The following is a 56,187-nucleotide window of genomic DNA, read 5'->3' on the forward strand; positions in this document are numbered from 1 at the left end:
GTACCGCGTGTGGGTGTCGGAAATCATGCTGCAGCAAACCCAGGTCAGCACGGTGCTGGGCTATTTCGATAAATTCATGGAAGCGCTGCCCACCGTGCAGGCTTTGGCCGAAGCGCCGGAAGATGAGGTCCTGCATCTGTGGACCGGTCTGGGGTACTACACCCGTGCGCGCAACCTGCAGAAGGCCGCGAAAATCGTGGTGGCCGAGCACGGCGGTGAATTCCCCCGCGACGTGGAAAAGCTCGTAGAGCTGCCCGGTATCGGCCTTTCTACGGCAGGCGCGATTGCCAGCATCAGCATGGGCCTGCGCGCGCCGATCCTCGATGGCAACGTCAAGCGCGTGCTCGCCCGCTTCACCGCCCAGGAAGGCTATCCCGGCGAGCCCAAAGTGGCGAAGCAGATGTGGGCCACGGCTGAGCGCTACACACCGCACAGCCGGGTCAATCACTACACCCAGGCGATGATGGATCTGGGTGCCACGCTCTGCACCAGGACCAAGCCCAGCTGCCTGCTCTGCCCCCTTGAGCGTGGCTGCGAAGCGCACATGCTGGGTCAGGAAACCCGCTACCCCATCCCTAAACCGCGCAAGGTCGTGCCGCAAAAGCGCACCTTGATGCCCATCTTCGCCAACGACGAAGGCGCGATTCTGCTGTATCGCCGCCCTTCCACCGGGCTGTGGGGCGGGCTGTGGAGCCTGCCGGAGCTGGACGACTTCAACGACATGCAGCACCTGGCCAATCAGCACGCCCTCGAGCTGGGCGAGCCTCAAGCCTTGCCGGGTCTGATCCACACATTCAGCCACTTTCAGCTGAGCATCGAACCCTGGCTGGTCCGGGTGCGTGAGTCCGCCCATCACGTGGCCGAGGACGACTGGCTCTGGTATAACCTCGCCACCCCGCCGCGCCTGGGCCTTGCCGCCCCGGTGAAGAAACTGCTGAAAAACGCAGCCGACGTATTGAATGCAGGAGAGTCCTCATGACCCGCACCGTGATGTGCCGCAAATACAAAGAAGAATTGCCTGGCCTGGACCGTCCGCCGTATCCGGGCGCCAAAGGTGAAGACATCTTCAACCATGTCTCGCAGAAAGCCTGGGCCGACTGGCAGAAACACCAGACCCTGCTGATCAACGAGCGTCGCCTGAACATGATGAACGCCGAAGATCGCAAATTCCTGCAGACCGAGATGGACAAATACCTGTCCGGCGAGGAATACGCCAAGGCCGACGGCTACGTTCCCCCTGCCGAATAACCCATCGCAGACAGTGTTCGTCGTAAGCGGAGGAAATAATTCAGATTTTTTTCGACACCATGCTTGACGACCTCCTGAAAAACACGTTTAATGCGCCCCGTTGCCCAGATAGCTCAGTCGGTAGAGCAGGGGATTGAAAATCCCCGTGTCGGCGGTTCGATTCCGTCTCTGGGCACCACGTTCCGTTTTCAGGTGATGCCAAGCACATCTGAAAACACACAAGAAGCCCGCCTCGTGCGGGCTTTTTGCTTTCAATGGTTCCCCACCGCTCCCCTGTTAGCCCGGATAGATTTGAATGGATTCTTGAGCTCAGCGCCGGGTATGCGTGAAGACGCCCAGGTGCTGGCCGGCGTCTCCGACAAACGCACCTGTGTCGTCGCTCAAATCGCTCGATTGGAGATATGGGAGCAGATCGCCGGGCTATCGATCATGTTTGTTTTTCTTGTGCCCATGTCGCTTGCCGTGAGATCGGCTGTTGCCGCCGTCATCTGCCAAGTTGCTACCCACTGCGCCTCCGGCAGCGCCGCCTAAGCCGGCACCTATGGTTGACCCTGTTGAGCCACCCAACTGGTTACCAATGACAGACCCACCCGCTGATCCAAGTCCCCCGCCGATAGCCGCTTGGGTCTTGCTTCCCCTTTTGGCGCCTAAAGCTCCGCCAGCGGCTCCACCTACACCAGCACCCACCGCCGCGCCGGTGCTTCCACCCATTTGCTGTCCAATGACATTCCCGAGCGCGCCGCCTATGCCTCCGCCCACTGCAGACGTTCCATCCCCAGCCGCCAGCGCGCATTGAGCGCCAAGCATTCCTAAAAGCAGTACCGGTATAGTTATTCGCATGGATTCAATCTCAAGTGGGTGAAGTAGTCCCTCGGAGTAACATCGAGCAGGACTAAAACGTTTGCGCTGGACGGGGCTAGGGAGATTCAACTCAGAGTATGTCCAACGGTATGCTCATACCCACACATCGGCTGCCGTGGATAAAGCTTGATAGGGTAGACCTCCTGGCGGGTGGCCAGCGCCGGGATGGACAGGCACAAGGTATTCCTATTCGCTACCGAGCTATCGGAGGCTTTATGGCAACCTTCCCTCACCCATCACACCTGCAGCGTACCTACCGCCACCGCAATCTCGCTGATAGCCATATTTACACGCCCGGCGTCGTAGGCCCGGTATTGCAGCGCTCCCCCAAAGATTCACTGGGTGCCAAATCCATTAACTACAGCGCCTGGGCAGCGTCGCAGCCCTGCACGCAGAACGCGATGATCAGGCCCCCCCTCCACGCCCTCACCTTTTTTACAATTTTCCACTGAGCAGTCGCCCAAGATCAGTTGAACGAGACTCTGTTCAACCTCAGAATGCATTTTTTTTAAGCAACCGCGGACACGGGAGGTGTGCATGAAGACTGTCGAAACGTCGAGCCGCCTCATTGGGGTCGGCGTGTACACGCCCTCAGAAGCAGCCCTCTACACAGGCATACCCGCCAAGGACATTCGCAGATGGCTGTTCGGCTATAAGGCGGATGGTGTGGAGCACTCCGGTCTGTGGCTACCTGAAGTGGGTGTCGGGGACGAGAAGCTGCTTGGCTTCCACGATCTGCTTGAGATCAGATTTGTCCATGCCTTTCGAAAGCACGGAGTAAGCCTTCAAGCTATTCGCGCGGCATCAAGACAAGCCAAGGAAATTTTTAACCAGCACTATCCGTTCACCTGCAGAAGATTCCAGACTGACGGCAGGAGCATATTCGCCACCGTGTTTGACGAGACTGGCGACGAGGCGATCCTGGATCTGGCGAAACGTCAGTACGCATTCAGGCAGGTCATCGCGCCTTCGCTGTATGAGGGCATTGACTACACGGGCGAGGGAAAGGCGCAGCGTTGGTATCCGGTCAAGCGCAGCAAGGCAATTGTGCTCGACCCGAAGCGTAACTTTGGAAAACCGGTGCTCTCCTCCGCTGGTGTCGATACGGCGTCGATTTATCAGGCTTATCTGGCGGAAGGCCAGGACGCAAAACGTGTGTCTGTGATTTTCGAAATTCCGACCGCGGCAGTGGACGCTGCGGTGACCTATGAGCACAGGATTGCTGCTTGAATTTTCTGATCGATAACAATCTTCCACCGTCCATTGCCAGAGCCTTGCACGAGCTGTGCAGAGGCGAAGGCCAAGTCGTAATCCCGCTCAGGGACAGATTCCCCGCCGACACAAGTGACATTCACTGGATTACCGAGCTCACTGCCGAACGCGGTTGGGCTGTGGCGTCACAAGACAAGTTCTCCAAAGGAAACGTCGAGCGGCAAGCCTTCAGAGAATGCGGCCTGCCGGTTTTCTGTCTTGCCAAGCGATGGGGCCAGACAACCTACTGGAGTAAGGCTGAAAATCTTGTCCGCTGGTGGCCTGCCATTATTCGACAGGCGGAACTGATATCGGGCGGTGCGGCATTCAAGGTTGCCTGGAGATTTTCAGCACCCGGGAAGTTTGAGCAATTGAAAATGTAGCCTCGCATCAGACTTGCCCCTTGCGATTCCGTCTCTGGGCACCATAAATACCGAAAAACCCCTGCATCGAAAGATTCAGGGGTTTTTTATTGGGCGCGATTTATTAACATCGTTGACCCGAGCCGACCAAGGAGCCCGTTATGGCATCTGTCAGCAAGCAACAGAAACGCGCGAAGCGCGCCAAGACCAAAGCCAAGGCGCAGCGTGTCGCCCGCCAGCATCCGCAGACCGTCAACCCGATCGTGCCAGATTACTTCATGCCTGACTTCTTGTCGGACGACGAAGCGGCGCTGTTGGACGACGATACCCTGCTAAAGAATTTCGTAGAGCCCGACATCCTCGAAACCATGGACGAAGAAGCGCGGGAGGCGATGGCGGCGGTGATCAGGGGCGAGGACATCGAGATGTCGCTCACTGAAGACGAAATGCTGCTGATGGAGGTTTACCAGTCCCCTGCCCCACTGCCGTCTCAAGAGCAGCGACTCGCCCATTACGAAGTGCTCAAGCTTGCCGAGCAGCAAGGGCCCCTGGACCTGCTTGACGCCTTTGCCAGAGGCCCCATAGCTGCCCACGCTTTCTACGACATCAACTTCGACGACTACCTCGACGTCCTGGTGAACACGCTTGGCGCCTACTGGATGTGGGCCCACGGACTGGACGAGGCGGCCGTTCGTGCGCGTATCCACGACGATGATTTCTACGAGGCCTTCCGCGCGGTTCTCGACGAGATCGAGATGGAATCCACACTGGAGATGCTGGGGGTCGACCGCAACAAGCACGACGAACCGGCTAAAGACTGAATACAATACGCGCCCGATGATCCTGGGCCATGCGAATGGCTGCACCGCACAAGGAACCGCCGTCATGGCCTCCCCCGACAAACAGCAAAAACGCGCCCAGCGTGCAAAGGCCAAGGCCAAGCAGAACCGTTCAGGCAAGGCGCGGCCGAGCGTCATTCACCCGGTGCTCAACCATGCGTTCGTCAACGAGCCCTTCGATGACGTAGAGATCGACCTGAGCACGTTCGACTTCAAAGACATCGAAGAAAACGGTTTCGACCCTGCTGATTTCGACGACCTGTTCGAAGCAATGAAGCAGGCCGAATCCATAAGCTTACTGGCGCTGTGCGTGGTCTTCCTGCAGTACCCGGTGCTGGAGTTGGTGATCGCCGAAGAAGACGAAGAGCCGGCGACCGACTTCATGATGGGCCTGCTGATTACCTACCGCGGGCTCTTCCATGAGGAAGATGAAGACTCGGCTGTTGAATGGATTGGTAGCGACGCCTTCCAGACTGCCTACAACGAAGCGTCCGTGATCCTGCAGAAAAAGAATGCGAAAGGCGCAGGCGGGCGTTCTTAAAAGCGTTTTTTGATTTACATGACCCCGGTCAAAACGGTAGCTTTGCGCCATTACGAGAATGCAACTCCTTCTCAACTAAAGGCTGCCGTTTTGACACCTCCAAACACCGCTTCGCCTGAACAGTCTTCAGGCGAAACGAGCGCTTACTCCCGAACCCGAATTTTCCTGCATTGGCTGTCTGCCACCGTCATCCTGTGGGCGACGTTCAGTGGATTCGGCGTGGCATTGCTCGATCAGAGCGACCCTATTCGGCAATGGGTCGAGTGGTTCAACCCGCAGCTGACCAGCCTCTTCATTCCGTTCTTTGTCTGGCGGTTGTGGCTGGCGATCAAGGCGCCCTCATTTTCCACCGCTAAAAACGCTCAGGCGCGACTGGCGAGCGCTGCGCACAAGGCGATCTATGGGACGGTGGCCGGCGTTTTGATTACCGGGGTGCTGATGATGAGCCACCCTGTGATGCTCCTGGCGCTGGTGCCGCTGCCACAGCTCATTCACTCGAAGATCGCGCTGCTGGAGCTGCATCAGGTCCATCACGTCTTGTGTGCGGTGTTGGCAGGTTTGGTGGCGCTGCATCTGGCGGCGGTGGTGCTGCATCAGGTGCGGGGCAAGTCGGTGTTAGGGAGAATGCGCGGAACAGTGTAGGAGCGCGCTTGCCCGCGATGACTTATCAAAATTCAATAGAGATGGGCCTGCGAGGCCACTATCGCGAGCAATCCCCGCGCTCCTCAGGACCCAATCATCAGCACAAAAAAAGCCGCCATCATCCCTGATAGCGGCTTCTCAACAGCGGTCGGTCACAACCGACTTACTCCCCCATCAATTCATCACAACCTTGCCTGCCTTCCCCGCCTTGCGACGGTTCGACACGATCAAACCGGCCGCCACGACCAGGATGCTCAGCAGCCCGGTGGCAATGATTTCCATGCGGTGGCCTTCCTGGAACAGCATGATGGTCAGCACGGCGACGATGAATACGATGACCACCCAGGTCAGGCCGGGGAACAGCCACATGCGGAAGTCGATGGCCTGGCCTGCTGCTTCACGCTTGCGGCGCATACGCAGTTGGGACACGGCGATGACCAGATACACCAGCAGCGCGATTGCGCCCGAGCTTGCAAGCAGGAAGTCGAACACCGCCGCAGGTGCGACGTAGTTGGCGAACACGGCAGCAAACGCCGCGCCGGTCGAAAGCAGGACCGCCCAGTAAGGCGTGCCGGCTTTGGTGGTGCGCTGGGAAACAGCAGGCGCGTCGCCACGTTTGCCGAGGGAAAACAGCATGCGTGAAGCCGTGTACAGCGCCGAGTTCAGGCAGCTGGTCACTGCGACCAGCACGACGATGTCGACGATCAGCTTGGCATTCGGAATGCCCATCAGATCGAGCACGGTCTGGTACGAACCTACTTCAGCCAGACGGCTGTCGTTCCACGGCACCAGCGAGACGACGAGGAAGATCGAAAGCAGATAGAACAGGCAGATCCGCCAGATCACCGAGTTGGTGGCCTTGGTGATTTGCTCGCCAGGATTCTTCGATTCTGCCGCCGCGATGGTGACAATTTCAGTCCCCATGAACGAGAACATGGTCGTCAGCATCGCCGCCAGTACGGCGCCCATACCGTTAGGCAGGAAACCCTGCGTGTCGTACAGGTGACCCACGCCGCTGACCTGGCTGTTCGGCAACAGACCCAACACCGCCGCAATGCCCAGCAGCACAAAGCCAATGATCGCGATGACCTTGATCAGAGCGAACCAGAACTCGAACTCTCCGTAGTTCTTCACGCTGAACAGGTTGGTCGCGGTGAGCAGCAGGGTGATCACCAGCGTGAATGCCCAGATCGCCACGTTCGGGAACCACGCGTGCAGGATGGTCGCGGCGGCGTTGGCTTCCAGCGGAATGACCAGCACCCAGAACCACCAGTACAACCAGCCGATGGTGAAGCCGGCCCAGTGCCCGATCGCGCGGTCGGCGTAGGTCGAAAAAGAACCGGTGTCTGGCGAAGCGACGGCCATTTCCGCCAGCATGCGCATCACCAGCACCACCAGCGTACCTGCGGCGCCGTAAGCCAGAAGCACGGCCGGCCCGGCTTCGGCGATCGCGTGGCCGGAGCCAACGAAGAGGCCGGCGCCAATAACGCCAGCGATAGAGAGCATCGTGATGTGCCGCGGTTTGAGCCCTTGTTCAAGGTTTGAAGCGTTGGGTGTACTGCTCATGGAACCAACCTTAGAAGGATTTTTGTACGGATCAGGACGCGTGTCGGCTCTTCGTAAAGAGAACACAACAGTCTGTTATTTATTTTTTACGCAAGAATTGCGCCAGAATGTTTCAGATACGACGTCGCGGCGGGATACGGCAGCTCCAGACGATTTCCGCAAGTCCATGAATGCAATAGCAATTCGCCAGCCGCGTAGGAAACGTTACCGAGCGCAACAGGAGAGAGACGATTGGCCGCACCGAAAATACACACTTAGGACGAAACGGCACCAAATAAGCGCACTAGAATGGCCTGCGATCCCTCCCGTGGCCGAAACACCCTTCCCCACGGCGGTTAAAGCTGGCACCATCGCGCCCTTTTTGCGCAACGGCACTGAGCCGGCGCCCATCAAGCTCATCTTTGATAAGCCTTCGCGCTCTGCGCCTGTTGCGCCCCCCAGGCGGCGTCCAACTGGCCAACCGGATGAGCCCACCGCATACATACGAGGACTGAACATGGCCGAGGCCACGCCCGCCCTGGAAATCCGCAATCTGCACAAGCGCTACGGCGAACTCGACGTGCTCAAGGGCATCTCGCTGAGTGCGCGCGATGGCGACGTGATCTCGATTCTGGGTTCGTCTGGTTCAGGCAAGTCGACGCTGCTGCGCTGCATTAATCTGCTGGAGAACCCCCATCAGGGGCAGATTCTCGTGGCAGGTGAAGAGCTGAAGCTCAAAGCCACCCGCAAAGGTGAACTGATCGCCGCCGACAACCGTCAGATCAACCGCCTGCGCAGCGAGATCGGCTTTGTCTTTCAGAATTTCAATCTCTGGCCGCACATGACCGTCCTCGATAACATCACCGAGGCGCCGCGCCGAGTGCTGGGGCAGAGCAAGGCTGAAGCCACCGAAGTCGCCGAAGCGTTGCTGGCCAAAGTGGGAATCGCCGACAAGCGTCATGCCTATCCTGCACAGTTGTCGGGCGGTCAGCAGCAACGTGCCGCCATTGCGCGCACGCTGGCGATGCAGCCCAAGGTCATTCTGTTCGATGAGCCTACATCTGCCCTCGATCCCGAGATGGTGCAGGAAGTGCTTAGTGTTATTCGTGGCCTGGCCGAAGAAGGCCGGACCATGCTGATGGTGACCCACGAAATGAATTTCGCCCGCCAGGTGTCCAGCGAAGTAATCTTCCTGCACCGTGGGCTGATAGAAGAACAAGGATCGCCAGACCAGGTCTTCGATGACCCACGGTCGGCGCGCTGCAAACAATTCATGTCCAGCAATCGCTAACGGAGCAACATCGATGCAGACCCTGAGAAACATTCTGTTGGCCGCTGCCGCCACCCTGGCCATGGCCTCCAGCGCCTTTGCTGCCGACACCCTGAAAATGGGCATCGAGGGCGCCTACCCGCCGTTCAACAACAAGGACGCCAGCGGTCAGGTGGTGGGCTTTGACGTGGAGATTGGCAACGCACTGTGCGCCAAGATGAAAGTGACCTGCGAAACCGTCACGTCCGATTGGGACGGCATCATTCCGGCGCTGAACGCGCAGAAGTTCGATTTCCTGATTTCGTCGATGTCGATCACCGAAGAACGCATGCAGGCCGTGGATTTCACCATTCCGTACTACTCCAACAAGCTGCAGTTCGTCGCGCCAAAAACCACGAATCTGAGCGGCGACCTGGCCGCCATCAAGGAAACGTTGAAGGGCAAGACCATCGGCGCCCAACGCGCGACCCTGTCCGGCACGTGGCTGGAAGACAACTGGGGCGACGACGTGACCGTCAAGCTGTACGACTCCCAGGAAAACGCCTTTCTCGACCTGGCGTCGGGCCGCCTCGACGCACTGCTTGGCGACAAATACGCGAGCTACGAGTGGCTCAAAGGCAAGGAAGGCCAGAGCTTCGAGTTCAAAGGTGACCCGCTTCCGGTTGACGACAAGATCGGCATCGCTGTGCGCAAAGACGACCCGCTGCGCGACAAGCTGAGCGAAGCCCTGAAAGAAATCATCGCCGACGGCACCTACAAGAAGATCAACGACAAGTACTTCCCGTTCAGCATCCTCTGACCTGCCTGACCATCGCCGCCGTTTGCCCGCGCAGACGGCGGCGTCTGCCCTCTAGACAAACAACGCCATGAACTTCGATCTCTATGGATTCGGCCCGGCCCTGGCCGCCGGCATGCTGATGACCCTCCAACTTGCGCTGTCGGCCCTCTGCCTGGGGCTGGTCCTCGGCCTGCTCGGGGCGCTGGCGAAGACTTCGCCGAATCGTGCCTTGCAGTGGCTGGGCGGCACGTATTCCACGCTGGTGCGCGGCATCCCCGAATTGCTGTGGGTGTTGCTGATCTACTTCGGCACGGTCAGCTCGATGCGGGCGATCGGCAAGCTGTTCGACATTCCGAATCTGTCGCTGAGTGCTTTCGCGGCCGGCGTCATTGCCCTGGGCCTGTGCTTCGGCGCTTACGCCACCGAGGTGTTTCGCGGCGCCATGCTGTCGATCCCGAAGGGCCATCGCGAGGCGGGGCTGGCGCTGGGCATGTCCCGCTCACGGATCTTCTTCAAACTGGTGATGCCGCAGATGTGGCGCATTGCGCTGCCGGGACTGGGCAATCTGTTCATGATCCTGATGAAGGACACCGCGCTGGTCTCGGTCATCGGCCTTGAAGAGGTCATGCGTCACGCGCAGATCGCCGTCACGTCCACCAAGCAGCCTTTCACCTTCTATATGGTCGCGGCGCTGATGTACCTGTGCATGACCGCGCTGTCGATGATCGGCCTGGCATGGCTGGAGAAACGCGCGTCTGTGGGTTTTGCGAGGAGTGCGTCATGAGTTGGGAATTCGTCCTCAAGTGGCTACCGAAACTGCTGCACGGCGCCACTGTGACGCTGGAACTGGTCGCCGTCGCGGTGATTGCGGGCCTCATTCTCGCCATACCGCTGGGCATCGCCCGTGCGTCGCGTAACGCCTATGTTCGGGCGCTGCCTTACGCCTACATCTTCTTTTTCCGCGGCACGCCGCTGCTGGTGCAGCTGTTTCTGGTCTATTACGGCCTGGCGCAGTTCGACGCCGTCACCAAAGGGCCGCTGTGGCCTTATTTGCGCGACCCGTTCTTCTGCGCCGCGCTGACCATGACGCTGCACACCACCGCCTACATCGCGGAGATCCTGCGCGGCGCCATTCAGGCCGTGCCGCCAGGCGAAATCGAAGCGGCTCGCGCACTGGGCATGTCCAGAGGCAAAGCGCTGCTGTACATCATCCTGCCCCGTGCCGCACGCATCGGCCTGCCGGCATACAGCAACGAAGTCATTCTGATGCTCAAGGCCAGCGCGCTGGCGAGCACCGTGACCCTGCTCGACATCACCGGCATGGCCCGCACCATCAACGCGCGAACCTACATGCCGGAGCAGACTTTCCTCATCGCCGGGTTGATCTACCTGGTGATGTCGTTCGTGCTGGTGCAAGGCTTCAAACTGCTTGAGCGCTATTTGCGGGTGGACGCCAGCCAAGGGCGGTGAGCCTGCTGCGCACTCCCGCAGAGAATACGGTCCCTGTAGGAGTGAGGTTGCTCGCGAAAGCGTCACCTCAGCCACCAAAGATCGCTGTGCCTGATAAACGCGCTCAGGCACTGATTCACCGTATGCTGCAACGCATATCCCGACTGCCCTAATCAAATGCCACTCACACCCGCGCAACTCCAATCCCGATTCACCGCGCTCGATGCCTTCCTGCTGGAGCATCAGGACCTGTGGCGCCCGCGACCCTTCACCCATCGCCATCTGCCGTGGGAATCGCAGCACCCGGAGCTGGCGAGCTGGCTGCGACAACGTTCGCTCGAAGAGGCGGAAGCGGCACACAACCATCCCGAACAGCTCGATGCGCCGCAGCCCTTTATTCACCTGGCCTCGCTATCGAAGGCATTAAGCGAGATCGACCCGCTGCCACCCATGAGCCTGGAGACTGTGTCAGCGCGCATGAGCGTCGACGTACCCGGCCGCAAGTGGCAACAGATCGAAGCCTTCGCCAGCCGCTTGAGCTTTCAGCGACAGCCAACCCACTGGCTGGACTGGTGCTCTGGCAAAGGCCACCTCGGTCGGCGCCTCGCTCATAGGGGTCAAGCACTGACCTGCCTGGAATACGACCCACAACTGGTTGAAGCAGGACGGCAACTCAGCGACAAACTGGGCATCACCGCGGACCATCTGCATCAAGACGTCATGGCCGCCGATGCCGGCGCGCGCCTCGAAGCGCATCACACGCCAGTCGCCCTCCACGCCTGCGGCGACCTTCATGTGCGCCTCATGCACCTCGCCAGCGACGCCCGCTGCCAACAACTGGCCATCGCGCCCTGCTGCTACAACCGCATCACCGGCGAGCACTACCGCCCGATATCCCGGCAGGGCAAAGCGTCCACGCTCATGCTCTCCATCGACGACCTCGGCCTGCCCCTCAGCGAAACCGTCACCGCTGGCGCCCGCGTGCGCCGCCAGCGCGACACCTCCATGGCCCGACGCCTCGGCTTCGACCTGCTACAGCGAGAGCTGCGCGGCGTCGACGACTATCTGCCAACGCCATCGCTGCCCAGTGCCTGGCTCGACAAACCCTTCGCCGACTACTGCCGCGACCTCGCCGAACTCAAGCAACTGCCCTACCCCGGCACTCAGGACTGGACGGCCCTTGAAGCGGCGGGCTGGGCGCGTCTGGCCGAAGTGCGCAACCTCGAATTGCTGCGCAACCTCTTCCGCCGCCCCCTGGAAATGTGGCTCATCGTCGACCGCGCGCTTTATCTGACTGAGTCCGGGTACGAGGTGCACATTGGCACCTTCTGCGACAGCAAAGTCACCCCGCGCAATCTCCTCATTCTTGCAGACCGACCATGAGCGTTTTTTGACGCGCGCGCCTGTGGATAAGTCTGTTGATGAAATTCCAGCGAACGCCCGGAAATCCTGCTTTGGAAGGGATGTAACCATTTGTTCATTTTTTGGCCAGCGTAAAATTGGCGCTAAAACAGTAGCTTGCGAACGATTGAGAATGGTTCCTGAATCTGACCGATCGTCGCCTTCGGTTTGTGCGGATTGTGAATAACGGTAATCACCTTCCGGCATAAGGGCGGCGAAAAAACTGAAATTAGGGCTTTACTCGCCAGATCAAATCCCTATAATCAGCGCCCACAACGCCGGTATAGCTCAGTTGGTAGAGCAACTGACTTGTAATCAGTAGGTCCCGGGTTCGACTCCTGGTGCCGGCACCATACAAATCAAAGGCTTGCAGCGATGCAGGCCTTTGTTTTTTGCGGCAGACGTAACAACCGACGTAACAAGCTGGTGATTTCGGAATTTCCGCAGAGTGGGGATACGTCTGTGCTCGAAAGCGCGTTGAGTGTATTGGGACAGGGATGGCTTGGTACGCTGCTCGGAATCGGCGGAATCGTTTTTGCCTTTTTCACTTACGTCTGGACTCGCAGGCGCACTAGGCTCGCTTACGTTTTCTTCGGCGAACATCTTTTGGGTAGCGCTACAGATGCTCTTCCTGCGGCGATAGATGTTCAGTACGACGGGGTCAGCATACCTCGCCTTTCGAAAAGCCAAATCATCATCTGGAATGACGGCGAAAACATCATTCCTGGTACAGATATCGTCACTAAAGATCCGCTTCGGTTGCAGGTGGGGGATGACGGCAAAATTCTGTCCGTTTCAGTGATCAAGACCAGCAGGGATGTCATCGACGTTAAGCTGGTTGACCAGGACCATCCCTCTCAGGTTCTGCTTACGTTTGATTATCTGGATGCAAACGACGGTTTCGTAATCGAGATTTTGCACACCAGCACCGATCGTAAACCAAGTGTTGAAGGGACGTTGAGGGGCCTGCCTCAAGGTATCAGCAACTATGGGCAGTTCACGCGGCCGAAGCCCCAGAAGGCAACGAAAGGCAAAATCTTTAAAGCGCTCAACGTTATTTTTTCCCCGCCAGTCTTCGTGATTATAGGTTTCCTGTTCGCGGTCTTCGGCCCTCACCCGGCATTCCTCACACGCCCCGATAGTATGGGCGCGTTATCAACAGTGGCGGGGGCGGCAAGCGGTCTTTTAACCCTGTGGGTGGGCAGAAGGTGGGAGGGTCGGCGTAAGTACCCCAAAAGCCTGCATCTGGAAGCGCTTGAGTGAAAGCGAGGGCCCGAAGCAAGCGTGATAACAACTGCGCACGCGGATGCTTTTGTATGGCTGAGCACTAAATCACCGCACCGCCTGCGGCGCAGCCAATTTTATGTTGACCCACGGGAAACCAGTTAGAAAAGGCAGGTTTTGCCCCGTCCTCCTGAAGCCTACGGAATTAAAGGGCTGTGGAGTTTCGAGAAGGGTTAGGTTTATAAACAGGATAAGTTAGGAACTAACCTTTTCTAACTGTTAGAAACCACGAATAAAATATCCTTATAAAACAATCACCTAACCACTACCCCCCATTTCTCCTAACCCTATTCTAACCTCGCGAAATAAGCGTCTACCCCCCGTCGTTATTGGGTTTGGCCTCTTGCGCAACTCCTCAAATAAAACCTAACCATTTTCCCGTGGCTGAACCTAGAAACAGCCGCCAGAGATCGCGCCTGCAGGGCTTTCGAAAATAGAGGGCCGTGCAGGGATCTGCAGGGTTTTCTAAGCTCTAATTCGCGTAGGAGAGGCTCGGCGCGGGCTGCGGGGAGAGGTCTGCAGGTGCGCAGAAAACTAGACCTATTTAGCCCGCAGGCGTGGCGGGGGGACGACGGCGCGCGCCAGGTGCAGCCCACCCTGTCGGCTTCTGGACGCCCTGCTTTGGGGCGCGAAATTGCACCATCAAAGTGCACCTCGACTCCGCCCGCTACCAGCAGCGCGCCTCCCCACGGCCGGAGCCCCGCGTCAATGGAACCGTAACCTTGATGGTGACGGTCGCTAACAGCAGCCAAAGGCAACGCATTGCCTCGCCTGGACCTTTCGGCCAGCGATGCACCAGATCTATAGTGGGAGGCCCTTTCAGCACGGACTAAGCATGAGCCTCACCACTCTGATCACCAGCGCAGATCCCTTCTCGTCCGCAAGTCCCTTGCGTTGTAGCGCTCGCAACCTGCATGCGTTGCTGCAGGTTGGCCGCCGCTTCAATGGCTGGATCAATGGCCGGATCGACGCTTATGGGTTCGAGGAGGGAGAGGACTTTTTCATCCACACCTCGCAAAGGGAGCGCTTTGATAACCCCGATCGGGGCAATCAAACGTCCGGCGACAAGACGAGCTTTGATCTCCCCAATCGGGGAGATCAAACTTTGACTGGGCTGGGCCAGATCCCAGTCCAAAGAATGGGGGGCACGGATCTGATCTCGCAGCGAGGCGGTGACCGGCGATCCATTGACTACCTCCTCACCCTGGACATGGCTAAAGAGCTAGCCATGATCGAGAACAGTGAGATCGGCCGTCAGGTTCGCCGCTATTTCATCGAGCGGGAAAAGCAGCTCGTAACCATGCTGGAAGAGCGCGCGGCGCGGATTCTCCCCCTGCCAGGCGTAAAGCGCAGCGCGCGGGACGGCATCAACTTCAAGCAGCTGCTCATCCTTCAGGAGCAGGCGCACCACTTTGAGAAGTTGCTGGACGCTGCATCGGGCAGCTTTGAACGCCATGGCTTATACAGCCGGCTGCGCCAGGTGAACGACGCCCTGGGCCTGCCAACCCCGCCGCTAGAGCCGAGTCCGGTGGCTATCCAGCGCGGCTGACGCCTCCCATCACAATGCGACTGCATGTACGCGGATAGTTGTTTATCCGCATACGGAAGAGTAGAGTTCGCCCGTCGCTGCCAATTCAGCGACCGGGCTTGGTAACCCGACGAATTCAAGGCGCAACAGCGCCCAGATCACGACTGCGAGCGCTTTTTTTACGCTCTCAGTCCTGTGCTATGGCGGCTGTGTGTGGGAGGTCTTCGGGCCTGCCGGTTTCCTTGATTCCCGGTTTACCAACCCGCGCACAGCTGCCACCCATTCGCTTGGTAACGAACGTGGCAGCTCCTCAAATCAAGGAGTTTCACGATGACCGCCCTCATTCCGTCCAAAATCCGCGCACTTGCCCATCGCCGCATGGCTCTCGCCGCGCTGCACGCTGACTCCTCGCTGTCCACCCGCCTCAAGCGCTACAACCATCACATGCTGCAGGTGCGCGTTCTCGAGACGCACGGCGGTGCCCAATGAGAAAGCCCTACGGCCTCACTGAAGACGATCTGTTCGATCTGGAACGGGCGCGGGACTCGCTTGCCTTGGTGCATGCACTTGCCCAACAGGCCGATCACCCCGGGCTGTATCAGCCGCAAATGCTGGCAGGCTTTCTCGACGGAATTTGTACTGATCTAAACCGCGTCATTCGAGCCGCTACCGGCAATCAACGCCGCATATGAGGCTGAGGGGACACAGCGATGAATACCCGACTGATGCCCGTTACTTTCCATGGCGATGCCACGCATGGTGCTGGTAGGAAGGCAAAGCCGTGAAAAGCTGGGTGTTCCGGACAAACGCCCCGCAGCCGCAATGACCAAGTGACATCAAGGTAGACACTGTAGTACCGCTCCTACCACTAGCGGTAACGGCCGGGTTAGCAGCCCCTTGATCTAGGGATTCGATGGCTATGTGGGGTTCGTGGAGGCGTCATTTCAAATTATAGAAAAATTGAAATGCGTCAGATGTGGATGTATGCTCCATTTCAAATTTGAGAGAAACTGAAATCATGATCAAGTCACCGCCAAAACCGATCGGGAATCCGTACAGCCGCATCGTCACGGAACACAAAGATCAGATCGGTGCCTATGTAGAAGTGGGTCAGGTCCTAGACAGTCAAGGCAGATATTTGCCTTTCGATAAAATGCGCTTCCGGTTTCCAAAGGAGCTGGATCATGCACTTGCATGGGCAGTCGTAAAATTCGCGAGGAACAAGCAATTAGCCCCAGTGATTAACCTTGGACAGCCACCGCAGGTGTGTAGGTTTCTTTACACCCCAGCAATGCATATCGCAGTGTCGGCTTGTGACCAGAATACGACTACCGCAGCGCTAGAATGGATGTGCTCTAAGATTGGAGAGTCGAAGCAGCTGCAGTATTTGCTCAACGATCTGGTTGAAGACGAAGCCATTAGCAGCAGCCAGCTAGAGGGTGCTGCCACAACAACTAAAGTCGCAAAGGAGTTATTGGGCAGAAAGCGTGGCCCTAGAACTCCAGACGAGAAGATGATCATCGGCAATTTCAAGATGATGCAGCATGCTTGGGAGTGCAGGGACAGAGACCTATCGCTAAAACTAATCACCGATTTACATCAGGTCGGCGTAGAAGGTATCGACGACGAAAGATACTATCCGGGTGTATTTCGTAACGATGACAACGTGGTGGTTGAAGATGGTGAAGGTAACATCGTTCATCAGCCACCTCCTGCGGAGCAATTAGAGGCGCGGCTAAGCAAGGTCATTGAATGGGTAAATACAAACCATACAGACATCAACAACCAAAATTATATTCACCCTATGATAAAGGCGATAATTTTGCATTTTATCATTGGCTACGAGCACCCCTTCCATGACGGGAACGGACGGGTAGCAAGGTCTCTGTTCTACTGGTATCTGTTTAAGAAAGGTTTTGGCGGTTTCCGGTACATCGCCATCAGTACGCTATTGAAGATAGCGCCTATTAAATATGGGAAAAGCTATCTGTACACCGAAACCGACGAAATGGACCTGACGTATTTTATCGATTACCAATGCCGTGTGATTGCGAGAGCAATTAGGCAATTCAAGAAAAACTATGACAACGCCGTAGCCTCTATCGACGCGTTTAACACGTTCTTGTACGAATCTGGTTTATTTGGGAAGTTATCAGAAAAGCAACGGGTCGTTTTTAACGTTGCCAGATCTGGCAACAGTAAATTCTTTACTGTTAACAACGTAAAAGAAAATCTCAATTGCGCATACAATACAGCCTCAACCGTACTGAACGGACTTGTAGATTTGAAGCTGTTTCGCAAAGCTAAGCAAGGCAATGAATGGGTCTATTCGATGATTGAACCGAAGCAAATTCTAAAGACTTGGACATGACGCAAGAAATCAATAAACACATCCGAAGAGGTCGTAAAGTTGTCGGAATTTAATTGGAAAAAATTTCAGTTCATCACTGAGGTTCAAGCTGCCCTTATGGCAAACTCAGTAAACATCGCCAGACATGATGAAGAGGGCAGAGAGCGGCATCAATATTCGGGAACGGTAATGCTTATCCATATGGACGATGCCTTTTATGCTGCAGAGCGGATTCCCGAAGGGCTTTCAGCTCATGAGGCAGCGTGTCAGTTTTATGGGGGCTGTAAAGGTGAAAGCTGGCCGCGTTGGGCCCAGCGCTCGTAAGGCTTGAAGACAGGTCCCCATAAAGCTGGGCCAGCGTTGAGCTAGCCCGTTTTCGTTCGAATTACGGATTGAGCAGGCCGGAGGTGCCTGACGTCTCCTCTAACGGCCGAAAGCGGACCACCTCCTCGCCCAGCCAATTGTTAATCTGCTGCAGGCGGGCCTGAACGGGTTCGAGCTCGTTCATGGCCCAGATCTGGGCGGCTTCCTTGATTGAGCCGAAGCCTCCAGCGTTCTGCGGGACGATGCCCATGAGTTGCGGCGGTATGCGCAGCGCGGCCAGCATGTCGTCGCGGCTGATGTTCTTGATCGAGGCGAACTCGTCCTTTGCCGCGACCTCACTGACAGGGATCAGCTGAATGCCGTCCTTCTTGCCGCCAGGCGCATACATGAACAGATTGCGGAAGTTGCCCGGCCCTTTTGCAGCCTTCAGCGCGCTGCGCAGGGCCGCAACGTCTGTCTCGTTCTGGGCCGTGTCGGTCATGTACATGATGAAGCCGGCGTGACTGCCGTTGTTGTAGTACTTGCGTCGAAACAGAGTGGCGGACTCGTTCAGCAGCGCGCTTTGCAGCGCCGGGAGCCACTCTGGAAGGCCGTAGATTTCCTGATTGATATCAGCCTCGCGCTGATGAAAAACGGTCCCCTTCTGGAACTCGTGTTCATCGCCCCATCCCCGAACCTGGTAATAGGTTTCCAGATCAACGCCGCGCCGCATGTACTTGCCCAATGCGGGCTGCAGGCCGAGCGTGGTTCGCAGCATGCTGTCGCGTTTTTCGAGATAGCCGTTGCCGCACCAGAGAAAGTCCAAGGCGAACTGTTCGAACGTTTGCCGTGTGAGCAGCTTATGGGGGATGAAGGTGCGAGCCAGCATGTTGCGCTTGAAGTTCAGCCCCGACTGCAGGAACACGCTGGCCCGAGATGACTTCGCAAGGCCATCAAGGGACATGGGCGGCTCGTACCATCGCCCGTTGAGCCAGCACTCCAGGTAATCCAGTATTCCCCGCTCATCAAGCACGGGCGTGGGGTCGCCGAAAGTGAACGCCTCCATCTTGCCGCCGGCCGCGGGCAGCAGATCCCCCTCGATCGGGGGCTGGGTCGCGGCGCTGGTTTGCGTGTTTCTGCTGCGGCGGTTGCTCATCAGTAAATCTCCATGAAGCCAGTATTCGTTGAGGTCTGGCCCTCAAGCGGTTCGTTCTGCAGTGCGTGGAAGAGCGCCCAAGCGAGATCCGCGTGTCCGGTCTCGTCGGTGCGGCCTGCGGTATAGGTGAATTGCCGGCCGCTGGCCGTGATGGTCTTGCGGATCGCCATCAACGACTGCGCCATGTCGGTCCAGCCGGCGTCGAATTCGAGGCGACCTTTGTGAATCACGTCGTATGCCTTGAGCACCAGGCGCGTCTTCACCTCGGGCGAGTAGCTGAACGTGGTGACGTTCGGAAAGAATTGGCGCACCAGCTGGGCCACGCCCGAGCCCATGCCGGTAATGTCGACGCCGATGTAGGTGACCCAGTACCGCAGCGTGACCTGCCGGATCGCTTCGGCCTGCGCCGCGAAATCCATTCCCCGGAACTGATGGCGCTCGAGCACGCGGAATTTACCGCCGGGCACAAGCGGCGGAGCAACAACGACCAAGCCGGAGCTGTCTCCTGTTTCCGCCGGGTCATAGCCCACCCAAACCTGCCGATCGGCAAACGGCCGCGAGGCGAATGGCTTGTAGTCCTCGGACCACTCGACCCAACTGTCGACCATGCACGGCTGAAGGACGTTGAGCGGGAAGATGCTGGCCCCATCGTCGACGAACTGACACATGAGCAGATTCGCGAACGCATCCGCGTTGTATTCGAGCCGCAGCTCTTCCAGGTCGAAGAGATCGCATCCGCGCTGTTCGGCGTCCAGGATGGTGACGATCTGACGCCAGATCCGGTCCTCGCACAGCCTGCCCTGCTGCAGCGCGTCGTGGGAAACGTCCAGATTGAGCCGCTGCGCCGCCGGCTTGCCTTTGTTGAACCGCTCACCGGTCCAGAACGTGTACGCCTCATGCGCCATGCTCGATGGCGTTGAAAAGTAGGTGCGTCGGTACTGTTTCTGCATCGCCATGCCGCTGGCGACCTTGTTCAGTTCGTTGAACTTGAACGTCCAGAAAAATTCGTCAAAGTAGAAATTACCGTGATAACCCTGAGCGGTTCGGGCGTTCGTGCCGAGGAAATGCAGCTCGGCGCCGTTGGCAAGAATGATCGGATCGCCAGTCAGTTCAACGCCACACACTTCACGCGCAAACCCTTGAATGTAAGCCTTGAAGATGTGCGCCTGGTTCTTCGAAGCCGACAGGAATATCTGGTTGCGGCCAGTGACCAGGGCGTCAATGAACGCCTCCCGGGCGAAGTAGTAAGTCGCGCCGATCTGCCGGCTTTTGAGGATTGCCCTGGTGCGCTGATTGCTTGCCCGGTACCAGTCCAACTGATAGCCAAAACAGCCGTCTTTGAACGCCTCGGTCAGCTGCTCGATCTGCTCTTCGCTGAACTCGTTTCGCGCCGCTTTCTTCTTCGGCCCCTCGTTGCGCTTCGCAAGATTCGGATTGAGATCAGTGTCGGTGCCGCCCGCCTTGTACCGCTCAATGCGCGCCTGCCGTTCCAGCTGACGGTGGAGCAGGTCAATTTCCTTGAAGTCACCGCCGGTTTTCCCGTCTTTCAGGATCAGCTGCACCAGGCGCGCTTCCAGAGCCCCGCCGATCCGCTCCACGTTGTCAGCCCGGTCCCACTCGTCGCGCGTCTTCCAGGCGTGAACGGTCTTTTCTTTCTCACCCAACATTTCGGCGATCGCGCAGATCCGCAGGCCGGTCCAGTAAAGGAATTTGGCCTGACGGCGGTTATCGCGGATGGGAGTGGCTTCGGTTGTCGTCATGGCGGCGATGCTGACGCCACGCGCGCGTGAAGGCGTAGTGACGGGCCGTGTAGCGCCCCGGGTTACAACTGGCGCCGATTGCTCATAAAAGCGCCAATGTCGACGATGCACCTCAACGCAACTGCACCCGCAGCAACGCTTTGAGGACCCGCTCGATGAGTAAGAAATTTCGATCCAAATGGTTTCGCGTCGCCGTAGAAGGCGCGACCACCGACGGCCGCCAGATTGAGCGCCAGTGGCTGGTGGACGCCGCCGAGACCTACAACCCCAACACCTACGCAGCACGCGTCTGGATGGAGCACTACCGCAGTGTTCTGCCTGACAGCCCGTTCCGTGCTTACGGCGACGTGCTGGCCGCGAAGACTGAAGAGGTCGACGTCAACGGCGCGAAAAAGCTGGCCCTGTTCGTCCAGATCGAACCACGCCGGACCTGATCGCCATGAACAAGGCGCGTCAGAAGCTGTACACCAGCATCGAGATCGCACCCAAGTTCGCCGATACCGGTCGCGCTTACCTGGACGGGTTAGCCGTCACCGATTCGCCTGCGAGCCTGGGCACTGAAATGCTGACTTTCAGCGCGCAGAACCCGGACGCATCGCCGCTCAAGGCACGCAAGAGCAAGCCGGACAACCTGTTTTCCGAGCTCCTGGAAGCGAAGCTCGAATTCGACGAGATCGAAGAGACCCCCGGCAGATTCGAAGAGCTGTTCTCACGCATCGCCGAACTGCTCGGCGCGACCAAAGAAAAAGACAAGCCGGTCGAGATCGAGAAGCCCGAAACCGACGACGGGAAGTTTTCGAAGCTGAACGACGCCGTGGGTGCGCTTGCCAGCCACGCTGCCGAGCAGTCCCGATTGTTTACCTCGATCGAGGAAGCCCACAGCTCCCTGCAGGGCAGTTTCGACAAGCTCAGCGCCGACTTCAACGACCTGATCAAGCGCCTGGGCGAGACCCAGGACCACAGCCAGACGAGCCGTCCACCCGTAGTCGGCGGCGACGGCGCTGTGCTGACTGCCTACTGATCGAACCGCTCACCCAAAGGTTTACCTGGAGAACACCATGCGTAACGAAACACGACTTGCCTTCAACGGCTTCAGCAAGCAGGTGGCACTGCTCAACGCCGTCGCCTCGGCGGCTGAGAAATTCACCGTCACTCCGACGGTGCAACAAACCCTCGAAACCGCCATCCAGGAATCGAGCGATTTCCTGAAACAGATCAACGTCATCGGCGTCGATGAGCAGGAAGGTGAAGCGATCCTGCTGGGCGTGGGATCGACGATTGCTGGCCGTACCGATACGTCGGTCAAGGCTCGCGATCCGCGCAGCGTTGGCGCGCTGAAGAGCGATACCTACAGCTGCAAGAAAACCGACTTCGACACCTACGTGAAGTATCAACTGCTCGATGCCTGGGCAAAGTTCAAGGATTTCCAGGCACGCTTGTCGGGCGCGATCGTCGGGCAGCAAGCACTCGACCGCATCATGATCGGCTTCAACGGGAAAACCGTTGCCGCTGACACCGACCGCGCCGCCCATCCATTGCTGGAAGATGTAAACATCGGCTGGCTTGAGAAGTACCGCACCAAGGCACCAGAGCGCGTTCTGACCCGAAGATGATGGACATCTACGACCACAGTCTGCCGGTTGTCTCTCCTTCATCCGACTGAATTTGCTCGCCTGAGGTCAGAGCGATCTGCGGCAGTTCGGCCCAGCGCTGCCGTTAAATGAGCTGACAGACCTCCAACGGGCAAGAGACTTCAGCAGTCATATCCGTGAAGGATTAATTTCCTAACCGCTTCCTAATTCGGAATTGAAACGGTATTGTCTGAGGCGTTAGAGACGCTACCTACAGGTTATTCGCTGTTCTTTTTAATGCCGGTTGAACTAGGGATATTTTATGGCAAGTAAGCTGACCAATTTTCACGACGCCGTTCAGTCACTTAAACTTTATCGCAGAGCAGAATTGCCCGGACAAGACAATAACTCCGCGATTGTGGAAAAATTATATGTAGACCCTTTGCCAAATGACCATGTATTTGAAACTGTTAGAATGCCAAACACGTCATTTATCATCGGAAGAAAGGGAACCGGCAAATCCACAATCTTTCAACGCCTACAGTATGAGTTAACCAAGGACAAGAAGAAGACATCTGCCTACGTCGACATTAAGACAATTTTCGAATCCTCTCAAGTTGACAGCCGTACACATGCAAAAATTGCAACTATGGATTTCGCACTTCCTCCGCAGGAGATCGAGCGAATTCTGCTGCTGAAATCATTTATTATATCGGTTATCGTTGAGATCAAGAAAGAACTGAAGAAAAGAACTGAAAGCTCATTTTGGGAAACAATAAAAGATTCGTTCTCCGGAAGCTTAGACGAATTATTTGAAGAGTTAGATGAGCTAATCGAAGAGATTGATGTCGAAAAATTTATTAGCGTTTTAGGCATAAAGCATGTTCAGGGTAAGCAGCAGGAAGAAAACATCCGATCTAGCGGTGGAAATGCGGAGATCAAATTAAAGATTGATCCAAACCCGGTAGATTTCACTGTAGGCGGACAGCGCGCCTCTAGCACAAAAGATGCGTCAGAGATTAGCTATAGCGACATCCTAATAAGCGTTTTCGACATAAAGGACTTGCTTTCAAAGCTTAAGACCATATTGTCTAATTTGGGCGTGCGCCACCTATACATTCTAGTTGATGATTTTTCAGAGCTTCCAGAGGACGCAATGAAGGTTGTGGTCGACCTTCTACTTGCTCCTCTAAACAACTGGTCCGAAGAGTTTATCAAGTTGAAGGTTGCAGCTTACCCAGGCCGAATCTATTACGGCCAAATTGACAAAACAAAAATCGACGAAGTGTATCTAGATATTTATAAGCTCTATGGATCTAACGACGTTTCAACCATGGAGGATAATGCTACTGAATTTGTTCGTCGATTAGTTATGATGCGAATAAAGGTCTACAAGGCCGGAAAAGTAGCTGACTACTTTGATTCCAATCTTGATGAAATTCTCAAAGAGTTGTTCTACGCGACGATGGGTAACCCTAGGATCATAGGCTACCTATTGCATTACTGTCACGAATCTCATCTGATTTATGATCGAAAAATCGGTGTACGGGCCATTCAGCAAGCCGCCAAAAAATATTATGAAGACAAAATTGAAAGCTATTTCAGCCTTTCAAAGTTTTTACATGAATCATTCGGTGAAAAATCTTCAATATTTGGACTCAAAGAACTTCTTGAAATGCTTGTTGTTAGAGCAAAAGAACTTAGAAGCCACAGCTCAAGCGTATTTGACTCGATCAATGGTCGCCCCCCGACAAGCCATTTTCACGTTTCGGTGGCATATGAATCAATTCTTCAGACGTTAGAATTGAATTTTTTTCTTACAAAGTACTATGAAATGAGCGACAGAGATGGGAGAAAAGTCAGCGTCTACGCGATGAATTACGGTCTTTGCCAAAAGTACACTCTTGCTTTTGGTCGCCCCGGCCGGGAACGAGCGTATAGACTCTATTTTGTTGAGCGCGTCTTTGATTACTCCCCCCTGCTCCATAAGTATATGGCCAAAAATCAAGAGATAATCTGTCAGGAGTGTGAGTTCAAGTATTCAATTGACGATCTAGAAGCGATTCGATGGAATAAAATGAAATGCCGAGAATGTGCCAGCGGTATTTGCGAAGTCGTAAACCTCTCTAAAAAGTATGAAAATGTATTAAGAGACGTGGATAAATCGCTGTTGCTGCCGGCAGCAGAACTCGGAATTCTACAAACTCTTCACTTGGGTACCGATGCTATGTTTGCTGGCGACATCGCATCAGAGTTGGATTGTTCTTACCAACTCATTGGCCGCAGAGGAAGATACCTACATGACAAAGGGCTCGTAGTGCGAGGAAAAAACGACGCGGGACGTCGCGTGTTCGCGATTACGGACTTAGCCGAGGAGTCATATTTTTCACAAGGCAGTGACGACGATCTAAGTGTCGAAACTGCCGATGACATGGATTGATAAGGATTTTAGAAAGGGGGTGACAACGCCTCCTTTTAAACCAACCCATGTGGGATACCTAGAGGTTATCCGTTAACGTCACGCGCGTTCGTACCGCGGAAGCGTGCTCAGTGCTGCTGCATGACGAAGTGCGCTGTCGGAGGTGATGCTTCTGAAAACCTCGCCGCACCTAAAATTTGCACTTGGCCGGCAACAGGCGTCTCTGTTGTTTTTTCTGCTATCACAACCGCGGACCACATCAGCCCGCATGGTTCGCAGGCCCACAGACTGAGCAAACACTAGCGTAACAACGGCTACAGGCCCCGTATACCTAGCCAGTCTTGGCGCATGCCCACGTAACAAGAACTTAGGTAACTCATTGATATATATATATTAACGATCTGTCTTGTAATCAGTAGGTCCCGGGTTCGACTCCTGGTGCCGGCACCAGATTTAGCAAAAAGGCTCACCGAAAGGTGGGCCTTTTTTGTTTGCGCTTCTCAAAGTGGCGTCAAGTAACACATTCACCAACTGAAAGGCTTCAGTCGACTCGACGCAGCGCCTCATTGTCACGGCAACAGCATACGAGCATCATCATGGCCCGACATAAGGATGCGTCACCATGGCACAGCCCACGCTCCATCTCCTGTGCGGCAAGATTGCATCCGGGAAATCAACCCTGGCGAACGCTCTGAAAGAAGAGCAAGCGGCGGTCTTGCTGACTGAGGACCATTGGCTCTCAAGACTCTACCCAGACCAGATCCACTCGGTTGCTGACTACGCAAAGCTCGCGCGACTGCTTAGAGATGTCATCGGCCCCTTGGTCATCGATATGCTGACGGCTGGCGTCAATGTGGTTCTCGATTTTCCAGCCACCACTCCTGCAGACCGCCAGTGGATGCGCAGTCTGGCTGATCACGCCCAGGCCTCGCACAGCCTGCACGTCCTAGACGTCGACGACGAAATTTGCCGGGCCCGGCTGCACCTTAGGAACAAGCGCGGTGAACATGAGTTTGCAGCGACTGACGCCGAGTTTGAGTTGATCACTAGCTACTTCCGGGCTCCCGACCAGGAAGAAGGACTTGATGTTGTCGTGCACCGAGAATTCGATTCCTCGCCAGACAAAACGCAACCATGAATATCCCGGAACTGATGGCCCAGCTTGTAGAACTTAAAAAAATCTATAACGACGAAGGGTGTAGAGATTTTGACAGGGGCATTGATGGTGTCTTAAGCATGCTTTCCCAAGGCGCTCTGCCCAATACTCCTGAATGGGAGCAAGCGGGTTCGATGTACAGAACAATGGCCGGATCTAAATCTGGGGTTTCGGACCTTTATATTGACCGCGACAACGTCGAGCAACGTATTGCGGCCAACTCAAAACTCGATGCTATCCGCCAGACACTTTGGGCTACCTTCACTAGAGTTTGATGTGCCGGGATCGCCTGATGAGTAAGTTTAGCGGGGCCCTACCTTTGTGTGAAAACTTCAGGCTGGATCGGAATCAGAGTGTGATTTTTGTTTCATGAAAGACAGGTAATCGTCTAGATATTCCGCAACGGGCTTAGCCGCGCCCAACTCATTCAACTCGCCAGAGTTCCGATCAATCAGAAATGGGCTATTTCCTGCTAACTGATCACACCGATTGACGGCTCTTAAATACTCCACTAACTGGTAGCAAGAAAACCAGCCACCTTGAAAACCTCCTTCCCCGAATATCTTTAAGGGTATCGCAGAGTTTCCAATAAACTTTCTAGCAAGATCAAAAGCATACTCGTAATTAATCATCAGTTTGCCCCACGACATATGCCCGCTTAGCAGGGAATACCGTGTCCGAAAAACGCCGCCTTCGTCCCTGATACCAAATCAATTTCTTAAACTGGTATTGAACCGACATGCCTATACAGTCTTTAGCCTTGTTGAGGAACGAATAATTCTGCTTCAGAAGAAACCTCAGGGCCTTGGCATAACTCTGCAAGCGCTCTTAGTGAATCCCCGGAAACCTGAAAGTAAATATTCTCCACCTCGTTATCGTCATCGAAAAATATGGACATACCAATATCGTCGCTTACGTATTTTTTGATCCCCGAATACATCTCAACGAAGTCGAACTTCAATGCCGCAATTAAGTGCCCTACAATACCTTTAGATAGTCGCTGAGAGCTCTCAAACTCCCAACCATCCTCACCTAACACTTTATCCGCCCCGATAGGAACCAAAAAAGCAGCCATATATTTTTTCTTCATCACATTACTCCCAATTTTCTACCGGAATTTTTTCTATACCCGCCTTAATTGCGGCTTGAGCCCTATGGTGCCCATCCTGAATTTCAAGTCGCCCTGTACTCGGATTTCTCCAAGCGTCAACTGGATAGCTGGGGTCAAAACCATTCCTCTCCATACTTTTTGCGAGACGCTTAATCTGTGATCCAGACATTTCCGATTTGGTCTGAGTCGGTATTAGGTTGCCAGGATTTTCATAAGTTAGCCTAGGTCCCAGTTCCCTTGGGGGTTTAGCATCATTGCTAGTCGAGGAAGAAGATTCTTGCGGATGTTGTGGCCCCATCGCACCTCTGTGCGGCTCCGCCTTTTGCAGATCAGGCCTACTCTTCAACGCATCCTCATGCTTAAGCATCCACTGCCCAATGTTTGCGCCTTTCGGACTGGCTCCCATCTCCTGAGCTAGCCTGCCTGCGTTTCCCCGACCACGAGTCAGGTATTCAACAATGGCACCTAGCAGCAGAACGACTACCTCTACATGGCCGAGTGCGATGTTATGGGCAGCGCTGCTCACAGCATAGGGGTCATCCTGGCTGAGGGGAGTCAGTCCTTCCTCGCCTCGCGGGCCTTCCCATGCAGCGTGGATACCGGTCAGGTAATACCCGCCAACGCGAGGTAGGCCTTCGACGAAAAATTCCGCAATGGACTGCAGGCCAAGTATTGCCAATATCCAGCTGCTGACCTGCAAACCCAATGCAGCGCCAGCGGCACCCATGGGAACAGCGCCGGCACCTCCGAAGAAAGCGCCCACTCCCGCGCCGATGGCAGCTCCAGTCAAGGTGCTACCTGCGACGATCATTGCCATCTGGGTCACCACATCAATCAGGTCGTCGATGATGATGGAAATTTCGAGGTCGGCAAAACGCCGGCGCAGTAGGTCCGCCGCCTACCATTCAGCTTGATAAAACGCCGACCTGACGCTCTCGACACGGCGGATATTCAGACTAAGCGATGGGGCAGGCTCACCCCAATGGTTTCTAAATCGAACACCACCTTGGTAGCCCATTTCCTGCCTTATCTGATCTTCGATCTGATGCCACGAGGGCACGATATGCCAAAAGAACATTCAACGTCTCCCTGACAACTCCAGCTTGGGGCACCGCCCGCTTTTTATAATTGCTGAGAGAGTGCACGAAATTTGGAACTGAGTATTTCATGACCCAGTGCGCCCACCATAGGCCGACCCTCCCGCAGTGACGTAGGAACCTTCTGAAGTTAAGCAATAGGGTTCGCCACATCTTGATATCGCTTTCCCACAAAAAACTTCCCGCTTGGCAGGGCACTTGGGTTCAGGTCTAGCCACAGGAGGACCAAAACTCCCAGCAGCGCTTTGAGCCCGGCTGCTGGCATACGCCCACTCATCAACGGCCAAGCCGCTATCCTCATATGGCGCCCTAAGATTCAGCGCCCCCCTCCCCCATCCCGCCCCCATCTAGTAACGTATACCCATCCAACGGGCCCTCGCGTCTGCGTCAGGACAGCGACCCGCCATCAGAATCACGATAGAAGGCCCAACCGTGCACAAAGTCCGATTGATCAAGTACGTCTGGACCCACCAGACCCCGGAGATTTCGTCTGAATGGTCCAAGCTGCTCTACGAAGTGGAGCTGCCGTTCGTCCCTTTCCATGGCTTGAACATTCAGCTGCCGATGCAGCGCGTCTGGCGAATTCGGGATGTCGAGTGGAATGTCGAGGAGCAGACCTTTCGCTGCCATATCGAAGATCAATTCATGAACTTGCTGGATGTGGATGACTCGTACGAGGACTGGATCGAGACATTGCTGGAGTGTGGCTGGGTGCTGAGCGGTCGTTACACCAATGAGCACAACAAGACCTGATTCTCCGCCACCAGGATTTCCTCGGGAATTGGCGCAGGATGCGCACTGCGCCCGGCAGAGATGACAAACCGATGCCAGACTGAATAACACCTGGCACAAGGACTGTCCTGGCGCCTTATTTCCTTAGAGCATTGCTGTCATGAAATGGATTTCCTGTTGTATCCGCTGCGCGGCAGGCGCGCTTCTGGCCTGCTCGTCGATGGCGTATGCGCTCCCTGTCGTTGACGTGTTCTTCGCCGAAGCGCCGCCGCTGACCATGGTCAGTCAAGGCGACCAGCACGGGATCGCGGGCGACATCAGCCTTCAGGCCATGGCGATGGCCGGATATTCCCCCCACCTGCTCTCGCCTCCCTGGCCGCGCGCGCAACGCGATGTGGCGCTTGGGTCGAACAAGCTCATCGCGCCGCTGACTCGCACTCAAAGCCGGGAAAACAACTTCACCTGGATCGCTCCGCTGATGACGATGGACCGGGCGTTTTTCAGCCTCGATCGTCACGTCGAGAGTTTTGAAGAGGCGCGCAGGACCTTCAAGATGATCGCCGTCGGCAGTGGCTCGGCGCAGGAAACGCGTCTACGTGAGGAAGGTTTTTCCGCCGCTCAGATTTATCCGCTGAAGATTGGCGAGAACCCGGCGCTGATGTTGCTCAAGGGCCGGGTGGATGCGTGGTTCAACGGCGTACCGGAAACCCTTTATATCTGGAAGCAGATCAGCGACCGCCCGTTGTTAATGAGCGGGGCATTGATGACTGCTGACCTTTATCTGGCCTGCTCGAAGGACTGCGACCCTCAGATGGTCGAGAAGCTGAAGACCGCGATCGATACGCTGCAGTCAAACGGCGCAATCAAACGAGCCCAGCACGACTACCTGAAAGGGTTACCGGTCCAGTAGGGCAGCCCTGCTCCAAGGCTCGTGCTTGCCGGTCACGGCAGCAGAATGACCTTGTCGGCGCCGCCCTGATTCACTTCCGCATAACGTGCCAGGCCTCCTTCCAGCGGCGACTCAATCAGCCCGGTTGGCAGCGGCAAGGTGCCGTCGTCGAACTGTTTGCCAAACTGCTCAAGCATCCGTGCGCAGGCTTCCACGCCGTACAGCAGCGAGTTGATCCCCACCACCGAACCGCCCTTGCGGTACAGCGCCAGCGCAGGCAGTTGCACGTGGCCGTCCACCGGCGCGGCGATGATTGCGATGCGACCGAACTGGGCCAGCGCAGGCACAGAAGCCGGCAGCCAAAAGCCCGTGGTGTCGAAGATCACGTCGGCGCCGCCTGGAAAAACGGCGTTCACTTGAGCACCGAGGTCTTCCGGCTTGTCGAGCTGAATCGCGTTGAAGCCTTGCTCCTGCAGCGCTTTCAGCTGGTCCGGTTTACGCACCGCTGCCAGCACCTGGGCGCCGCGTATCTTCGCCAGTGCGATGGCGGCGCTCCCCACTGCGCCATTGGCACCGATGACCAACAACCGGGTGCCGCTCTGCACGAGGCTGCGCTCAAGCGCGTCCCAAGCGGTGGTGTAGGGAACGCCCAGACTGGCGGCCTGGGTGAAACTCAGCGACGCCGGTTTGATCGCCACGCCCTTGGCCGACAGCGTGATGTAGCCAGCATGGGAGCCGTCGCGGACAAAGCCGATTTCTTTGCCAGTGCCCCACACTTCCTTGCCGATCAGTTCCTGCGGGCCTTCGACGACCACACCCGCAAAGTCACGACCCGGAATGCGGGGCATCGTGGTGTAAGGGAAGCGGCCCAGGACGTTTTTGACGTCGCTGGGGTTCAGGCCTGCGGCTTTTATCTGCACCAGAACTTCGCCGGCCGCCGGAACAGGCGTGGGCAGATCGACGACTTCCAGCGCAGCCAGGTCGCCGGTGCGGGAGAATTGCAGTGCTTTCATATGGATTCATCCAGAGTGGGGAAAGGGAGGTCGTCGGTTCAGGAGGCCAGATTGGACAAGAACTGCTTGCCCACCGGCCACAGCCATTCACCGGCTTGCATGCCGAGCAGGCCAACCAGTGCGACCAGAGGCGGTGCGGGTGAACGGAAATCCAGCAGGCCATAGAGCAAACCGACGGCGATACCGATGGCGAGGGAAATAACGTAGCTCATGACAACTCCGGTGCGTGGGACGCGCGGCTCGATGGCGGCGCGACTGCGTTAAGCGATGACCAGAGTGTAAGGAGGGCCGGCAAGGGCTGCCGGCCAAGAGCTTCTGAATTTCGGACAGTATCGGCGCATGCGTTAGTGGGATGGATCAACGGCTGGGTACTGAGAGGGGGACATGCCCAGTTCGCGGCGAAACATGTCGCTGAAACTGCTCGGCGAATACCCCATTGAACGAGCGATGGCGTTGACCGGCACGCCCTGGATGATCTCCGCCACCGAGGTCGCCAGTTGCACCTGCCGCCGCCATTCGGCGAAGCCCATGCCAAGCACCGCCTGAAACAGCCGGGACAACGTTCGCACGCTGGCGCCGGCGTTTTCCGCGTGCTGCTCGAATGACACGTCGATGGACGGCTCGATCATCACCGCCTGACAGACGCTCATCAGCCGGCGGTCGCTGTCATCGGGCATCGGCACTTTCAGCAGCGAACGCCGGGCGCGTTTGAGTTCGAGCAAGGCCAGCGTCACCACCGCGTCGTAGTAGTCCGACTCCTTGTCCGGCTCGGCTACCAGCCCGACGATCAGCTCGCGCAACAGGCGGCCGACTTCCAGCACCTGAACGGTGGCGTCGAGGGTTCGGGCGAGCGCCGGGCGCAGGTAGATGTTGCGCATTTCCAGATCCGACACCACGCGAATGCCATGGGGCACACCGGGCGGCAGCCACACCGCGCGCTGCGGCGGCACAACCAGCGCTTCATTGGGCGTCTCGACCCACATCACGCCCGACATCGCATACAGCACCTGCCCCCATTCATGCTCGTGAGGCTCGATGTACAAGCCGCGCGGATACGTCCGGGACAGAGGCTGTACGGGGACGGCGGTATCGGTGAGGTCAGGAGGCGCGGCAATTGCCATGGCGAAACCGGCTGGAGTGGGATGCAGCGATGGTAGCGGGAGAGCGGGATGGATCGCCAGTGCAGTGGATCATGGACCGTTTCTGTCGATGGCGAGACTGGCGAAGTCCGTAGGAGCCGGCTTGCTGGCGAAGGCAGTGGGTCAGCGACAGCCGCGTTGTCTGAGCCGACGCATTCGCGGGCAAGCGCGCTCCTACAGTGGGTCGGCGTCAAACCTTACGTCTGAGTTGTGTGCAAATCCGCAGGAGCCGGCTTGCTGGCGAAGGCGGTGGGTCAGCGACGGCGTGTTGTCTGGGCCGACGCATTCGCGGGCAAGCGCGCTCCTACAGTGGGTCGGCGTCAAACCTTACGTCTGGGTTGTGTGCAAATCCGTAGGCGCCGGCTTGCTGGCGAAGGCGGTGGGTCAGCGACAGCCACGTTGTCTGAGCCGACGCGTTCGCGGGCAAGCGCGCTCCTACAGTGGGTCGGCATCAAACCCGACGTCTGGGTTGTGTGCAAATCCGTAGGAGCCGGCTTGCTGGCGAACGCATTTGTTCAGCCCCCGTAGAGGTGAATGACGTGCACGGTTCGCCAGCAAGCCGGCTCCTTGCCTAATGTCAGCTAGAAGACGTCAAACGCATCAAAACACGTTGATCGGGTAATCGACGAAGATCCGCGTTTCGTTACCGCCAACGTTGTACTGATCCACATCGTTGGAGACGCGCAGGAACGAATTGCGAAGGCGCACCGAGAGGTCTTTGACCGGGCCGCTCTGGACCACGTAGGTCAACTGGCTGAACAGTTCGCGCTCTTCGCCACGACCACGATCACTGCCATCGTCGATGTTGTCGCCACGCACGTAGGCCACGCGGTAGCTAAGGCCTGGAGTGACAACTGTTCCCAGGTTCACGCCGTATCCCACTTGCCACGAACGCTCGTCCTTACCGTTGAAGTCGGACCAGTAGGAGTTGGCCAGGTAGATGGTGTTGCCGCCATCGCCGGTGCCCCCTGCGTTGCGATAGCCCCCGTAGGTGTAACCGGTTTCGCCGGTGCTGCGCTGATGCGCCAGTGTGAACGAGTGGATACCCACAGCCCAGGTCGCCGCCAGGCTCCAGATCTTGTTGTCGCGGGCGTCGTCGACGGCGAAGTCCTTGTCCAGCTTGGTCTTGTAGCCATTGAAGTCGAAAGTCAGCGACTGATCTTTCGGCATCGCCCAGACGTAGTTCAGGTTCACGTACTGCTTCTTCAGCACGTCTTCGTCGTCGGAGGCGTAAAACGCGGCGCTGAGGGCATCGGTGAATTTGTAGCTGCCGCCGTACACGTTGATGCTCTTCAGATCGCCACTGTCACGGCCCTCGGCGCTCTTGCGGGCTTCGGCGGTGAAGCGGCCGGCCACAAGCGTGAGGCCCTTGATCTCTTTGGAGGTGATCATGGTGCCGGTGTAGGACTCAGGCAGCAGGCGCGAGCCGTCGTACGTCAGCACTGGCAGCTCCGGCATCATGTCGCCGTATTTCAGCTCGGTATTGGAAATCCGGAATTTGACCGCGCCGCCAAAGCGCGACAGGTCGTCCGCCGCGTTGCCGCTGTCGCCCTGCTTGAAGAAGTCGATACCGCCTGCGCCGCTCTTACCCTTGCCACCGTCCAGACGCGCCGCGTACAGACCGAAAGCGTCAACGCCCACGCCCACCACGCCCTGGGTGAAACCGGATGTGTAGCCGGCCATGAACGCCTGACCCCATTCCGAGCGGTCCTGCGGTCCGTTTTTATAGTCGCGATTGATGTAGGCGTTACGCAGGTTGATCTTCAAGCTGCTGTCTTCAACAAATCCTTTGGAATCTGCCTGACCGTCCGCCATGGCGTGGGTGGCGGCGAAAATGCCCAGAGCGAGCAGGCCGATACGCTGTTTCATCTTGTTGTCCTTGTGAGCGGATTAATCGCGCGCTGTGGCAAATGCCCGGGTGGGCAATTGCGTCTTCCGGCACTGAAAAAGGCCCGGAAGCCCGCACGAAATCATCGCAGTGGACGACTGATGCACGTACATGACGCCAAGCCACAGGCGGTGGAGGCGCGAATGCTATCCCCCGTCTGACGAGAGTGTCAATTTGATGGGAGTCATACGGAGGCTCTGCAATGCCTGTTGCAGCACCTTCGTCAGCTGTGGAGCACGACCAGCAGCGCTTCGATTTCGGCGTCGTTGATCAGCCCGCTGGGGTACCGCTTCGACAGCATCTTGCGAAAATCACCGCGTTGTTTCAGCGCCTGTACTTCTTGCATGCGCACTATCGGGATCCGGGTCGTCCGTAACCAGTCAGCCATCATCTGCCGTGCTTCACTGCTCGCAGAAAAACCTCGAGCCACTCGCAACTCATGACCTGCGTTCATAAGGACAACCTCTTATGTCGTGGACTGCGGAATCTACGGAGCTTTTGTTACAGACGGACGACCCTGCCAAGGCATTTCCGCGCCGCCGGGATCCCATCTTCCTACGACCGACTGGAACAGTCCGCCCATAAAAAAGCCCATCGTCTGATGGGCTTGATAACAGCAAGAAGCGAACCAACTCAGCTGCGGTGGGGGGCCGGTTGCTGCTGCGTGAGGCAGTGGATGTTGCCTCCACCCAGCAACATTTCGCGGCCCGGGACCATGACCACCTCGTGTTCCGGGAACAGCTGCTGGAGAATCTGGCGGGCCGTGTCATCCATCGGATCGTCGAAACACGGAGCGATGATGCCGCCGTTGACGATCAGAAAATTCACATACGAACCGGCCAGACGCACCGATGGGTTGCGCTCCTGACTGCCGTGCACCTGATCCACACCGGCGCATTCTTCTTCAGTGGCAAACAGCGGACCCGGAATCGGCATCTTGTGCACGACGAACGGACGTCCCTTGGCGTCGCGGGCATTTTCCAGCACCGCCATGGCCGCTTGGCAACGGGGGAAATTGGGGTCTTTCGGATCATCTGTCCAGGCGAGTAACACTTCACCGGGGCGCACGTAGCAGCAGAAGTTATCCACATGCCCGTCGGTCTCGTCGTTGAACAGACCGTCCGGCAGCCAGATGATCTTCTCGACCGACAGGTGATCACGCAGCACGGCCTCGATGTCTTCGCGGGACAGGTGCGGGTTGCGGTTGCGATTGAGCAGGCATTCTTCCGTGGTGATCAGCGTGCCCTCGCCGTCGACGTGAATCGAACCGCCTTCCAGCACAAACCCTTCGGTGACGTAGCGCGGGCAGCGCTCGATTTCCAATACTTTGCTGGCAACCTGTTCATCCAGGTTCCACGGCGCGTAAAGCCCACCGTCGAAACCGCCCCAGGCATTGAAGCCCCAATTCACACCACGAACCTCGCCCGCGTCGTTGATGACGAACGTCGGCCCGCTATCACGAACCCAGGCGTCATTGCTGCTGATCTCAACAACGCGAATGTTGGGCACATTCAGTCGTGCGCGGGCATTGTCGTACTGTGCAGCGGAGACGCCGACGGTGACAGGCTCGAAACGGGCAATGGCTTTGGCCACAGCTACGTGATCGTTCTGCACCGGCTTGCCGCCCAGACGCCAGTTGTCAGGGCGCTCGGGCCAGATCATCCAGGTTTGCGTCTGCGGCGCCCACTCGGCAGGCATGTAGAAGCCATCGGCGCGGGGGGTGCTGTTGAGAGTGGTCACAGTAATCAGAGCTCCATGAGGCGACGAGGGCGTCTGCGGCAAAATAAGACAGACGTTATAAACGATAAAAATCGGATTTAAAAACACTAATCAAGCAGCCGGGGGATATCCAGACATCCAATGCCGATATATATCGGAATAGAGCCCTGTCCTGAGTGATAAGAAACTGCTCCGTTCTCCAGGTCACTCACCTCCTTCGACACGCTGCCGGCAAGGAAGTCCACGCTCCGGCGGCTGATCACCATCGGCGGTTTGATCCTGAAGATATTCAGATGATCCCGTGTAGGTCGCATGAAAACCCCCATGTTCACGGAGATGATCACACAGGTAGGTCGTTTCCCCGGTTACAGACTCCAGCGGGCACGATTTCCCGGTAAAGAAATGCGTTAAAAGACCGACAGATAGGTCAGGCGTTAAGCCGGTGCAACAGCTGCGGCGGTTTAATGGCGCTAATCGCGATGGGCCATCAATTAATATCATCGCTCGTCGGTGGATTGCGCCTTGCGCCGGCCAGCAAGGCCCCACAAGCTATGCTCCATCGTCTTACGTCTTTCCAGGGAAGAAGGTTTATCCATGCGAATACTTGTTACCGGTGGCGCCGGCTTCATCGGCTCCGCGCTGATCCGTCATCTGATCAACAACACCGATCACGACGTCCTCAACTTCGACAAGCTGACCTACGCCGGTAATCTTGAATCGCTGCGGGGCATCGCCACGAACACTCGGTATGAGTTCGTGCAAGAGGACATCGTTGATCAGGCCGCCGTGAGTAAAGTCCTCACGCGCTTCAAGCCTGACGCGATCATGCACCTGGCGGCTGAATCCCACGTTGACCGTTCGATTGACGGCCCGTCGGAGTTTATTCAGACCAACATCGTCGGCACGTACAGCCTGCTGGAAGCGACCCGCAGCTACTGGCTGACCTTGCCTGAAGCCGAGCGCGCCGCCTTCCGCTTTCACCACATCTCCACTGATGAAGTGTATGGCGACCTGCACGGCGTGGACGACCTGTTCACCGAAACCACGCCCTACGCGCCAAGCTCGCCATATTCGGCCAGCAAAGCGGCATCGGACCATCTGGTTCGTGCCTGGCAGCGCACCTATGGACTTCCGGTGGTCGTCACCAACTGCTCGAACAACTACGGCCCGTTCCACTTCCCTGAGAAGCTCATCCCGCTGGTGATTCTCAACGCCCTGGCCGGGAAGCCGCTGCCGGTGTACGGCAATGGCTTGCAGGTGCGTGACTGGCTGTTCGTCGAAGATCACGCCCGCGCCCTGCTCAAAGTGGTGACCGAGGGCAAGGTCGGCGAGACCTACAACATCGGCGGCCACAACGAACAGAAGAATATCGACGTCGTGCGCGGCATCTGCGCGCTGCTCGAAGAGCTGGCGCCGGAACAGCGCAAAGGCGTGGCCCACTACGCGGACCTGATCACCTACGTGACCGACCGTCCCGGCCATGACATGCGTTACGCCATCGACGCCAGCAAAATCGAGCACGAACTGGGCTGGACGCCGGAAGAGACATTCGAATCCGGCCTGCGCAAAACCGTGCAGTGGTATCTCGACAACCTTGAATGGTGCCGCAACGTGCAGGACGGCAGTTATCAGGGCGAACGCCTGGGCACCAACGTGAAGGAACTGATCGCATGACTAAAGGAATTGTTCTGGCCGGCGGCTCTGGCACGCGCCTGCACCCGATCACCCTCGGGGTCTCCAAACAGCTGCTGCCGATCTACGACAAGCCGATGATCTATTACCCGATCTCGGTGCTGATGCTGGCCGGGATCAAAGACATCCTGGTCATCTCGACGCCGCTGGACCTGCCGCAATACAAGGCGCTGCTGGGTGACGGCAGTCAGTTCGGCGTGCACTTCCATTACGAGGAGCAGCCCAAGCCGGACGGCCTCGCCCAGGCATTCCTGATTGGCGAGGAGTTCATCGGCGATGACTCGGTGTGCCTGATTCTCGGCGACAACATCTTCCACGGTCAGCACTTCAGCGAACAGCTCAAGCGTGCGGCTGACAACACCTCCGGCGCGACCGTGTTCGGCTATTGGGTGAAAGATCCAGAGCGTTTCGGCGTAATCGATTTCGATGAGCACGGCCACGCGCTGTCCATCGAAGAGAAGCCCAAGGCGCCGAAGTCCAGCTACGCCGTGACCGGCCTGTATTTCTACGACAACGAAGTCATTCAGATCGCCAAGGACGTCAAGCCGTCACCACGCGGCGAGCTGGAGATCACCGACGTCAACAACGCCTACCTCAAGCGCGGCGACCTGCGCGTCGAGCGCTTTGGCCGCGGCTTCGCCTGGCTCGACACGGGTACCCATGACAGCCTGCTGGACGCGTCGCAATACGTGCAAACCATAGAGCACCGTCAGGGCCTGAAAGTCGCGTGCCTGGAAGAAATCGCTTACCAGAACGGCTGGATCGACCGCGCCCACCTGTTGAATCGGGCTGACTATTTCGGCAAGACCGGCTACGGTCAGTACCTGTTCAAGATCGCAGGGGAAAGTCAGTGAAAGTGGTTGCCAGCAAGTTGCCTGAAGTCCTCATCATCGAACCCAAGGTGTTCGGCGATGAGCGTGGCTTCTTCTACGAAAGTTTCAACGCCCGGGCCTTTGCCGAGGCCACCGGCGTAGCCGATCAGTTCGTGCAGGACAATCACTCGCGCTCGCAAAAAGGCGTCTTGCGCGGGCTGCATTACCAGATCGAAAACCCGCAGGGCAAACTGGTCCGCGTGACCGCTGGCCGCGTGCTGGACATCGCCGTCGACATACGTCGCAGCTCGCCTCAGTTCGGCCAGTGGTTCGGTGTGGAGCTGTCTGCCGACAACGCTCGTCAGCTGTGGATTCCCAAAGGTTTCGCCCACGGCTTCGTGGTGCTGAGTGACTACGCAGAATTCCTCTACAAAACCACCGACTACTACACGCCATCGGCCGAGCGTTGCATTCGCTGGGACGATCCTGAGCTGGCCATCGACTGGGGCTTGAGCGAAGCACCTCAGCTGTCGGCCAAGGATCAGGTCGGCAAGCTCTTGAAAGAAGCGGATCTGTTCCCGTGAATGCGCCGCTGCGGATTCTGATCAGCGGGCAACAGGGCCAAGTGTCCCAGGCGCTGCAGCAACACTTGCAGAACATGGGCGAGCTGATCGTGCTGGGCCGCGATCAGCTGGACTTGAGTCAGCCGGAATCCATCCGTCCAGTGGTTCGCGACATCAAGCCGGACCTGATCGTCAACGCCGCCGCGCATACGGCAGTGGATCAGGCCGAAAGCGAGCCGGAGCTGGCCTTTGCCATCAACGCGACGTCCCCCGGTGTGTTCGCTGAAGAGGCTGCCGCACTGGGCATTCCTCTGGTTCATTACTCCACGGATTACGTGTTCGACGGCAGCAAGGCTGGCGCCTGGATTGAGTCCGACGTGCCGAATCCGCTGGGCGTCTACGGCAGCAGCAAGCTGGCAGGCGAGCGAGCCATCGCCGCAGCGGGCGGCCAGCACCTGATTTTGCGCACGAGCTGGGTGTACTCCCTGACCGGGCGCAACTTTTTGCTGACCATGCAGCGCTTGTTGCAAGAGCGCGAGAGGCTGTCGATCGTGGCGGATCAGATCGGCGCACCCACTTGGGCAGGCACTATCGCCGCCAGCACCGGCGCGCTGATTGAACGCTGGCGTGACGGGGCTGCGGGCGCCTGGGGTGTTTATCACCTGACCGCCCGCGGAGAAACATCGTGGTTCGGTTTCGCGGAAGCGATTGGTCAGCAATTGATCAACAGCGGCAAGCCCTGCGCAGTGCTGGAGCCGATTGCTTCCAGTGCTTACCCGACGCCGGCCGCACGCCCGCTCAATTCGCGTCTGGATTGCAGCCGGTTGCAGTGCGAGTGGGGCGTCAGCCAGCCCGACTGGCACGATGCGTTGCTGGAGTGCTTAGCGCAGCAGCGGTAGGCATAATGGGCGACTCGATGTTGAGCGGCTGCGCAATACTGATTCATCCGCAGCCGCCCCGCATCGCAACGAACCCACCGGCGATCCCATGATCAGCACTAACGCCCTTCCCCGCCGTCCCCGCTGGCGCAGCCTTGCCCTGCTGGCGCTGATCCTCGCCCCACTGTTGTGGCCGCTCGAACGCCTGGCCGAGCACTACTACCGCAATGAGCTGCTGAGCCAGAATCGCCAGACCCTCGACCTGTACGTCGCCAACCTGCTGGGTACGTTGCACCGCTATGAGGTGCTGCCGCAGATTCTTGGGGACCTGCCCGGCCTGCGCGCCATGCTGGCGAACCCGCAGGACAAACACGCCCAGGCCCAGGCGAACGTGCTGCTGATGAACACCGCCAGGCAGACCGGCGCCGAGGTGATTTACCTGATGGCGCCCAATGGCGACACCCTCGCGGCGTCGAACTGGGACAAACGCGACAGTTTCATAGGTCGCAACTTCGCCTTCCGCCCGTATTTCAGCAACGCCATGGCCGGCAACCTAGGCCGCTTTTTCGGCTTGGGCACGACGTCGGCCAAACGCGGCTACTTCTTCGCTGCCGCCGTGCGCGATGGCGACGCGGTGATCGGTGTGCTGGTGGTCAAAGTCGACCTGGACCTCACCGAAACGCTGTGGGGCAAAACGCCGGAGCAGTTGCTCGTCACCGACCACAACGGCGTGGTGATCCTGACCTCCAACCCCAACTGGCGTTTCCGCGCCACGCGGCCGCTCAGCGAGGAAGAAAAACAGGCCATCGTCGCCATCCAGCCCTACCCGACCCGCGACCCGCGCCCGCTGCAGCTGGATGAAAACGGTTGGCTGACGCAAACCCAGCAGATCGACGAAACCGGCTGGAGCGTCAGCATCCTTGCACCCAAGGTGCTCCTCTCGAGGCCGGTGCGAACGGTCGTGGCGATTGGCGGCGCGGCGTTGCTGGTGTTGATGTTGCTGCTGGGTCTCATGATGCAGCGCCGGCGGCATTATCTGGATCGCATCAACTTCGAGGCCAAGGCGCGCCGTGAACTGGAAGTGCGAGTCGCCGAGCGGACCTGTGACCTTGAAGGCGTCAATCAGCGGCTGCGCCAGGAAGTCCTCGAGCGCGAGCAGGCGCAGCAAGAACTGTTTCGCGCCCAGGACGAACTGGTTCAGGCCGGCAAGCTGTCTGCGCTGGGCACGATGTCGGCGAGCATCAGCCATGAACTCAACCAACCGCTGGCGGCGATTCGCAGTTACGCCGAGAACGCCGAGGTGCTGCTCGATCACCAGCGCACCGAAGACGCACGCGGCAATCTCAAGCTGATCAGCGAACTCACCGGACGCATGGCGTCGATCATTGCGCACCTGCGCGCCTTTGCCCGGCGCGACCGCCATGCACCTGAAAGCGTGGCGTTGCAGCCGGCGCTGGACGATGCGCTGGCCCTGCTCGCCAAGCGTCGACGCGGAATGGAGGTGGAGCTGATTCGTGACCTGCCCGCCGCGACCTTGTGGGTCCAGGCCGGCGAGACGCGCCTGCGTCAGGTGCTGGGCAATCTGCTGGCGAATGCACTGGATGCACTGACCGAGAAGGGCCCGCCGCGCAAATTGTGGATCAGTGCCGAGTACAACGCCGAGGGCGTCAATCTGTTCATCCGCGACAACGGCCCGGGGTTTTCCAAAGAGGCACTGGAGCACGCCCGCGAGCCGTTTTTCACCACCAAGACGCGAACCCAAGGCCTAGGCCTGGGCCTGGCGATCTGCGATACGCTGATGCGCGCACTCGGCGGCGAGCTGTTGTTCGCCAATCACCCGGAAGGCGGCGCGCTGCTCACGTTGCGGATGCGCACCGGCGCCTCGGGCGTCAACCTTCAACCGTCTGAGGACTTATCTGCATGAGCACCGACGCCATCGACAGCCGCATTCAGGTGGTGCTGATCGACGACGATCCGCACCTGCGCCAGGCGCTGAGCCAGACGCTGGATCTTGCCGGCCTGAAAATCTTGCCGCTGAGCGATGCCAAAGGCCTGCAAGCGCGCATCGAACGGGACTGGCCGGGCGTCATCGTCAGTGACATTCGCATGCCGGGCATCGATGGCCTCGAATTGCTCAATCAGCTGCACGCTCAGGATCCTGAGCTGCCGGTGCTGTTGATCACCGGCCACGGCGACGTGCCGCTGGCGGTGCAGGCCATGCGGGCGGGTGCCTACGATTTTCTGGAAAAACCCTTCGCCAGCGACGCACTGCTCGACAGCGTGCGGCGCGCATTGGCGCTGCGCAGGCTGGTGCTGGACAACCGCAGCCTGCGCCTTGAGCTCAGCGATCGTCAGCAACTGAGTACGCGACTGGTGGGGTTGTCCGCCCCCATTCAGCGCCTGCGCGATCAGATCGGCGCGCTGGCCGCCACCAAGGCCGACGTGTTGATTCTCGGTGAAACCGGTGCCGGCAAGGAAGTGGTCGCCCGCGCCCTTCACGATTTGTCCAATCGCAGAAACGGTCCGTTTGTGGCCATCAACGCAGGGGCGCTGGCCGAGTCGGTGGTGGAAAGCGAGCTGTTCGGCCACGAATCGGGGGCTTTTACCGGCGCGCAAAAGCGTCGCATCGGCAAGTTCGAATTCGCCAATGGCGGCACGCTGTTTCTGGATGAAATCGAAAGCATGAGCATGGACGTTCAGGTCAAGCTGCTGCGCTTGCTGCAAGAGCGCGTGGTCGAGCGCCTGGGCGGCAATCAGCAGATCCCGCTGGACATCCGGGTGATCGCGGCCACCAAGGAGGACCTGCGTCAGGCGGCGGATCAAGGGCGTTTCCGGCCCGACTTGTATTACCGCCTCAACGTCGCGCCGTTGCGCATTCCGCCGCTGCGCGAGCGTGGCGAAGATGCGCTGGTGCTGTTCCAGCATTTCGCTGACACCGCCAGTTTGCGCCACGGCCTGCCACGCCATGAACTGCAGCCGGGGCATCGGGCTCTGCTGCTGCGCCACACCTGGCCGGGCAACGTGCGTGAACTGCAGAATGCCGCCGAGCGTTTCGCCTTGGGCCTTGAGCTGGAACTGGAAGGCGCCGCGCAGCCGGATCTGGTGGCATCCAACGGCGGGCTGAGCGAACAGGTCGAAGCGTTCGAGCGGGCGTTGATCGCCGCCGAACTGACCCGCCCGCACAGCTCGGTCCGCAGCCTCGCCGAGGCGTTGGGTCTGCCACGCAAAACCTTGCACGACAAGCTGCGCAAGCACGGACTGACCTTCAACGGCGCGGGGTCAGACGACAATGACTGACCTGCAACGCTTGTCCGCTGAAGACCTGGAAGCGGTGCTGCACCGGGACATTCCGCTCACCCGGGAGATGGGCATCAAGGTGCTGGGCTGGCGAGACCACCAGCTTCGTCTGCATCTGCCATTGGCCCCGAACGTCAATCACAAGAACACCCTGTTCGGCGGCAGCCTGTATTGCGGCGCGGTACTGGCGGGCTGGGGTTGGCTTTATTTGCGGCTCAAGGAAGCCGGGATCGAAGACGGGCACATCGTGATTCAGGACGGCCAGATCAGCTATCCCCTGCCAGTGACCCGTGATGGCGTCGCCATTTGCGACGCACCGGATGAAGCGAGCTGGGACAAATTCCTCAAGCTCTACCAACGCCGAGGCCGCGCACGACTGGCGCTGCACACCCGGATCGTGGCTGAAGGATCAGAAGAGACGGCAGTGGAATTCGTCGGGCAGTTCGTGCTGCATCGCTGAACACATCCTTCCACCTGTAGGAGCGTGGCTTGTCCCGCGATCGATCGCGAAGCGGTCGCAAATCCGATCGGTGCAATTCGCTCTGGAAAACCCAGCGCTGCATCTGCGACGACTGCGTCGCCGATCGCGGGACAAGCCACGCTCCTACGAGGGAACCGAAAGCTTCAGGTCAGCGCCAGCGCCAGCAACGCGTCGCGCCACGTGGCTTCCCCCGGTAGCGCCAGGAAGTACGAATTCAGCAGCGTCTCGCGTGCCGGATAATCAAACGTCGTGCCGTCCAGGTTCAACACCACGCCGCCCGCGCCTTCCACCACACCTTGGGCTGCGGCGGTGTCCCACTGAGAAGTGGGTGCCAGACGCGGGTAGCAATCGGCGGCCCCTTCGGCGAGCAGGCAAAACTTCAGCGAGCTGCCAATACTGGTCAGTTCCAATTCACCTACCACTTCCGACAAACCGGCCAGCAACTTCTGTTGCTCGGGGCTGGAGTGACGACGGCTGGCGACTACCGTGAATGCTTCCCCAACGCCTGGCTCATTGCGCACGCTGATCGGCGCCAGATGCTGAGAGTCGTTACTGCGCCACGCACCAAGGCCGGCGCCACCGAAATAGCAGCGGTTGTTGGTCGGCATCGATACCACGCCAAACACCACGCGACCGTTCTCGATCAGCGCCACGTTGACGGTGAACTCTTCACTGCCGGCAATGAATTCCTTGGTGCCATCCAGAGGGTCCACCAACCACCAGCGTTGCCACTGACTGCGTTCGCTCAACGGGATGTTCGCATCCTCTTCGGAGAGGATGTGAATGGTCGGATCCAGCGCCTTGAGGCCCGCCACCAACAGCTCATGGGCGGCCAGGTCAGCGGCCGTGACAGGTGAGTCGTCCGACTTGACCGCGACCTCCACGCCGGAGCGCCAGAACGGGAGAATGACTTCCCCTGCCTGGCGGCAAAGCTCGATCACGGGGGCAAGCAGCGGGTGTGGCAATTGGGAAAATGTCGGGTTCATGGCAGGAAATCCCCACGCTCGGCCAGCAGGTCGCGGGCAAGGTATAACGCAGCCAGCGCGCGCCCCTCAGTGAACTGCGGGTTCTGAACCAGAGCGGAAAGCTCGCGCAGATTGACCTTGTCCACACGCATCGGCTCAGGCTCGTCGCCGGGCAGCGTTTCTTCATACAAATCAGTGGCCAGCACGACCTGAATTTTCTGGCTCATGTAGCCGGGCGAAAGCGACAGCTCGGTCAGGTGCACCAAGGTCCGCGCGCCATAACCAGCTTCTTCCTTGAGCTCGCGATTGGCGGCGGCCAGCACGTCTTCGCCTGGTTCGATCAAGCCCTTGGGCAGCGAAAGCTCGTACTGGTCAGTGCCGCCGCAGTATTCCTCGATCAGCACGGCGTGATCCGCATCGAGCATGGCCACGATCATCACCGCGCCGTAGCCACTGCCGCTGCCGACCAGCCGCTCGTAGGTACGCTCGACGCCGTTGGAGAAGCGCAATTGCACTTCTTCAACGCGGAACAGACGGCTGCTCGCGACGATTTCGCGAGAGAGGACGGTAGGTTTCTGCTGCATGACGAGCTCCTTGGCGTAGACGGGGTACTATACCGTGGCTTTTGCGGATGTCTTCGCCGCAAACCCACGCGACTCATCCAACGCCGAGAGACCTGTATGCCTTCTTTGCCCTGGCGCGATATCGACACCGTTCTGCTGGATATGGACGGCACGCTGCTCGACCTGCATTTCGACAATCACTTCTGGCTGGAGCATCTGCCCAGGCGCTATGCCGAGGTACACGGGGTCAGCGTGGCGATGGCGCACATGGAGCTGATGCCGCTCTTCGAAAAAAATGCAGGCACCCTCAACTGGTACTGCACCGATTTCTGGAGTTCGGAGCTGAACCTCCCGGTGAAAGACCTGAAGGTAGAAATCGCCCACCTCATCGCCTTGCGCCCCGACGCCGAGACGTTTCTGGCCGCCATCAAACAGGCCGGAAAGCGGGTAATCATGATCACCAACGCTCACCGCGACTCGCTGTCGCTGAAGATGGAAAGACTGGAACTGGCGCCTTACTTCGAGCGCTTGATCAGCTCCCACGACTATGGCTACCCCAAGGAAAACCCGCAGTTTTGGGACGCGCTGCAAGACGACATCAAGTTCGATCCGGCGCGCAGTCTGTTCATTGACGACACCTTACCGATCTTGCGCAGCGCAGGACGATACGGGATCGGTCATTTGCTGGCAGTGCGTGAGCCGGACAGCCGCAAAGGCCCGAAGGACACCGAAGAATTCGAAGCAGTTGAAGACTATCGGACGTTGATACAAGGTTTATGAGCACTGCAAAACAACTGTAGGAGCGCGCTTGCCCGCGAAAGATTCGTACACCCGATGCAGATCAGCCGGATGTACGATTTTTCGCGGGCAAGCGCACTCCTGCAATCAATCACCGTACAGCCAATAAAATTACCGAACGCCGTACGGTCAATACAACAGGATTACTCAGGAATACGCAGAACCTGACCTGGGTAGATCTTGTTCACGTCTTTCAGCATCGGCTTGTTGGCGTCGAAGATTTTCTGATACTTGTTGGCATCACCATATACACGCTTGGAGATCGCGCTAAGCGTGTCACCGCTCTCAACGGTGACGAACTTCGCAGCGGCAACGGCAGGTGCGCCAGCGGCAACAGTCAGCTGATCATCGACGCTACCAACGCCGGAAATGTTGCCGGCAGCCAGTACGACCTTCTCTTTCTCTTCCTGACTGGAGACTTCGCCCGTCAAGGTGATCTTGTCGCCGTCGACCGTTGCATGAACGTTGGGATTGCCCAACCCGACAGACTCGATGTGCTTTTTAAGCTCATCGCTGGCGTTGGCGTTTCCTGGGGTGAGCAGGTCGATAAGCTTCTCGCCGGCTTCCTTCACAAAACTGAACAGACTCATGGGTTACTCCTTGGTGTCGTCGTAGTGTCGTTGTGGTTTCCCGCGCAACATCTATTCCGCTGACATTGCCCGACAAAGCTCCGACCCGATGCCCCGTCTCAAGGTTTCAAGCCATTCGACGTTCGGTCGCGATAGACTTCGCCGGGCCAGCCTGTGCCTCAAGGAATGAAGATGGACATTAAACAGCTGAAATTTCTGATCGCCCTCGACGAAACCCGCCACTTCGGGCAGGCAGCTGCGCGCTGCCATATCACGCAGCCGACACTGTCGATGCGGCTGCGCAGCCTGGAAGAAGAGCTGGATCTGCCGCTGGTCAATCGCGGCCAACGCTTCGAGGGATTCACCGCACCAGGCGAACGCGTCCTGGCATGGGCGCGCACGGTGCTGGCGGCCTACGACGGTTTGCAGGCTGAAGCGGCCGCCTGTCGAGGGAATCTGGTCGGCACATTACGGCTGGGCGTGGTGCCGCTGTCCAACTTCGATCCGCTGCCCTTGCTGCAACGCCTGCATTCCCTGCACCCAAACATGCGCTTCGAGCTTTCATCGCTAAGCTCCGAGCAGATTCTCGATCAGCTCGCCAGCAACCGGCTGGACCTCGGGGTTTCGTACCTGGACCGATTGGACTCCGAGCGTTTTGACTCATTGCAGCTGGCCGAAACCCGCATGGGCGTGATGTACGACAAGCGTTATTTCAGTTTTGCCGAAGAGACTTCCAGCTGGGAAAGCCTGACCGAACTGCCCTTGGGCCTGCTCACCAGCGGCATGCACTTTCGGCAATCCATCGATCACAACTTTCACAGTCGAGGCCTTCATCCGCAGCCAATCATCCAGACGGACGCGGTGCATCAGCTGCTGCAGGCGGTTCACGGCGGTTTCTGCTGCGCGATCATGCCGTTGGACGGAGGCCTTGAATCCCTCACCGAGCACCTGCGGCTGCAGCCTATCGAAGAAGCGCAGACCCTGGCCCGGCTCGGCTTGATCATGCGTCGCTCGGCACCGCGTTCGGCCCTGGCTGAAGCCTGCCTGGCGCTGTACCACACCATGATGGAAGGATCTTGATCGACGTCATCTATCGGTGCATCAGTACTAGCGATTAGACGTAATCCGACCGGAGGCCTAGGCTTAAGCCTAATTAATCTGCCGGTCACTCCCGATGCACGCCAAGCACATGGATATCACGGCGCCCGCACAACAACTGCCCGCGCCCGCCGCAAGCCAGTCCTACAGCTATTCAAACCTCGAACACGACGTCAGCGAGCCCAATGTGCTTGCCGAGGAAGTCGCGTTGGCGATTGCCTATAACGGCATCAGTCAGGCCGTCATGCTGGTCACGCCCACTGACCTCGAAGACTTTATCGTCGGCTTCAGCATTGGTAGCGGCCTCATCGAATCACCCGACGAGATCTACGACATCAAGCTCGGTGGCTGCGGCTCTGCGCAGACTGCGGAAGTCGAAATCGCCAGCCGCGCCTTCTGGAACCTGAAGACCCAGCGTCGGCAACTGGCTGGCACCAGCGGTTGCGGACTGTGTGGTGTTGAAGCCGTCGAGCAGGCATTGCCCGAGCTCAACGTGCTGCCCGGCGCGCCTCTTCCCCCCGCCGAGTGGTTGAAAGGCCTGCGCGGGCGCATGGGTGAGTTTCAGCCACTGGGTGAACACTGCGGCGCCGTCCATGCAGCGATGTTCATGGACGCTCGCGGCGAAATTCTCTTAGGTCGTGAAGACATCGGCCGACATAACGCTCTAGACAAGCTGATCGGCGCACTGATTCGCCAGGACATCCCGACCACGGGCGGTCTGGCAATCGTCACCAGCCGCTGCAGTCTGGAACTCATTCAAAAGGTATTACGTGCCGGCATTCAGACCCTTGTCAGCCTGTCATCGCCCACCGGCCTGGCGCTTCAATGGGCCCGACGCCACAACCTCAACCTCATTCATCTGCCTAAACACAGTGCGCCGCGGGTTTACAGTCCTGCGTTGGAGAATCAAGCGTGAGCATGCATAAAGAAGCCGACAAAGTATCGACCCCTCGCTACAAGCCCTACAAAGGGCCGGCCGGCGGATGGGGCGCATTGATCAGCGTCGCCCACTTCTGGCTGACCAGCGACAACGCCCTGAAGAACATCCGCACGATGCTCAAGACCAACCAGAACGGCGGCTTCGACTGCCCGGGCTGCGCATGGGGCGATTCGCCGGAAAGCGGCATGGTCAAGTTCTGCGAGAATGGCGCCAAGGCAGTGAATTGGGAAGCCACCAAGCGCCGCGTCGACGCGTCCTTCTTCGCCCGTTACAGCGTCAGCTCGCTGCTCGAGCAAAGTGATTACTGGCTGGAATACCAGGGCCGCCTGACCGAGCCAATGGTCTACGACGCCCAGAGCGACCGTTACAAGCCGATCGCCTGGGATGACGCCTTCGCGCTGATCGCCAAGCACCTGAACAACCTGCCAAGCCCCAACATGGCCGAGTTCTATACCTCAGGCCGTGCCAGTAACGAAGCAGCGTATCTGTATCAGCTGTTCGTCCGTGCCTTCGGCACCAACAACTTCCCTGACTGCTCGAACATGTGCCACGAGGCCAGCGGCGTTGCTTTGTCGCAAAGCGTGGGCGTCGGCAAAGGCACGGTGACCTTCGAGGACTTCGAGCACGCGGACGCGATTTTCGTCCTCGGCCAGAACCCGGGCACCAACCACCCGCGCATGCTGGAACCGCTGCGTGAAGCGGTCAAACGTGGCGCCCAAGTGGTGTGCGTCAATCCGTTGAAAGAGCGTGGTCTGGAACGTTTCCAGCACCCTCAGCACCCGCTGGAAATGCTGAGCAACGGCTCCGAGCCGACCAACACGGCGTATTTCCGTCCGGCACTGGGCGGCGACATGGCCCTGCTGCGCGGCATGGCCAAGTTCCTGCTGCAATGGGAACGTGAAGCCCAGGCGAACAACGAAGCGTCGGTGTTTGACCATACCTTCCTCAACGAACACACCAATGGCGTGCTGGAATACCTGGCCGCCATCGACGACACCTCGTGGGAATTCATCGTCGAGCAATCCGGGCTGCCACTGAGCGACATCGAACTCGCCGCGCGGATGTACGCCAAAGGCAAGAACGTGATCATGTGCTGGGCGATGGGCATTACTCAGCATCGCCATTCGGTGCCGACCATCCAGGAAGTCTCCAACCTGATGCTGCTGCGCGGCAACATCGGTCGGCCGGGTGCCGGTCTGTGCCCCGTGCGCGGTCACAGCAACGTGCAGGGCGACCGCACGATGGGCATCAACGAGCGTCCACCGGCGTTCTTCCTTGATGCGCTGGAGAAACGTTTCCAGTTCAAAGTGCCGCGTGAAAACGGCCACAACGTCGTCGAAGCGATTCACGCCATGCTCGAAGGCCGCGCGAAAGTCTTTATCGGTCTGGGCGGCAACTTCGCCCAAGCCACCCCGGACAGCCCGCGCACTTTCGAAGCCCTGAGCAACTGCGACCTGACCGTGCAGATCAGCACCAAGCTCAACCGCAGCCATTTGGCCCACGGCAAGGAAGCGCTGATTCTGCCGTGCTTCGGCCGTACCGACATCGACATCCAGGCCGAAGGCCCGCAAGCGGTAACGGTTGAAGACTCGTTCAGCATGGTTCACGCGTCCAACGGTCAGCTCAAACCGCTTTCGCCGCAGATGCGTTCCGAGCCTTCGATCCTGGCGGGTATCGCCAACGCAACGCTGGGCAAGCAGCCGGTGGACTGGCTGTGGCTCGTGGCGGACTACAGCCGCATTCGCGACCTGATCGCCGACACCATTCCGTCGTTCCAGAACTTCAACGAGAAGATCAAGAACCCGGGTGGCTTCTATCTGGGCAACGCCGCAGGCTCCCGTCGCTGGAATACGCCAAGTGCGCGCGCCAACTTCAAGGCGAACATACTGCCAAGCGACCTGGTGCACGAAAGCATCCGCGGGACAGGCATCGTGCCGGACCTGATCATGCAGTCGATGCGTTCTCACGATCAGTACAACACCACCATCTATGGCCTGGACGACCGTTATCGCGGCGTGAAAGGTCAGCGTGACGTGATGTTCGTAAACGAGGCCGACATCATCCGTCTGGGCTTCGTACCCGGTCAGAAGGTGGACATCGTGTCGATCTGGGGCGATGCCATCGAGCGCCGCGTGAAGGGCTTCACGCTGCTGCCGTTCGACATTCCGGCCGGCCAGGCTGCGGCGTATTACCCGGAAGTGAACCCGCTGGTACCGCTGGAAAGCGTGGGCGACGGCAGCAGCACGCCAACGTCCAAGTTCGTCGCGATCAAGCTGGAAAGGCATGCGGAGACCGCGCGGATTATTTGATCTGCGCATGTCCTGCAGGAGTGAGCTTGCTCGCGAAGGGGATCTTTCAACCGCTGGATAGTCAGCGGATGTGCCGACCCTCATCGCAAGAAAGCTCACCCCCCCTCGCAGCTACAAAAAAAGGCCCGAATCGCGAGATTCGGGCCTTTATCAAGTAGCGTATGACTCATTACCCTGGCCTAGGTTCCCGAGCCAAAACAATAAGTTAGCGTTTTGTATACAGGTCGTGCTATTCGTCGGATTTAGATTGTGACATTTTCTTCATGATCGCAGGATCGCGGCGTCATCCCTATGAGCATACATACATGAAGTATTCCTCGATTCTGTTGTTGTCGTTCTCACTGGTCAGCGGTTTTGCCTCAGCAGGCGATAACGTGACGGCCGGCGTGGGCGGCGCATTGGGTGGGGTACTCGGCTCCGTCGTTGGCCAGCAGGTCGGCGGCAGCACAGGTTCGGCAATCGGTGCCGGCCTTGGCGGCGCGGCCGGTGGCGCAGTGGGCGCCAACCGCCGGAACCGTACCGAAGCCGCCATCGGCGGCGGCCTGGGTGCCGCTGGCGGTAACGTGATCGGTCGCAGCGTCGGTGGTAGCACCGGCAGTTTGATCGGCGCAGCAGCAGGCGGCGGCGCGGGCGGCGCACTTGGTAACTACATGGGCGACGAAAGCCGCCGTGACGACGATCGAGGCCGTGGCTACCGTGGCGATCGCCGCGACTACAAACACGGTCGCGGTCACGCGTACGGTCACCGCAAGCACCATCGTGACTGATACCGTCGAGTCCGACTCGCGCACCTGACCCTGTGAACACCGGCCGCCCATGAAGCGGCCGGTTTCATTTTCAGACCACCAAACGCTCAAGGGCCTGCCGCAATCCCGGCGGGATCGGCACCGGCTGATTGGACGCCCGATCCACGAACACATGCACGAAGCGACCTGCCGCCCGCGCCTCGTCTTCCCCCGCCTTGAACACCGCCAGCTCATATTGCACAGAGCTGTTGCCCAGCTTGCCGACCCGCAGCCCGACCTCGACCCGCTCCGGATAAGCAATCGACGCAAAATAATCGCACGACGAACTCACCACAAAGCCCACCACCTCACCGTCATGGATATCCAGCCCGCCCTGTTCGATCAGGTAGGTATTCACGGCGCTGTCGAAGAAGCTGTAGTAGGTGACATTGTTGATATGGCCGTACACATCGTTGTCGTGCCAGCGCGTCACGATCGGCTGGAAGTGGCGGTAGTCGGCGCGCTGCGGGGTGTCGTTCATGTGGCTCCCTCCGGTTGTCTGTCGTTTTTTCCGCTCACGAAATCCGTGACTGCTATTGAATCTGGCCCTGAATCCATTCACGCACCTGGGCGTACGGATACGCCTCCAGCGCCGCGAACCCGCCGATGTGCCGGGCCTTTAGCCGGGTAAACATCGGCACGCTGATCCCACAGAGAAACCGCGTCAGGCACTCAGCGCCCGGCTCATGCCCTCGAACCTCAAGGTGCTTGCCGACGAACTCGCTGCACAGGTCCGCGAAGTCCTGCTCGCTCAACGGTGTCAGGGCTGGCGGCTCGGGGAGCACCGCCACATGCCCCTCGCACACCGAGCAATGGCCACAATGCTCGGGCGCACGCTCGTCGCCAAAGTACTGGGCCAGACGATGACTGAGGCACTGCTCGCTGGCGAACAGCTCCAGCATCGCGTGGATGCGCGCGACTTCGGTCTTTTCGTGGTGGACGAAGTAATCATGCAGCTCTTCGCTCAGAGCCTGTGCGTCGAAGTCGGCGGCGATCAGGCTGTAGACCTCGGTCATCTGCTTGCTTTCAAGTTCGATCCAGCCCTTCTCCTGAAAGAAATCCAGCGCCGTCACAACGCGCCCGCGCTCGGCCTGATACTGCTGATACATCGCGTCGAAGTTGACGGTTGCCCAAGTGCGCGCCCGGCTTGAGGTCTCGGTCAGCGCCTGCACGAATTCCCGTCGTTCGCCCTGAAAGCGCTGCACCAGCACTTGCGGCTCGATCAGGTATTTGAACCGGTATTCCGCGAAATACGAATAACGCGGCGCAATGATCCCGCGCAGTTCCAGCTGCACGAGCAGCGTCTTGAGCGGCAGTTGGCGGATGTTGCTGAGGTCCGACAAGGGCGCCAGCAGAAACTCCCACTGACTGTCATTACGCGCGCCTTGCAGATCTTCCAGCACCAACCGGATGCCTTCCTGCTCCGGTGTGTCGCCGTACACGAAGTTCTCCAGGACGTTCAGGCTGTCGCGATTGGCCAGCACCAGACAATCAGACGTCGCCCCGTCCCGGCCCGCACGCCCGATCTCCTGGCTGTAGTTCTCGATGGATTTGGGCAAATCGAAATGCACGACGTTGCGGATGTCGCTCTTGTCGATGCCCATCCCGAAAGCGATCGTGGCGACGATGCAGTTCAGACGCCCGTCCATGAACTGGCGCTGGATCGACTCGCGTTTATCGTGAGGCAGGCCCGCATGGTAGGCGTACGCCGGGATGCCGTTTTGAGACAAATGAGCCGCCACGAACTCGGCGGTCTTCTGCAGCGTGACGTAGACAATGCTCGGCTGCCCGGCCCGCTCCCCGAGCCACTCCACCAGACGCCTGCGCTTGTCACGGCCTGCAACGGGCTCAACTCGCAGCGTGAGGTTGGGTCGGTAGAAGCCGGTCGTCACCACATCGTCCGGCGCGATGCCGAACTTGCTCTGCATGTCATCGATGACTTGAGGCGTCGCGGTCGCCGTCAGCAGCAGCGCCTGGGGAATATTGAACTCGCGCTGATAGTCAGGGAGCTTGAGGTAATCGGGCCGGAAGTTGTGGCCCCACTCGGAGATGCAGTGCGCCTCGTCGACGACCAGCAGGGAAATCGGCACCTGCGTGATGAAGTGCCGGAAGCGCTCGTTCTTCAGGCGCTCGACGGAAATCATCAGGATTTTCAGCTCACCTGAGCGCGCCCTGGTCATGACATCGGCGACGTCATCGCGGCTCTGCGCCGAGTCGATGCTCGCCGCCGCAATGCCATGACGCTGAAGGAAAGCCAGTTGGTCCTGAATCAGCGCCAACAATGGTGACACCACCAGCGTTAGATGCGGCAGCAGCAGTGCCGGCAGCTGATAGCAGAGGGATTTACCGGAACCTGTGGGAAATATCGCTGCGGCGGAGCGACCCGCCAACACCGCACTGATGGCGGCCTCTTGCCCGGCGCGAAACTGCCGATAACCGAAAACCTGCTCGAGGGTTTGATGCATGTGCTGCCACTCCTTTGACCGTCGCAAGGGCATGAACCATAGCGCGGTGGGTCCGGGCGCAATACACCTAAACCATTACAGAAATATCGGACAGGATACATCCCGGACACGAACACCGCGCGCAATGCTGGCAAAACGTCATGCCGAGGATTAATCTCGCGCGACGCCTATTCAAGCGCTGCACGTCAGACGCCACGGTCGACGGCAAACCGGTCGACAGCACAAGATTCGCCAAGGAGAGGCAATGCAATCCACGCCACAGCCCGAGGATGACGGGCTCACCATGCAACGGCTGGCGCCCGGTCAGTTCGACGTTGTCCTCGGCTCCCATCCCGCCCGGCGCACTGCTGGATCCGGGAATGGCAACTGGCCGTTGAGTAGCGTTCTGATCTGCCTCGCGCTGCTGATCGCAATTATCTTTCTGATCGCCCAGATGTTTCGCACACCCAAGCCGGTAGCGACGGTCATCCCCGCCCCGCCCATCGCGGAAGTCGTCAGCGAGCCCGATCCGATACAACCCGCTGCCCAAGTGCGTAACGTCGAACAAGTCGTTTATATCGCCCCCAAGGCTGATGTCTCGCAGCCCGCCACACCGCGGCCGCTCGACACCTGCCTGAAAGACGGCAACGTCATTGACCGGGATGTCATCAACTGCCGCTTCGGCGAGGCACAGGCCAACGACGGCCATACCGCTCGCCCCCAAGGCATGGTTTCAGACCGCTACCTCGCCAACTACAAGACCGTCGCCGCCAAGCCCAAACCCGAGACCGCGCGACGCTATGAAGTGGCAGGCGTGTTCATCCGTGAAATTGACGGCCGCAATCGCTACGAAGCCCGCTATCGCATCTACAACAATCACGTCGAGGTCAGCAGCGTGTGCATGAACTTCCTCGTCGACAGCGTGGAGCACCGCGAATGCCGCCGCGCCGCTGCGCCGTACTTCAAAGACATGTGCAGCGACTGGAGCAAACGCGTCGCCAAAGACAAGACTGACAAGAACAAACTGGCGCAAGAGCAATATTGCGAAGCCGCTCGGACGTATCAGCCTTGATTTCACGTTTTCTCGCTGGAAGGGCCAGACCGGATGAAGCATGACCCGGACGACTGGATGCGCGGCGAGCCCTTGAGGGCTGACGAGCTCCGGCCCCGGAGTCGCGTCGTTGCCAGCTCGACGCTGTACCGCAATGTTTTCCTGCTGATGGTCATACTTGCCGGCTGCGCTTACTTCTTCCTGCATGAGCGCCGTCCCGAACAGACTGCGCCTCCGGTCCCCCGCGATCTTGAGGTCAGGCAAACACCTGCCGAACCGTCCCGCACCACCCCGCAAGCGCGGGCTGCCATCCCGCAGCCCCTGGCGGACTGCATCAAGGACGGCAACGTCATTGACGAGTCCGTCGTGCGTTGCCGCTTCGGCCAACACCCGGAACCCCGCGATGACCCGCAAGCTCAGGGCATGGTTTCTGCGGCGTACCTGGCACAGTTCAAAGCGGGGCAACAGCGGGTCGCCAGACAGCACCAGCAGTTCAGCGAAACCAGGCTTGTCCAGCAGTGGGACGGCAAAGCCTGGTACACCGCGCAATGGCTGGTTGTGGATAATCAGATCGACAGCACCAGCGTCTGCGCAAACCTGCGGCGCGGCTCGATCGAGTTCCGGGAGTGCCGCAAAGGCGCGAAAATCTGGTTCCGGGATGAGTGCCGCAAAGGCGGCGATGACGCTTCCCATCAGCGCTATTGCAGCGCAGCGAGCGGCTTCAACCCGATGGGCTAGCAACTTTTTACGCGACGTTGCGATCCTCCCTCCGAATTCATGGTCATACCTTTCGCCAAGCAGAGGCTTTCACGCCGATCACTTCAGGAAGACCCCATGATTCACACCCGTTACCTCCCGTTCTTGCTCGCTGCCACGATTGCCACCCTTGCGGGGTGCGGCGACAACGACGCCGACAAACCCGCTCCGGCCACTGCCGACGCGCGTGGCTTGTCGAAGTCAATGACGGTGGACGTGAGCGGCGCTCTCAATCTGCACTACCAGGCGACCGGGGATCAGGTAGCCGTTGGCTTCCTGCCCGGCAAATTGCCCGGCTCCAACTGGCTGACACTGAGCGCGGACCAGGAAGCCGAAGGCGACCGTAATGAGGTGAGCATCGGGCCGATCCTCGGGTTCTCTTTCGACAACCCTGATCAGGAGAAGAAAGCGATCATGTTTCAGGGTGGCCGCGTCGAAGTTGCCCACGATGAAAACAGCGCATCCTACGACACCGGTTCGTACTATCAGTATTTCGATGCGGACAAAGGCGGCAACAATAGCAACGTTCAGCTCGTCTTCAGCAAGATCGAGAAACTCACCTCTCCCAATAAACTGCTCGACCGCTACCGGTTGATTGGTACGTTTCAGTTCAACGCGGCGCTGTCCCCTGAACAGCCCACCGACGAATGCACACGGGAAGCCGCTGCGTACGCGGCCGAGCACGGCGAACGCCATCCGGGGTTCGACGCGAAGCTGTGTAATGCGAAGAGCGTTGTGGCTAAGGGCAGCTTCGACATCACCCAGGACTTTCCGGTGACGACGAAGGCTGACGGCTAGCTATCGAGCAGGTATAAAAAAACCGCCCCGAAGGGCGGTTTCTTTTTAGCAGGTTCCGATTTTACAGCTTCGGACCCGCTGCCTTG

The 56,187-nt window shown here is 58.4% G+C and carries 56 protein-coding genes, 2 tRNA genes and 3 pseudogenes (2 of these 61 running past the window's edge); 42 read left to right on the plus strand and 19 right to left on the minus strand.

The window, feature by feature from the left end:
* The 3 genes from mutY to BMY98_RS13215 all read left to right on the plus strand — a co-directional run.
* Positions 1-979 carry the 3' portion of an A/G-specific adenine glycosylase gene (mutY, locus tag BMY98_RS13205; RefSeq protein WP_074889832.1) on the plus strand. The gene continues 89 nt to the left of window position 1, outside the view, so only the last 979 of its 1,068 coding nucleotides appear in the window; the start codon falls outside the window, past its left edge; it ends in the stop codon at positions 977-979.
* Positions 976-1,248, plus strand: a complete 273-nt coding sequence (locus BMY98_RS13210) for an oxidative damage protection protein (protein ID WP_074889835.1) — start codon at positions 976-978, stop codon at positions 1,246-1,248. The genes mutY and BMY98_RS13210 overlap by 4 nt, the downstream gene beginning before the upstream one ends.
* A gap of 102 nt (positions 1,249-1,350) precedes the next feature.
* Positions 1,351-1,426 (plus strand) — tRNA-Phe (locus BMY98_RS13215).
* Positions 1,427-1,668: 242 nt separating this feature from the next.
* On the opposite strand, the gene BMY98_RS27625 is transcribed toward BMY98_RS13215, so the two are convergent.
* On the minus strand, positions 1,669-2,088 hold the full coding sequence (locus tag BMY98_RS27625) for a glycine zipper domain-containing protein (RefSeq protein WP_074889838.1): 420 nt from the start codon (positions 2,086-2,088) through the stop codon (positions 1,669-1,671).
* 663 nt (positions 2,089-2,751) lie between these two features.
* Between BMY98_RS27625 and BMY98_RS13230 the strand changes: the two genes are divergently transcribed.
* From BMY98_RS13230 to BMY98_RS13250, 5 genes are all read left to right on the plus strand, one after another.
* Positions 2,752-3,339, plus strand: a complete 588-nt coding sequence (locus BMY98_RS13230; protein WP_175514166.1) for a DUF433 domain-containing protein — start codon at positions 2,752-2,754, stop codon at positions 3,337-3,339.
* Positions 3,336-3,743 carry a PIN-like domain-containing protein gene (locus BMY98_RS13235; protein WP_074889846.1) on the plus strand — a complete coding sequence of 136 codons (408 nt, stop codon included), beginning with the start codon at positions 3,336-3,338 and terminating at the stop codon, positions 3,741-3,743. Before BMY98_RS13230 ends, BMY98_RS13235 begins: the two co-directional genes overlap by 4 nt.
* 140 nt (positions 3,744-3,883) lie before the next feature.
* Complete coding sequence (locus BMY98_RS13240) at positions 3,884-4,543, plus strand: hypothetical protein (RefSeq protein ID WP_074889849.1); 660 nt, start codon at positions 3,884-3,886, stop codon at positions 4,541-4,543.
* 64 nt (positions 4,544-4,607) lie between these two features.
* Positions 4,608-5,102 (plus strand): hypothetical protein, encoded by a 495-nt coding sequence (locus tag BMY98_RS13245; RefSeq protein ID WP_074889851.1) that lies wholly within the window; start codon positions 4,608-4,610, stop codon positions 5,100-5,102.
* An 18-nt stretch (positions 5,103-5,120) separates the two neighbouring features.
* Positions 5,121-5,744, plus strand: coding sequence for a cytochrome b (locus BMY98_RS13250; protein WP_083398785.1), 624 nt, complete (start codon positions 5,121-5,123; stop codon positions 5,742-5,744).
* Positions 5,745-5,918: 174 nt separating this feature from the next.
* Here the strand turns inward: BMY98_RS13250 and gabP are convergent, their stop codons facing one another.
* Positions 5,919-7,310, minus strand: a complete 1,392-nt coding sequence (gabP, locus tag BMY98_RS13255) for a GABA permease (RefSeq protein WP_074889854.1) — start codon at positions 7,308-7,310, stop codon at positions 5,919-5,921.
* Between the two features lie 496 nt (positions 7,311-7,806).
* On the opposite strand from gabP, the gene BMY98_RS13260 reads away from it, so the two are divergent.
* The 12 genes from BMY98_RS13260 (at position 7,807) to BMY98_RS26810 (ending at position 17,673) form a co-directional block, all read left to right on the plus strand.
* Positions 7,807-8,580: an ABC transporter ATP-binding protein gene (locus BMY98_RS13260; RefSeq protein WP_074889857.1), complete on the plus strand. Its 774-nt coding sequence runs from the start codon at positions 7,807-7,809 to the stop codon at positions 8,578-8,580.
* A gap of 13 nt (positions 8,581-8,593) precedes the next feature.
* Positions 8,594-9,358: an ABC transporter substrate-binding protein gene (locus BMY98_RS13265; protein WP_074889860.1), complete on the plus strand. Its 765-nt coding sequence runs from the start codon at positions 8,594-8,596 to the stop codon at positions 9,356-9,358.
* A 67-nt stretch (positions 9,359-9,425) separates the two neighbouring features.
* Positions 9,426-10,121: an ABC transporter permease gene (locus BMY98_RS13270; RefSeq protein ID WP_065987400.1), complete on the plus strand. Its 696-nt coding sequence runs from the start codon at positions 9,426-9,428 to the stop codon at positions 10,119-10,121.
* Positions 10,118-10,807 carry an ABC transporter permease gene (locus BMY98_RS13275; protein ID WP_074889863.1) on the plus strand — a complete coding sequence of 230 codons (690 nt, stop codon included), beginning with the start codon at positions 10,118-10,120 and terminating at the stop codon, positions 10,805-10,807. Before BMY98_RS13270 ends, BMY98_RS13275 begins: the two co-directional genes overlap by 4 nt.
* A gap of 156 nt (positions 10,808-10,963) precedes the next feature.
* Complete coding sequence (locus BMY98_RS13280) at positions 10,964-12,169, plus strand: methyltransferase (protein WP_074889866.1); 1,206 nt, start codon at positions 10,964-10,966, stop codon at positions 12,167-12,169.
* Between the two features lie 295 nt (positions 12,170-12,464).
* A tRNA-Thr gene (locus BMY98_RS13285) sits at positions 12,465-12,540 on the plus strand.
* A gap of 22 nt (positions 12,541-12,562) precedes the next feature.
* Positions 12,563-13,450, plus strand: coding sequence for a hypothetical protein (locus tag BMY98_RS13290; RefSeq protein ID WP_074889868.1), 888 nt, complete (start codon positions 12,563-12,565; stop codon positions 13,448-13,450).
* Between the two features lie 856 nt (positions 13,451-14,306).
* On the plus strand, positions 14,307-15,020 hold the full coding sequence (locus tag BMY98_RS27630) for an antA/AntB antirepressor family protein (RefSeq protein WP_245760060.1): 714 nt from the start codon (positions 14,307-14,309) through the stop codon (positions 15,018-15,020).
* A 309-nt stretch (positions 15,021-15,329) separates the two neighbouring features.
* Positions 15,330-15,488 (plus strand): hypothetical protein, encoded by a 159-nt coding sequence (locus BMY98_RS27295; RefSeq protein WP_162835411.1) that lies wholly within the window; start codon positions 15,330-15,332, stop codon positions 15,486-15,488.
* Positions 15,485-15,691, plus strand: coding sequence for a hypothetical protein (locus BMY98_RS13300; protein ID WP_074889871.1), 207 nt, complete (start codon positions 15,485-15,487; stop codon positions 15,689-15,691). The genes BMY98_RS27295 and BMY98_RS13300 overlap by 4 nt, the downstream gene beginning before the upstream one ends.
* Positions 15,692-16,017: 326 nt before the next feature.
* A complete protein-coding gene (locus BMY98_RS13305; RefSeq protein ID WP_074889874.1) occupies positions 16,018-17,370 on the plus strand; it encodes a Fic family protein in 1,353 nt (450 codons plus the stop codon).
* Between the two features lie 39 nt (positions 17,371-17,409).
* Entirely contained in the window at positions 17,410-17,673 is a 264-nt protein-coding gene (locus BMY98_RS26810; protein ID WP_139214492.1) for a hypothetical protein, read from the plus strand.
* Between the two features lie 61 nt (positions 17,674-17,734).
* On the opposite strand, the gene BMY98_RS13310 is transcribed toward BMY98_RS26810, so the two are convergent.
* A complete protein-coding gene (locus BMY98_RS13310; RefSeq protein ID WP_074889876.1) occupies positions 17,735-18,808 on the minus strand; it encodes a phage portal protein in 1,074 nt (357 codons plus the stop codon).
* The gene (locus BMY98_RS13315; RefSeq protein ID WP_074889879.1) at positions 18,808-20,568 is read right to left on the minus strand and encodes a terminase ATPase subunit family protein; all 1,761 of its coding nucleotides are present in this window, start codon (positions 20,566-20,568) and stop codon (positions 18,808-18,810) included. Before BMY98_RS13315 ends, BMY98_RS13310 begins: the two co-directional genes overlap by 1 nt.
* Before the next feature lie 155 nt (positions 20,569-20,723).
* Here BMY98_RS13315 and BMY98_RS13320 point away from each other — a divergent pair.
* From BMY98_RS13320 to BMY98_RS13340, 5 genes and pseudogenes are all read left to right on the plus strand, one after another.
* A pseudogene (locus BMY98_RS13320) lies at positions 20,724-21,589 on the plus strand (GPO family capsid scaffolding protein).
* A gap of 37 nt (positions 21,590-21,626) precedes the next feature.
* Positions 21,627-22,169: pseudogene (locus BMY98_RS13325) on the plus strand (P2 family phage major capsid protein); the annotation flags it as partial.
* Between the two features lie 292 nt (positions 22,170-22,461).
* Positions 22,462-24,579 carry a MarR family transcriptional regulator gene (locus tag BMY98_RS13330; RefSeq protein ID WP_074889882.1) on the plus strand — a complete coding sequence of 706 codons (2,118 nt, stop codon included), beginning with the start codon at positions 22,462-22,464 and terminating at the stop codon, positions 24,577-24,579.
* Positions 24,580-25,180: 601 nt separating this feature from the next.
* Positions 25,181-25,696 (plus strand): P-loop nucleotide/nucleoside kinase family protein, encoded by a 516-nt coding sequence (locus tag BMY98_RS13335; RefSeq protein WP_074889885.1) that lies wholly within the window; start codon positions 25,181-25,183, stop codon positions 25,694-25,696.
* Positions 25,693-25,989: a hypothetical protein gene (locus BMY98_RS13340; protein ID WP_074889888.1), complete on the plus strand. Its 297-nt coding sequence runs from the start codon at positions 25,693-25,695 to the stop codon at positions 25,987-25,989. The genes BMY98_RS13335 and BMY98_RS13340 overlap by 4 nt, the downstream gene beginning before the upstream one ends.
* A 57-nt stretch (positions 25,990-26,046) precedes the next feature.
* Here BMY98_RS13340 and BMY98_RS13345 read toward each other — a convergent pair whose 3' ends face one another.
* The 3 genes and pseudogenes from BMY98_RS13345 to BMY98_RS13355 form a co-directional block, all read right to left on the minus strand.
* A complete protein-coding gene (locus BMY98_RS13345; protein WP_074889996.1) occupies positions 26,047-26,346 on the minus strand; it encodes a YrhB domain-containing protein in 300 nt (99 codons plus the stop codon).
* A 122-nt stretch (positions 26,347-26,468) separates the two neighbouring features.
* Positions 26,469-26,804 carry a hypothetical protein gene (locus tag BMY98_RS13350; RefSeq protein WP_074889891.1) on the minus strand — a complete coding sequence of 112 codons (336 nt, stop codon included), beginning with the start codon at positions 26,802-26,804 and terminating at the stop codon, positions 26,469-26,471.
* A 262-nt stretch (positions 26,805-27,066) separates the two neighbouring features.
* Positions 27,067-27,903 (minus strand): annotated as a pseudogene (locus BMY98_RS13355) (DUF6861 domain-containing protein); the annotation flags it as partial.
* Between the two features lie 451 nt (positions 27,904-28,354).
* Here BMY98_RS13355 and BMY98_RS13360 point away from each other — a divergent pair.
* Positions 28,355-28,675 carry a hypothetical protein gene (locus tag BMY98_RS13360; protein ID WP_037016364.1) on the plus strand — a complete coding sequence of 107 codons (321 nt, stop codon included), beginning with the start codon at positions 28,355-28,357 and terminating at the stop codon, positions 28,673-28,675.
* A 139-nt stretch (positions 28,676-28,814) separates the two neighbouring features.
* Entirely contained in the window at positions 28,815-29,564 is a 750-nt protein-coding gene (locus BMY98_RS13365; protein WP_074889894.1) for a substrate-binding periplasmic protein, read from the plus strand.
* A 32-nt stretch (positions 29,565-29,596) separates the two neighbouring features.
* Here the strand turns inward: BMY98_RS13365 and BMY98_RS13370 are convergent, their stop codons facing one another.
* The 6 genes from BMY98_RS13370 to aguA all read right to left on the minus strand — a co-directional run bounded on the left by BMY98_RS13370 (position 29,597) and on the right by aguA (position 35,323).
* Positions 29,597-30,556 carry a quinone oxidoreductase family protein gene (locus BMY98_RS13370; protein ID WP_074889897.1) on the minus strand — a complete coding sequence of 320 codons (960 nt, stop codon included), beginning with the start codon at positions 30,554-30,556 and terminating at the stop codon, positions 29,597-29,599.
* Positions 30,557-30,594: 38 nt separating this feature from the next.
* A complete protein-coding gene (locus BMY98_RS13375; RefSeq protein ID WP_074889899.1) occupies positions 30,595-30,768 on the minus strand; it encodes a DUF1427 family protein in 174 nt (57 codons plus the stop codon).
* A gap of 132 nt (positions 30,769-30,900) precedes the next feature.
* Positions 30,901-31,677, minus strand: coding sequence for an AraC family transcriptional regulator (locus BMY98_RS13380; protein ID WP_074889901.1), 777 nt, complete (start codon positions 31,675-31,677; stop codon positions 30,901-30,903).
* A gap of 618 nt (positions 31,678-32,295) precedes the next feature.
* On the minus strand, positions 32,296-33,564 hold the full coding sequence (locus BMY98_RS13385; protein ID WP_074889904.1) for an OprD family porin: 1,269 nt from the start codon (positions 33,562-33,564) through the stop codon (positions 32,296-32,298).
* 242 nt (positions 33,565-33,806) lie between these two features.
* A complete protein-coding gene (locus BMY98_RS27815; RefSeq protein WP_281248173.1) occupies positions 33,807-33,929 on the minus strand; it encodes a hypothetical protein in 123 nt (40 codons plus the stop codon).
* A 287-nt stretch (positions 33,930-34,216) separates the two neighbouring features.
* On the minus strand, positions 34,217-35,323 hold the full coding sequence (gene aguA, locus BMY98_RS13395; RefSeq protein ID WP_074889908.1) for an agmatine deiminase: 1,107 nt from the start codon (positions 35,321-35,323) through the stop codon (positions 34,217-34,219).
* 573 nt (positions 35,324-35,896) lie between these two features.
* Here aguA and rfbB point away from each other — a divergent pair.
* The 7 genes from rfbB (at position 35,897) to BMY98_RS13435 (ending at position 43,004) form a co-directional block, all read left to right on the plus strand.
* A complete protein-coding gene (gene rfbB, locus BMY98_RS13405; protein WP_074889913.1) occupies positions 35,897-36,976 on the plus strand; it encodes a dTDP-glucose 4,6-dehydratase in 1,080 nt (359 codons plus the stop codon).
* The gene (rfbA, locus tag BMY98_RS13410; protein ID WP_074889916.1) at positions 36,973-37,848 is read left to right on the plus strand and encodes a glucose-1-phosphate thymidylyltransferase RfbA; all 876 of its coding nucleotides are present in this window, start codon (positions 36,973-36,975) and stop codon (positions 37,846-37,848) included. Before rfbB ends, rfbA begins: the two co-directional genes overlap by 4 nt.
* Positions 37,845-38,390: a dTDP-4-dehydrorhamnose 3,5-epimerase gene (gene rfbC / locus BMY98_RS13415; protein ID WP_074889919.1), complete on the plus strand. Its 546-nt coding sequence runs from the start codon at positions 37,845-37,847 to the stop codon at positions 38,388-38,390. Before rfbA ends, rfbC begins: the two co-directional genes overlap by 4 nt.
* Positions 38,387-39,268: a dTDP-4-dehydrorhamnose reductase gene (rfbD, locus tag BMY98_RS13420; protein WP_074889922.1), complete on the plus strand. Its 882-nt coding sequence runs from the start codon at positions 38,387-38,389 to the stop codon at positions 39,266-39,268. Before rfbC ends, rfbD begins: the two co-directional genes overlap by 4 nt.
* 88 nt (positions 39,269-39,356) lie before the next feature.
* Positions 39,357-41,171 (plus strand): sensor histidine kinase, encoded by a 1,815-nt coding sequence (locus BMY98_RS13425; RefSeq protein WP_074889924.1) that lies wholly within the window; start codon positions 39,357-39,359, stop codon positions 41,169-41,171.
* Positions 41,168-42,544: a sigma-54-dependent transcriptional regulator gene (locus tag BMY98_RS13430; RefSeq protein WP_074889926.1), complete on the plus strand. Its 1,377-nt coding sequence runs from the start codon at positions 41,168-41,170 to the stop codon at positions 42,542-42,544. The genes BMY98_RS13425 and BMY98_RS13430 overlap by 4 nt, the downstream gene beginning before the upstream one ends.
* A complete protein-coding gene (locus BMY98_RS13435) occupies positions 42,537-43,004 on the plus strand; it encodes a YiiD C-terminal domain-containing protein (protein ID WP_074889928.1) in 468 nt (155 codons plus the stop codon). Before BMY98_RS13430 ends, BMY98_RS13435 begins: the two co-directional genes overlap by 8 nt.
* Before the next feature lie 164 nt (positions 43,005-43,168).
* Here the strand turns inward: BMY98_RS13435 and cysQ are convergent, their stop codons facing one another.
* Complete coding sequence (gene cysQ / locus BMY98_RS13440) at positions 43,169-44,011, minus strand: 3'(2'),5'-bisphosphate nucleotidase CysQ (protein ID WP_074889931.1); 843 nt, start codon at positions 44,009-44,011, stop codon at positions 43,169-43,171.
* A complete protein-coding gene (gene nudE / locus BMY98_RS13445) occupies positions 44,008-44,574 on the minus strand; it encodes an ADP compounds hydrolase NudE (protein WP_074889934.1) in 567 nt (188 codons plus the stop codon). The genes cysQ and nudE overlap by 4 nt, the downstream gene beginning before the upstream one ends.
* A 96-nt stretch (positions 44,575-44,670) precedes the next feature.
* Here nudE and yrfG point away from each other — a divergent pair, with 96 nt between their 5' ends.
* Complete coding sequence (yrfG, locus tag BMY98_RS13450) at positions 44,671-45,333, plus strand: GMP/IMP nucleotidase (RefSeq protein WP_074889936.1); 663 nt, start codon at positions 44,671-44,673, stop codon at positions 45,331-45,333.
* Positions 45,334-45,494: 161 nt separating this feature from the next.
* On the opposite strand, the gene lysM is transcribed toward yrfG, so the two are convergent.
* The gene (gene lysM / locus BMY98_RS13455; RefSeq protein WP_074889939.1) at positions 45,495-45,941 is read right to left on the minus strand and encodes a peptidoglycan-binding protein LysM; all 447 of its coding nucleotides are present in this window, start codon (positions 45,939-45,941) and stop codon (positions 45,495-45,497) included.
* Between the two features lie 171 nt (positions 45,942-46,112).
* Here lysM and BMY98_RS13460 point away from each other — a divergent pair, with 171 nt between their 5' ends.
* The 4 genes from BMY98_RS13460 (at position 46,113) to BMY98_RS13475 (ending at position 51,034) form a co-directional block, all read left to right on the plus strand.
* A complete protein-coding gene (locus tag BMY98_RS13460; protein ID WP_074889942.1) occupies positions 46,113-47,000 on the plus strand; it encodes a LysR family transcriptional regulator in 888 nt (295 codons plus the stop codon).
* A 94-nt stretch (positions 47,001-47,094) separates the two neighbouring features.
* Positions 47,095-47,934 (plus strand): formate dehydrogenase accessory sulfurtransferase FdhD, encoded by an 840-nt coding sequence (fdhD, locus tag BMY98_RS13465; RefSeq protein WP_074889944.1) that lies wholly within the window; start codon positions 47,095-47,097, stop codon positions 47,932-47,934.
* A gap of 2 nt (positions 47,935-47,936) precedes the next feature.
* On the plus strand, positions 47,937-50,267 hold the full coding sequence (locus BMY98_RS13470; protein ID WP_175514167.1) for an FdhF/YdeP family oxidoreductase: 2,331 nt from the start codon (positions 47,937-47,939) through the stop codon (positions 50,265-50,267).
* Between the two features lie 305 nt (positions 50,268-50,572).
* Entirely contained in the window at positions 50,573-51,034 is a 462-nt protein-coding gene (locus BMY98_RS13475) for a glycine zipper domain-containing protein (RefSeq protein WP_037016408.1), read from the plus strand.
* Positions 51,035-51,104: 70 nt separating this feature from the next.
* On the opposite strand, the gene BMY98_RS13480 is transcribed toward BMY98_RS13475, so the two are convergent.
* Positions 51,105-51,533, minus strand: coding sequence for an acyl-CoA thioesterase (locus tag BMY98_RS13480; RefSeq protein ID WP_074889950.1), 429 nt, complete (start codon positions 51,531-51,533; stop codon positions 51,105-51,107).
* A gap of 52 nt (positions 51,534-51,585) precedes the next feature.
* On the minus strand, positions 51,586-53,517 hold the full coding sequence (locus tag BMY98_RS13485; protein WP_074889952.1) for a RecQ family ATP-dependent DNA helicase: 1,932 nt from the start codon (positions 53,515-53,517) through the stop codon (positions 51,586-51,588).
* Positions 53,518-53,761: 244 nt separating this feature from the next.
* Here BMY98_RS13485 and BMY98_RS13490 point away from each other — a divergent pair, with 244 nt between their 5' ends.
* The 3 genes from BMY98_RS13490 to BMY98_RS13500 all read left to right on the plus strand — a co-directional run bounded on the left by BMY98_RS13490 (position 53,762) and on the right by BMY98_RS13500 (position 56,101).
* The gene (locus BMY98_RS13490; RefSeq protein ID WP_074889955.1) at positions 53,762-54,568 is read left to right on the plus strand and encodes a hypothetical protein; all 807 of its coding nucleotides are present in this window, start codon (positions 53,762-53,764) and stop codon (positions 54,566-54,568) included.
* Positions 54,569-54,601: 33 nt separating this feature from the next.
* Positions 54,602-55,285 (plus strand): hypothetical protein, encoded by a 684-nt coding sequence (locus BMY98_RS13495; RefSeq protein ID WP_245760061.1) that lies wholly within the window; start codon positions 54,602-54,604, stop codon positions 55,283-55,285.
* A 96-nt stretch (positions 55,286-55,381) separates the two neighbouring features.
* Positions 55,382-56,101, plus strand: a complete 720-nt coding sequence (locus BMY98_RS13500) for a hypothetical protein (RefSeq protein WP_074889958.1) — start codon at positions 55,382-55,384, stop codon at positions 56,099-56,101.
* Between the two features lie 61 nt (positions 56,102-56,162).
* On the opposite strand, the gene BMY98_RS13505 is transcribed toward BMY98_RS13500, so the two are convergent.
* Positions 56,163-56,187, minus strand: partial view of a phosphoenolpyruvate carboxykinase gene (locus tag BMY98_RS13505; RefSeq protein WP_074889961.1) — the final stretch only. It continues 1,517 nt past the right edge of the window; 25 of the gene's 1,542 nt are visible here — the last part of the coding sequence; its start codon lies off the right edge, out of view — the gene reads right to left on this strand; it ends in the stop codon at positions 56,163-56,165.

Origin of the sequence: Pseudomonas graminis, assembly GCF_900111735.1 — a bacterium.
GTDB lineage: Bacteria > Pseudomonadota > Gammaproteobacteria > Pseudomonadales > Pseudomonadaceae > Aquipseudomonas > Aquipseudomonas graminis.

What these genes read in the sequence shown, in the direction of transcription:
- BMY98_RS13210 (WP_074889835.1), top strand. Translation starts at nt 976, where the DNA reads ATGACCCGCACCGTGATGTGCCGCAAATACAAAGAAGAATTGCCTGGC.
- BMY98_RS27625 (WP_074889838.1), bottom strand. Translation starts at nt 2,088, where the DNA reads ATGCGAATAACTATACCGGTACTGCTTTTAGGAATGCTTGGCGCTCAA.
- BMY98_RS13240 (WP_074889849.1), top strand. Translation starts at nt 3,884, where the DNA reads ATGGCATCTGTCAGCAAGCAACAGAAACGCGCGAAGCGCGCCAAGACC.
- BMY98_RS13245 (WP_074889851.1), top strand. Translation starts at nt 4,608, where the DNA reads ATGGCCTCCCCCGACAAACAGCAAAAACGCGCCCAGCGTGCAAAGGCC.
- BMY98_RS13250 (WP_083398785.1), top strand. Translation starts at nt 5,121, where the DNA reads ATGACCCCGGTCAAAACGGTAGCTTTGCGCCATTACGAGAATGCAACT.
- gabP (WP_074889854.1), bottom strand. Translation starts at nt 7,310, where the DNA reads ATGAGCAGTACACCCAACGCTTCAAACCTTGAACAAGGGCTCAAACCG.
- BMY98_RS13260 (WP_074889857.1), top strand. Translation starts at nt 7,807, where the DNA reads ATGGCCGAGGCCACGCCCGCCCTGGAAATCCGCAATCTGCACAAGCGC.
- BMY98_RS13265 (WP_074889860.1), top strand. Translation starts at nt 8,594, where the DNA reads ATGCAGACCCTGAGAAACATTCTGTTGGCCGCTGCCGCCACCCTGGCC.
- BMY98_RS13270 (WP_065987400.1), top strand. Translation starts at nt 9,426, where the DNA reads ATGAACTTCGATCTCTATGGATTCGGCCCGGCCCTGGCCGCCGGCATG.
- BMY98_RS13275 (WP_074889863.1), top strand. Translation starts at nt 10,118, where the DNA reads ATGAGTTGGGAATTCGTCCTCAAGTGGCTACCGAAACTGCTGCACGGC.
- BMY98_RS13280 (WP_074889866.1), top strand. Translation starts at nt 10,964, where the DNA reads ATGCCACTCACACCCGCGCAACTCCAATCCCGATTCACCGCGCTCGAT.
- BMY98_RS13290 (WP_074889868.1), top strand. Translation starts at nt 12,563, where the DNA reads ATGCAGGCCTTTGTTTTTTGCGGCAGACGTAACAACCGACGTAACAAG.
- BMY98_RS27630 (WP_245760060.1), top strand. Translation starts at nt 14,307, where the DNA reads ATGAGCCTCACCACTCTGATCACCAGCGCAGATCCCTTCTCGTCCGCA.
- BMY98_RS27295 (WP_162835411.1), top strand. Translation starts at nt 15,330, where the DNA reads ATGACCGCCCTCATTCCGTCCAAAATCCGCGCACTTGCCCATCGCCGC.
- BMY98_RS13300 (WP_074889871.1), top strand. Translation starts at nt 15,485, where the DNA reads ATGAGAAAGCCCTACGGCCTCACTGAAGACGATCTGTTCGATCTGGAA.
- BMY98_RS13305 (WP_074889874.1), top strand. Translation starts at nt 16,018, where the DNA reads ATGATCAAGTCACCGCCAAAACCGATCGGGAATCCGTACAGCCGCATC.
- BMY98_RS13310 (WP_074889876.1), bottom strand. Translation starts at nt 18,808, where the DNA reads ATGAGCAACCGCCGCAGCAGAAACACGCAAACCAGCGCCGCGACCCAG.
- BMY98_RS13315 (WP_074889879.1), bottom strand. Translation starts at nt 20,568, where the DNA reads ATGACGACAACCGAAGCCACTCCCATCCGCGATAACCGCCGTCAGGCC.
- BMY98_RS13330 (WP_074889882.1), top strand. Translation starts at nt 22,462, where the DNA reads ATGGCAAGTAAGCTGACCAATTTTCACGACGCCGTTCAGTCACTTAAA.
- BMY98_RS13335 (WP_074889885.1), top strand. Translation starts at nt 25,181, where the DNA reads ATGGCACAGCCCACGCTCCATCTCCTGTGCGGCAAGATTGCATCCGGG.
- BMY98_RS13340 (WP_074889888.1), top strand. Translation starts at nt 25,693, where the DNA reads ATGAATATCCCGGAACTGATGGCCCAGCTTGTAGAACTTAAAAAAATC.
- BMY98_RS13345 (WP_074889996.1), bottom strand. Translation starts at nt 26,346, where the DNA reads ATGATTAATTACGAGTATGCTTTTGATCTTGCTAGAAAGTTTATTGGA.
- BMY98_RS13350 (WP_074889891.1), bottom strand. Translation starts at nt 26,804, where the DNA reads ATGAAGAAAAAATATATGGCTGCTTTTTTGGTTCCTATCGGGGCGGAT.
- BMY98_RS13365 (WP_074889894.1), top strand. Translation starts at nt 28,815, where the DNA reads ATGAAATGGATTTCCTGTTGTATCCGCTGCGCGGCAGGCGCGCTTCTG.
- BMY98_RS13370 (WP_074889897.1), bottom strand. Translation starts at nt 30,556, where the DNA reads ATGAAAGCACTGCAATTCTCCCGCACCGGCGACCTGGCTGCGCTGGAA.
- BMY98_RS13375 (WP_074889899.1), bottom strand. Translation starts at nt 30,768, where the DNA reads ATGAGCTACGTTATTTCCCTCGCCATCGGTATCGCCGTCGGTTTGCTC.
- BMY98_RS13380 (WP_074889901.1), bottom strand. Translation starts at nt 31,677, where the DNA reads ATGGCAATTGCCGCGCCTCCTGACCTCACCGATACCGCCGTCCCCGTA.
- BMY98_RS13385 (WP_074889904.1), bottom strand. Translation starts at nt 33,564, where the DNA reads ATGAAACAGCGTATCGGCCTGCTCGCTCTGGGCATTTTCGCCGCCACC.
- BMY98_RS27815 (WP_281248173.1), bottom strand. Translation starts at nt 33,929, where the DNA reads ATGCAAGAAGTACAGGCGCTGAAACAACGCGGTGATTTTCGCAAGATG.
- rfbB (WP_074889913.1), top strand. Translation starts at nt 35,897, where the DNA reads ATGCGAATACTTGTTACCGGTGGCGCCGGCTTCATCGGCTCCGCGCTG.
- rfbA (WP_074889916.1), top strand. Translation starts at nt 36,973, where the DNA reads ATGACTAAAGGAATTGTTCTGGCCGGCGGCTCTGGCACGCGCCTGCAC.
- BMY98_RS13425 (WP_074889924.1), top strand. Translation starts at nt 39,357, where the DNA reads ATGATCAGCACTAACGCCCTTCCCCGCCGTCCCCGCTGGCGCAGCCTT.
- BMY98_RS13430 (WP_074889926.1), top strand. Translation starts at nt 41,168, where the DNA reads ATGAGCACCGACGCCATCGACAGCCGCATTCAGGTGGTGCTGATCGAC.
- BMY98_RS13435 (WP_074889928.1), top strand. Translation starts at nt 42,537, where the DNA reads ATGACTGACCTGCAACGCTTGTCCGCTGAAGACCTGGAAGCGGTGCTG.
- cysQ (WP_074889931.1), bottom strand. Translation starts at nt 44,011, where the DNA reads ATGAACCCGACATTTTCCCAATTGCCACACCCGCTGCTTGCCCCCGTG.
- nudE (WP_074889934.1), bottom strand. Translation starts at nt 44,574, where the DNA reads ATGCAGCAGAAACCTACCGTCCTCTCTCGCGAAATCGTCGCGAGCAGC.
- yrfG (WP_074889936.1), top strand. Translation starts at nt 44,671, where the DNA reads ATGCCTTCTTTGCCCTGGCGCGATATCGACACCGTTCTGCTGGATATG.
- lysM (WP_074889939.1), bottom strand. Translation starts at nt 45,941, where the DNA reads ATGAGTCTGTTCAGTTTTGTGAAGGAAGCCGGCGAGAAGCTTATCGAC.
- BMY98_RS13460 (WP_074889942.1), top strand. Translation starts at nt 46,113, where the DNA reads ATGGACATTAAACAGCTGAAATTTCTGATCGCCCTCGACGAAACCCGC.
- fdhD (WP_074889944.1), top strand. Translation starts at nt 47,095, where the DNA reads ATGCACGCCAAGCACATGGATATCACGGCGCCCGCACAACAACTGCCC.
- BMY98_RS13470 (WP_175514167.1), top strand. Translation starts at nt 47,937, where the DNA reads ATGCATAAAGAAGCCGACAAAGTATCGACCCCTCGCTACAAGCCCTAC.
- BMY98_RS13475 (WP_037016408.1), top strand. Translation starts at nt 50,573, where the DNA reads ATGAAGTATTCCTCGATTCTGTTGTTGTCGTTCTCACTGGTCAGCGGT.
- BMY98_RS13480 (WP_074889950.1), bottom strand. Translation starts at nt 51,533, where the DNA reads ATGAACGACACCCCGCAGCGCGCCGACTACCGCCACTTCCAGCCGATC.
- BMY98_RS13485 (WP_074889952.1), bottom strand. Translation starts at nt 53,517, where the DNA reads ATGCATCAAACCCTCGAGCAGGTTTTCGGTTATCGGCAGTTTCGCGCC.
- BMY98_RS13490 (WP_074889955.1), top strand. Translation starts at nt 53,762, where the DNA reads ATGCAATCCACGCCACAGCCCGAGGATGACGGGCTCACCATGCAACGG.
- BMY98_RS13495 (WP_245760061.1), top strand. Translation starts at nt 54,602, where the DNA reads ATGAAGCATGACCCGGACGACTGGATGCGCGGCGAGCCCTTGAGGGCT.
- BMY98_RS13500 (WP_074889958.1), top strand. Translation starts at nt 55,382, where the DNA reads ATGATTCACACCCGTTACCTCCCGTTCTTGCTCGCTGCCACGATTGCC.